General features: G+C 72.9%; 36 protein-coding genes. 18 read left to right on the forward strand and 18 right to left on the reverse strand.

Going from position 1 to position 53350, the window contains the following annotated elements; translation table 11 throughout:
* Nucleotides 1-542: 542 nt before the first annotated feature.
* The 3 genes from AB1460_RS18810 to AB1460_RS18820 form a co-directional block, all read right to left on the reverse strand.
* Nucleotides 543-1808 (reverse strand): hypothetical protein, encoded by a 1266-nt coding sequence (locus AB1460_RS18810; RefSeq protein WP_368962885.1) that lies wholly within the window; start codon nucleotides 1806-1808, stop codon nucleotides 543-545.
* A gap of 446 nt (nucleotides 1809-2254) precedes the next feature.
* A complete protein-coding gene (locus AB1460_RS18815) occupies nucleotides 2255-2857 on the reverse strand; it encodes a TetR/AcrR family transcriptional regulator (protein ID WP_368962886.1) in 603 nt (200 codons plus the stop codon).
* Nucleotides 2858-3150: 293 nt separating this feature from the next.
* On the reverse strand, nucleotides 3151-3636 hold the full coding sequence (locus AB1460_RS18820; protein ID WP_368962888.1) for a GtrA family protein: 486 nt from the start codon (nucleotides 3634-3636) through the stop codon (nucleotides 3151-3153).
* Between the two features lie 460 nt (nucleotides 3637-4096).
* Here AB1460_RS18820 and AB1460_RS18825 point away from each other — a divergent pair, with 460 nt between their 5' ends.
* Nucleotides 4097-4675, forward strand: coding sequence for a beta-class carbonic anhydrase (locus AB1460_RS18825; protein WP_368962890.1), 579 nt, complete (start codon nucleotides 4097-4099; stop codon nucleotides 4673-4675).
* Between the two features lie 83 nt (nucleotides 4676-4758).
* Here the strand turns inward: AB1460_RS18825 and AB1460_RS18830 are convergent, their stop codons facing one another.
* From AB1460_RS18830 to AB1460_RS18845, 4 genes are all read right to left on the reverse strand, one after another.
* Nucleotides 4759-5688 carry a TIGR03089 family protein gene (locus tag AB1460_RS18830; protein ID WP_368962892.1) on the reverse strand — a complete coding sequence of 310 codons (930 nt, stop codon included), beginning with the start codon at nucleotides 5686-5688 and terminating at the stop codon, nucleotides 4759-4761.
* 184 nt (nucleotides 5689-5872) lie between these two features.
* A complete protein-coding gene (locus AB1460_RS18835; RefSeq protein WP_368962894.1) occupies nucleotides 5873-7114 on the reverse strand; it encodes an LCP family protein in 1242 nt (413 codons plus the stop codon).
* A 231-nt stretch (nucleotides 7115-7345) separates the two neighbouring features.
* A complete protein-coding gene (locus AB1460_RS18840) occupies nucleotides 7346-8857 on the reverse strand; it encodes an LCP family protein (protein ID WP_420497313.1) in 1512 nt (503 codons plus the stop codon).
* Nucleotides 8858-9582: 725 nt separating this feature from the next.
* Nucleotides 9583-11577, reverse strand: a complete 1995-nt coding sequence (locus AB1460_RS18845; RefSeq protein WP_420497312.1) for a glycosyltransferase family 39 protein — start codon at nucleotides 11575-11577, stop codon at nucleotides 9583-9585.
* A 126-nt stretch (nucleotides 11578-11703) separates the two neighbouring features.
* Between AB1460_RS18845 and rfbD the strand changes: the two genes are divergently transcribed.
* From rfbD to AB1460_RS18870, 5 genes are all read left to right on the forward strand, one after another.
* Nucleotides 11704-12618: a dTDP-4-dehydrorhamnose reductase gene (gene rfbD / locus AB1460_RS18850; protein ID WP_368962899.1), complete on the forward strand. Its 915-nt coding sequence runs from the start codon at nucleotides 11704-11706 to the stop codon at nucleotides 12616-12618.
* 70 nt (nucleotides 12619-12688) lie between these two features.
* Nucleotides 12689-14389: a methionine--tRNA ligase gene (gene metG / locus AB1460_RS18855; RefSeq protein ID WP_368962901.1), complete on the forward strand. Its 1701-nt coding sequence runs from the start codon at nucleotides 12689-12691 to the stop codon at nucleotides 14387-14389.
* Nucleotides 14390-14512: 123 nt separating this feature from the next.
* Nucleotides 14513-16219 (forward strand): hypothetical protein, encoded by a 1707-nt coding sequence (locus AB1460_RS18860; RefSeq protein WP_368962902.1) that lies wholly within the window; start codon nucleotides 14513-14515, stop codon nucleotides 16217-16219.
* Entirely contained in the window at nucleotides 16219-17076 is an 858-nt protein-coding gene (locus AB1460_RS18865; RefSeq protein WP_368962903.1) for an NAD(P)-dependent oxidoreductase, read from the forward strand. The genes AB1460_RS18860 and AB1460_RS18865 overlap by 1 nt, the downstream gene beginning before the upstream one ends.
* Nucleotides 17057-18934, forward strand: coding sequence for a hypothetical protein (locus tag AB1460_RS18870; RefSeq protein WP_368962904.1), 1878 nt, complete (start codon nucleotides 17057-17059; stop codon nucleotides 18932-18934). The genes AB1460_RS18865 and AB1460_RS18870 overlap by 20 nt, the downstream gene beginning before the upstream one ends.
* A 154-nt stretch (nucleotides 18935-19088) precedes the next feature.
* Here the strand turns inward: AB1460_RS18870 and AB1460_RS18875 are convergent, their stop codons facing one another.
* The 5 genes from AB1460_RS18875 to AB1460_RS18895 are packed head-to-tail and all read right to left on the reverse strand — an operon-like array spanning nucleotide 19089 to nucleotide 25657.
* Nucleotides 19089-20216: a glycosyltransferase family 4 protein gene (locus AB1460_RS18875; protein ID WP_368962905.1), complete on the reverse strand. Its 1128-nt coding sequence runs from the start codon at nucleotides 20214-20216 to the stop codon at nucleotides 19089-19091.
* Between the two features lie 12 nt (nucleotides 20217-20228).
* Entirely contained in the window at nucleotides 20229-21812 is a 1584-nt protein-coding gene (locus AB1460_RS18880) for a glycosyltransferase (protein ID WP_368962906.1), read from the reverse strand.
* On the reverse strand, nucleotides 21809-23416 hold the full coding sequence (locus AB1460_RS18885) for a glycosyltransferase family 2 protein (RefSeq protein ID WP_368962907.1): 1608 nt from the start codon (nucleotides 23414-23416) through the stop codon (nucleotides 21809-21811). The genes AB1460_RS18880 and AB1460_RS18885 overlap by 4 nt, the downstream gene beginning before the upstream one ends.
* Nucleotides 23417-23441: 25 nt before the next feature.
* Complete coding sequence (locus AB1460_RS18890) at nucleotides 23442-24704, reverse strand: ABC transporter ATP-binding protein (protein ID WP_368962909.1); 1263 nt, start codon at nucleotides 24702-24704, stop codon at nucleotides 23442-23444.
* On the reverse strand, nucleotides 24704-25657 hold the full coding sequence (locus tag AB1460_RS18895) for an ABC transporter permease (protein WP_368962910.1): 954 nt from the start codon (nucleotides 25655-25657) through the stop codon (nucleotides 24704-24706). The genes AB1460_RS18890 and AB1460_RS18895 overlap by 1 nt, the downstream gene beginning before the upstream one ends.
* Before the next feature lie 339 nt (nucleotides 25658-25996).
* Between AB1460_RS18895 and AB1460_RS18900 the strand changes: the two genes are divergently transcribed.
* The 3 genes from AB1460_RS18900 to AB1460_RS18910 are packed head-to-tail and all read left to right on the forward strand — an operon-like array spanning nucleotide 25997 to nucleotide 31544.
* Nucleotides 25997-28588 carry an HAD family hydrolase gene (locus AB1460_RS18900; protein ID WP_368962912.1) on the forward strand — a complete coding sequence of 864 codons (2592 nt, stop codon included), beginning with the start codon at nucleotides 25997-25999 and terminating at the stop codon, nucleotides 28586-28588.
* Complete coding sequence (locus AB1460_RS18905) at nucleotides 28585-30615, forward strand: class I SAM-dependent methyltransferase (protein ID WP_368962914.1); 2031 nt, start codon at nucleotides 28585-28587, stop codon at nucleotides 30613-30615. Before AB1460_RS18900 ends, AB1460_RS18905 begins: the two co-directional genes overlap by 4 nt.
* Nucleotides 30615-31544: a hypothetical protein gene (locus tag AB1460_RS18910; RefSeq protein ID WP_368962915.1), complete on the forward strand. Its 930-nt coding sequence runs from the start codon at nucleotides 30615-30617 to the stop codon at nucleotides 31542-31544. The genes AB1460_RS18905 and AB1460_RS18910 overlap by 1 nt, the downstream gene beginning before the upstream one ends.
* 289 nt (nucleotides 31545-31833) lie before the next feature.
* Here the strand turns inward: AB1460_RS18910 and AB1460_RS18915 are convergent, their stop codons facing one another.
* The 3 genes from AB1460_RS18915 to AB1460_RS18925 all read right to left on the reverse strand — a co-directional run bounded on the left by AB1460_RS18915 (nucleotide 31834) and on the right by AB1460_RS18925 (nucleotide 37481).
* A complete protein-coding gene (locus tag AB1460_RS18915) occupies nucleotides 31834-34464 on the reverse strand; it encodes a WD40 repeat domain-containing serine/threonine protein kinase (protein ID WP_368962916.1) in 2631 nt (876 codons plus the stop codon).
* 136 nt (nucleotides 34465-34600) lie between these two features.
* The gene (locus AB1460_RS18920; protein ID WP_368962918.1) at nucleotides 34601-36724 is read right to left on the reverse strand and encodes a DUF2142 domain-containing protein; all 2124 of its coding nucleotides are present in this window, start codon (nucleotides 36722-36724) and stop codon (nucleotides 34601-34603) included.
* Between the two features lie 82 nt (nucleotides 36725-36806).
* On the reverse strand, nucleotides 36807-37481 hold the full coding sequence (locus AB1460_RS18925) for an acyltransferase (protein WP_368962919.1): 675 nt from the start codon (nucleotides 37479-37481) through the stop codon (nucleotides 36807-36809).
* A 140-nt stretch (nucleotides 37482-37621) separates the two neighbouring features.
* On the opposite strand from AB1460_RS18925, the gene AB1460_RS18930 reads away from it, so the two are divergent.
* From AB1460_RS18930 to AB1460_RS18965, 8 genes are all read left to right on the forward strand, one after another.
* Nucleotides 37622-38566 carry a glycosyltransferase family 2 protein gene (locus AB1460_RS18930; RefSeq protein ID WP_368962920.1) on the forward strand — a complete coding sequence of 315 codons (945 nt, stop codon included), beginning with the start codon at nucleotides 37622-37624 and terminating at the stop codon, nucleotides 38564-38566.
* A 7-nt stretch (nucleotides 38567-38573) separates the two neighbouring features.
* Nucleotides 38574-39758 carry a glycosyltransferase gene (locus AB1460_RS18935; protein WP_368962921.1) on the forward strand — a complete coding sequence of 395 codons (1185 nt, stop codon included), beginning with the start codon at nucleotides 38574-38576 and terminating at the stop codon, nucleotides 39756-39758.
* Nucleotides 39759-39774: 16 nt separating this feature from the next.
* Nucleotides 39775-40488: a class I SAM-dependent methyltransferase gene (locus AB1460_RS18940; protein WP_071087950.1), complete on the forward strand. Its 714-nt coding sequence runs from the start codon at nucleotides 39775-39777 to the stop codon at nucleotides 40486-40488.
* On the forward strand, nucleotides 40485-40673 hold the full coding sequence (locus AB1460_RS18945) for a hypothetical protein (protein WP_368962923.1): 189 nt from the start codon (nucleotides 40485-40487) through the stop codon (nucleotides 40671-40673). The genes AB1460_RS18940 and AB1460_RS18945 overlap by 4 nt, the downstream gene beginning before the upstream one ends.
* A gap of 64 nt (nucleotides 40674-40737) precedes the next feature.
* Nucleotides 40738-41949 (forward strand): glycosyltransferase family 4 protein, encoded by a 1212-nt coding sequence (locus AB1460_RS18950; RefSeq protein ID WP_368962924.1) that lies wholly within the window; start codon nucleotides 40738-40740, stop codon nucleotides 41947-41949.
* Between the two features lie 64 nt (nucleotides 41950-42013).
* Nucleotides 42014-43144: a glycosyltransferase family 4 protein gene (locus AB1460_RS18955; RefSeq protein ID WP_026310675.1), complete on the forward strand. Its 1131-nt coding sequence runs from the start codon at nucleotides 42014-42016 to the stop codon at nucleotides 43142-43144.
* The gene (locus AB1460_RS18960; RefSeq protein ID WP_198541965.1) at nucleotides 43119-44075 is read left to right on the forward strand and encodes a glycosyltransferase family 2 protein; all 957 of its coding nucleotides are present in this window, start codon (nucleotides 43119-43121) and stop codon (nucleotides 44073-44075) included. The genes AB1460_RS18955 and AB1460_RS18960 overlap by 26 nt, the downstream gene beginning before the upstream one ends.
* A 239-nt stretch (nucleotides 44076-44314) precedes the next feature.
* On the forward strand, nucleotides 44315-45388 hold the full coding sequence (locus AB1460_RS18965) for a sugar phosphate nucleotidyltransferase (protein WP_368962926.1): 1074 nt from the start codon (nucleotides 44315-44317) through the stop codon (nucleotides 45386-45388).
* Between the two features lie 80 nt (nucleotides 45389-45468).
* Here the strand turns inward: AB1460_RS18965 and AB1460_RS18970 are convergent, their stop codons facing one another.
* The 3 genes from AB1460_RS18970 to AB1460_RS18980 form a co-directional block, all read right to left on the reverse strand.
* Nucleotides 45469-48078: a sensor histidine kinase gene (locus AB1460_RS18970; protein WP_368962928.1), complete on the reverse strand. Its 2610-nt coding sequence runs from the start codon at nucleotides 48076-48078 to the stop codon at nucleotides 45469-45471.
* A gap of 84 nt (nucleotides 48079-48162) precedes the next feature.
* Entirely contained in the window at nucleotides 48163-49881 is a 1719-nt protein-coding gene (locus AB1460_RS18975) for a lytic transglycosylase domain-containing protein (protein WP_368962929.1), read from the reverse strand.
* A 227-nt stretch (nucleotides 49882-50108) separates the two neighbouring features.
* Nucleotides 50109-50576 (reverse strand): transposase, encoded by a 468-nt coding sequence (locus tag AB1460_RS18980; RefSeq protein WP_368962931.1) that lies wholly within the window; start codon nucleotides 50574-50576, stop codon nucleotides 50109-50111.
* Nucleotides 50577-51536: 960 nt separating this feature from the next.
* Between AB1460_RS18980 and AB1460_RS18985 the strand changes: the two genes are divergently transcribed.
* Nucleotides 51537-53294 carry a DNRLRE domain-containing protein gene (locus AB1460_RS18985; protein ID WP_368962932.1) on the forward strand — a complete coding sequence of 586 codons (1758 nt, stop codon included), beginning with the start codon at nucleotides 51537-51539 and terminating at the stop codon, nucleotides 53292-53294.
* Nucleotides 53295-53350 lie beyond the last annotated feature (56 nt).

Consider the following 53350-nt stretch of genomic DNA (forward strand, 5'->3'; position numbering starts at 1 on the left):
CACCCGGTCACTTCGGGCCGCCGCCTGACGGTTTCGGGCCAGGCGGTCCCCCGCCCGGGGGCACCGGCGGCATGGGGCGGTGGGCCGGGCCTGGCGGTGGGGCGGCGTGGAGACCGGGGAAGCCGCCCGCTCCGGGCGCCGGCGGGAAGGCGTTCGGCCGCAGAACCTGCGTGCTGTCCGCCGAGCCCTCGGCGTCCTCCGGGTCAGGGGTGTGGCTGACCGGCGGGAAAGGGCCAGGCGGCTCGGGGACGGGCGACGCGCCGTCGCCGGGACTCTGGCTGGGCACGATTCCTCCTGGGAGGGGATCCGGCCGGACGTACGGAAACCGGGATGAATGGAGACGCCTGGGTGACGATGGCGTGCGTCACAGGGTAGGCGCACATGTCACGCCGGATCTGCCGGTACCACCCCGCAACGTCACCTGTTGATACGGCGGCGGGCAGTTCACGGTGTGGGCGCGGGTGTGCGGAGGGCGTCCGGCGGGCGTGCCGGACACCTGCCCGGCCGCCCCCCGGATGTCACGCCCGAAGTCGAGTCCCCGGTCAGCTCCGCGGCACCGGGTCGAACCGGGTCCACCATTCGTAGAGCGCGCCGGCGTCGTCATCGAGCGCCATGAAGGAGACCAGCTCGTCGTCGTACGTCCAGAAGATGAAGAAGTCGTTCTGGTAGTAGTAGCAAAGGGCCGTTCCCTCGGTGTGGCCCTCGTCGAAGTTCCAGGTGAAGATGTCCGGGTCACCGTTCTTGCAGTCACCCTGGTCGGTGACGAGCCCTTCCCGGGCGTCCACGTCGTTGGTGAGCGAGGCCGAGTCCCGGTAGTGGTAGGCGGCGACGAGCTGGCCGTTGTCCGCGGTGCAGAACAACGACGCGTCGATGTCCTCGTCCTCACCCTCGGGGTTGGCCTCGCAGTCGGTCATCGTCGTCGCGTCCAGCTTTGCGAGCAGCGCCGACTGCGTGGGCGTGAAGGCGCCGGAACTCGGGGACGCGCTCGCGCTCGGCGTCGCGCTGGTCGGGGGTGCGCTCGGCGTGGCGCTGGCGCTGGCGGTGGCGCTGGTTGCCGGGGCGGACGGGGCCAGCGTCGTGGCGACCACCGGCCCGTCCGGATCGTCGTCGGAGCCGCTGGTCGCGACCAGGGCCACCGGGATGGCGATGGCGAGCGCGGCCGCCGCGGCCACCGCCACGATGATGATGTTGCGGCGCCGGTTCGGGCTCGCCCCACCCGGGCCGCCTGGGCCGCCGGGATAGCCCTGGGGCGGGTAACCGCCGCCGTACCCGGGCTGCTGCTGGTAACCCTCGCCCTGGTAGCCGCCGGCCTGCGGGTATCCGCCGGCCTGCGGGTATCCGCCGGTCTGCTGGTAGCCGCCCTGCTGGTTGTAGCCGGTCTGCGGGTAGCCGCCCTGGTCATATCCCGGCTGGTCGTAGCCGGGCTGCTGGTAGCCCTCGGTGGGGTAGCCCTGCTGGTAGCCGCCGGTCTGCGGGTAGCCGCTGCCCTGCTGGTATCCGCCGGTCTGCTGGTAGCCGCCCTGCTGGTTGTAGCCCGGGTAGCCGCCCTGGTCGTAGCCGGGCTGCTGGTATCCGCCGGGCTGCGCGTACGGCGCGGTCTGCTGGTAACCCGGCTGGCCCGCGGGCTGGCCCTGGCCGGCGCCCGTGCCCTGGCCGGGCTGGCCGTACCCACCGCCGGCTGGCGGCTGGTAGCCGCCGCCGTCGTTCACGAGCTGGGTCTCGGCATCGTCGCCGTATCCATGACCACCGCTGTCGACCCGCCGAGTCTCGGCGTCCGGGTCGTGCGGACCCGGGTTCGGTGGCTGCATGACGTCCCTCCTGGTGTTCCTGTGCCGCCCGCATCCACGATCGGAGTGACCGTGCCGGCGGTGGAGCGGTTGACCCTGGTCAGCCCCGCGTGACGGCGCCGCGTGACGGGATGTCCAGGTGCCGGGCGTCGAGCTGCTGGGCGTGCGTGAGCGCCCGGTCGACCCCGAATCCGCGAGCTGACAGGTATGCCTACGGAGGATTCGATGAGGGTTCGATGACAGGTGCCCGCCCAAGAGTAGGAGTTCGCCCCGGTCCGGGCGGGCGCGGGTCGCATTCCGGACATGGCTGTCCGGATCCGACTCCGAAACCGTCACCGCACGGAGTCGCGGCAGTAACCGCTCTCCGTAGAGGGGTGGTCGTCCCGCCACGTCCCGGCGCGGTGCCGGCCGGGAACGGATTGTGCGGGTGCCGATCAGTCGCGCGCCGTGTAGGCCGGTTACGCGGGTCAGTTGCGCGCCGCGTAGGGCATGATCAGGTCGTCGACGATGTGCTCGATAAAGGGCCGGTCGACCGGGTCCCCGGTGATGAGCAGACGCTGCAGGATCAGCGCCGTGCCGAGCTCGATCAGGAGGGCGGGATCCGCCTCCGGGCTGATTTCGCCGCGCGCGATCCCGCGGTTGACGATGGACTCGGATGAGGACCTGCGCTGACTCCACATGCGTTCGCGTACCGCGGACCGCAGCTCCGGATTGCGCGGCATCTCGGAGACCATCTCGGCCATGATCCGGCCCTGTTCGCTCCCGGCCAGCTCCACGAACGACAGCAGGAAGGTGACCATCTCGTTGCGCAGGGACCCGGCATCCGGAACCTGCATGGTCTGTTCGGTGAACTGGGTCAGCGCGTCCATCACCAGGGCGATCTTGGATGGCCATCGCCGGTAGATGGTGGCCTTCCCGGCCTTGGCCCGGGTTGCCACCCGATCCATTGTCACGCCGTCGTAGCCGTGCTCGGCGAGGAGTTCGAGGGCCGCCTGGCGAATCGTGTGGTCGCGGCTCTCATCTCGGGGGCGACCGCCTGGTCTGGGCGATGCGAGTGTCGGCCGTGCCACGGCGCACCCTCCTGGACCTCGAGCCGGTCGCGCCGCGGACCCAGGTGACGGCGTCACCTCAGGTGGAGAACTCGGCACGCTGTGCATGGGCTGGTCACGAGAGCCTAGCGCAGCCGGTCCCCGGGAGAACTGATCGGTACCGGAACCGTCATGTCCCTCGGGGTGACCCCTGTGTCCCGCTGGGACCAGGGCCGAGCGGAATGCCGCCCGGCCCCGCCGGTACCTGACGGCCCGCCGCAGACCTTTCGCTCGAACCAGACCACCTGGCGAGCCAACCGGTCGGCCGCGGCGGATCAGGCCTGAGCAGCCGGCTCGGGAATCCGCTGGTCCTTGACCGGCAGGACCGCCACCTTCGGGTGGTCCGGGTGCAGGAACACGTACTTCTTATAGGTCCAGAACCGGAAGATCGTGCCGAGGCCCGTGCCGAGAACGTTGCCGAAGAGGTTGAACGCGAGGACCCCTTCGAGATGGAGCACGTACTTCGCGAAGCCCAGGCAGGCGAGCGCGATCATCAGGCCGATCGCGTTGAGGATCACGAAGAGGGTGTACTCGCGGCGAATGCCGGTACGCGCCCGGTGGTTGAACGACCAGTGCCGGTTGCCGACGTAGGCGCAGGTCGCCGCGATGACCGTCGATACGGTCTTGGCGCTGAGCGGCCCCATCCCCAGAAGGGTGTGACACAGGTTCGAGACGGCGAAGTCGATCGCGTAGCAGATCGCGCCGACGATGCCGAACTTGCCCACCTCATGGATGAGTACCTGAAGTGGTGAACGTGCCATCCGGTGGCTCACCACAGGCGGCGCCGATCGACTTTGCGAGCATCGATTTTGACCACCAGGAGAGACTACCGACGGCTGATCCGCGCCCGGCCGCCACCCCCGCGCACGTGGCCGATGAGTGCCGGTCGTGTCGCCTTCCCGAATCGTCCGTTTACGTACCGGCGTCCGTTGCTTGTGGAAAGCGGCGCGTGCCGGGCGGGCCGGGCGCCGGCGGGATCGCGCTGGGTGATGGCTCACCGTCTCAGTGTTCCCGGCGTGCCGCCGGTCGATACCCCCCGCCCCCCTGTCCGTGATCCGACTCGTGTCCGTGGCGGGACGTCGTCCCCGTGCTGACCTGTGACGCTGGCAGAACTCGGCAATGTAGGTGGCGGCGACGGTCCGCGCGCTGCATGCTTGTGCCACTGGCTTTCCCGCGGCCCGTCCGCCGCGCGAGTGACGTACCCGACGGAGGTGACCTGCGGTGACGAGCGCGCCCGACAATGTCGGACCCGCCCAGGATGCGACCGGCGCCCTACTGGCCCGGGTAGCGGACTTCGCCGCGCTGCGGCGCTCCACCGGCCCGGGCCAGGTGGTACCGACCCGGCCCGCGACCGGCGTGGCGGTGGTGGCCTGCATGGACGCCCGCATCAACATCGAGGCCCTCTTCGGCCTCGCGGAGGGCGACGCGCACATCATGCGCAACGCCGGCGGGGTCGTCACGGAGGACATCGAGCGCTCGCTGGCCGTGAGCCAGCACGCGCTCGGTACCACCGAGATCATTCTGCTCCACCACACGAAGTGCGGCATGGAGCAGCTCACCGACGAGGGGTTCAGCGCCTCGCTGGCGGAGCAGACCGGGGTGCGACCGTCCTGGCGCCTGCGCTCGTTCACCAACGTCGCCGAGGACGTCTGGGGCTGCATGCGGACGCTGCGCTCGTCGCCGTTCCTGCGGGCGTCGACCTCCGTCCGCGGCTTCGTCTACGACGTCGACACCGGCGAGCTCACCGAGGTCACCGAGGAGTCGCTGGCGGCCCACAAGCAGGTCACCAGCTCCTCCTGAACTCCTGCGCCCTGAACTCCTGCGCCCTGGACCCCCGCGCCGCCGCCCGGCCAGGTCGCCGGGCGGCGTGAACGACGCGGGTGTCAACCGGGGGGCGTGCCCGCGTCCAGGACGTCGAGCCGGCGGACCCGGGCGGGCAGCACCTCGGCAAGCGGCCGCGGGACGGACCAGTCGACGGCGGTGACCCGCTCCGTCTCGACCCGGCGCGCCAGCGTCGCGGCGTCGGTGCTGTGCAGGTTGCGGCACAGCACCACCGACGCTCCGCTCACCAGTGGCACCAGCGTCGCGATCAGCAGCCCGGCCACGGTGGCGGGGCCACCCGCGGTGAGGATCCGGTCGTCGGGGCCCAGCGCGTCGCGGCGGGCGACGGTGGCGGCGAGGCGGAGCAGTTCGGCCTGCCCCGGAGGCGGGGGTGGGGGCAGGAAACGGTCACCGTGCGGTGGGACCTCGACGGCGTAGTCGAGGACGCCGGGCACGGCGTCGCGCATCCGGCCGCCGAGCGGGCGCAGGGAGAGGCCGACGATCTCGTCGATGCCGAGCGCGGTCGCGATGTCGATCCGGTCCTCGCTGACGAAGACCACACCGGGACTGCCCGGGGCGGCCGCCGGGCCCGGCCGAGCTCCGGCCGGGCCGTCGGCGCCGTCCTCCGGACCGATGACGACCTCGACATCCAGGCCGGCCGACCAGGCCGCCAGCAGGATGACGCAGCTGGTCCAGTGCGCCGGCAGGTCGACCCCGACGACATCCCCGGGGGCGAGCCCGAGCGTGTCGACCAGCAGGTTCGCCGTCTTGGCGACCCAGTTGTCCAGCGTCGTCGTGGAGAACTCCACCCGTTCGCCGGTCGCGTCGTCGTAGAAAGTGATCATCGGGCGGCCGGGGTCGCGGGTGAGGCGAACGGCCAGTGCCGCCGCGACGCCGGGAAACGGGGCTGCGGGCGCGGCCTCGGCAGGTGCGGTGCCGGCGGGCGCCGCGGGGCGCAGGAGCGAGGATGCGGGGACGAACCGGACGTCCAACGGTTTCCGGTCTCCAATCCGATGTTCGGCAGCGGGCGGACCCGGCGGCGACCGGGTTGCCGGGTGTCCCGGGCGCCGGTGACCCGCCGCGGGGGTAACGCTACCGACTCGGGCGCCCGGCCCGCCCCGTCCGCGGCGGCGACACGATCGCGCGCGCCGTTCGGGTCTGCCGGATCGGCGGTGCTCAGGGCGTGCAGGACGTGTCCGCGGCCGGCGGGGGCACGGCTGGCGGCCCCGTCCCCCCGGTGCTCGTGGGTGCTGTGCCCGCGGCTGGTCGCGCGGTGCCGGCCGTGCCGTCCGGTGCGGTGGTGGGCGCGGCGCCGCCGGGCAGCGGGCGGGCCAGCATGAGCCGGTCGGGGGGTGGGACGGCGGTGGAGCCTCCGGCGCCGGGGGCTCGCATCGGGCCGAGGAGGGCCTCCAGCCCGGCCGGTTCGTGCAGCAGCACCATCCCGTGCGGGGGGATCGTGCCCATGTCGTCGACCGCTCCCTCGCCGGGCAGCGGTACGTGGGTCGGGATCGTCACGAACCGCAGGCCGCCCGGCCCGAGCTCGGCGACCCGCCGCGCCAGGCGCAGCATCTCGGCCTGGGAGAGGCTCCGGCTGATCTCCAGTGCGCCGCCGACCGCGCCCAGCAGGCTGGCGATCCGCGACGGGCTGGTGAGCACACCGGTGCTGGTCGCGGCGTCCAGGAGACGGGACAGGAACTGCTGCTGGCGCAGGATGCGCAGGCGTTCCTCACCCAGGGCCTTGCGGGTGCGGACGAAGGCGAGCGCCTGCCCGCCGTCCAACCGGTTCTCGCCGAGCTGGCCCCGCCATCCGGACTCGGCGTCCCGCAGGTTGCGGGTGCTGCCGTCGGGCAGCGGCTGGACGCACACGGTGACACCGCCGACCGCGTCCGTCATTGCGCGGAAGCCGGCCAGGTTGATCGACACGGTGTGATCGATCTTGAGGCCGGTGAACCCCTCCAGGGTCGAGATCAGCCCGGGCACGCCGACGAGCGGAACGACGTCCGTGATCTTCGACAGTCCGTCGCGGTCGAGGGCGGCGGACGTCGGCACGATCGGCACCAGGGTGTCCCGCGGGAAGGAGACCAGGGTGGCGCTGCCGTCCGCGTCGAAGTGGGCGATGATCGTCGTGTCCGCCCGCATGCCGCCGGGGTCGCCGAACTCGCCGTGCGTCCCCTCCCGGCTGTCGTTGCCGAGCAGCAGGATGTTCAGGTCGCCGGGGACCTCCGCCGGCCGGGCGCCGGCCGTGGGCTCCCAGTTGTTGCGGTCGATGGCGTTGTCGAAGTGCCGGTAGGCCGCCCAGCCGACGGACGTGACGGCCAGGACCGCCAGCGAGACCAGCGCCACGAGGGCGACGGACAGCCGGCGCAGTGCTGACCGCCGCCGGTGGGTGATCCGCGGGTCCAGGTTCGGCGGCAGCACCCGGCCCGTACCGCGTGTGCACGCAGCGTGCCGGCGGGCCGGCGTGGTGGGTTCTGGCAGGTGCGACTGATCCGGAGCGTTCCACGCCATCAGGACAGTTCGACGTCGAAGACCATCATGTGGTTGTCCGGACCAGTCCGATCCCGCCCCACAGCTGGCACCGATGGGCGTCGCCCTGGTCCGGGCGGGCGCTTCTGGCCCGCCCGGACCAGGGCTGGTGTCGCGGTCGGCTCAGTACGTGCAGCCGGTGGTCAGCTGCGTCGCGGTGACGGGCGCTGTCGACCGGGGAGCGACACTCGGTGCGGAGCCCGCCTGGTCACCTCCCGCGCTGCCGCCCGGTGGCTGCACGATGCCCGCCGTGCCGCCCCGGCCCTCGCCCTGGGTGCCCGCAGCGGCCTTCACCTGCCTGAAGGACGTCCCGAGCACCAGCGACACGCGATCGGTCAGCCGGCCGTCGCGCACCAGGCGTGAGCCCGGCACCACCGCGGCGACCGCGCGGGCCGCGGCCTCCTTCCCGGGGCCGTAACGGACCTCGGTGGCCGGGCTGGTGCCGTCCGGCCAGTCGCGCGGCGTGCCGACGCGGAAGCCCAGTCGGGCCAGATCATCGCTGGCCGTGCTGGCCAGACCGCCGACCTCTGCGGCGTTGAAGACATCGATCGCGATGTCCCGCGGCGGCACGGCTGCCGGTTCCGCCGGCGCGGGCCGGGCCGGTGCGCCTCCGCGCAGCGGGGTGAGGAAGGTGTCCAGCTGCGCCGGGTCGTACAGCTGCACCGAGCCGAACCGTGGCAGCTCACCGAGGGAGTTCCCGCCCTCGGCGGGCGTCGGCGCGTGCACCGGAATCGTGACGAACCGGATCTGGTCGGTGCTCATCGCGCTCATCCGCTTCGCGAGCAGCCGGATGTCGTCGATGTCCGTGCCGTCGTCGATGGTCAGCGACTTCGTCGTCGCGCTGATGAGGTTCTCGAGCCGGGCCGGGTTTGTCAGCACCCCGTCGCTGGTGGCCTTGCGGAACACCGCCCCGATGAACTGCTGCTGGCGGCGGATGCGGTCGAAGTCGTTGTCGGGCAGCCCGTGACGTTGGCGGACGAAGGCGAGGGCCTGGTCGCCGCTGAGATGGTTCTCGCCGACCCGGCCCCGCCACTGCGACCACTCGTCGCGCAGGTTGGTCCGCGAGCCGTTCGGTAGCGCCTTGACGCAGACGGTCACCCCGCCGATGGCATCGGTCATGTCGCGGAATCCGGCGAGGTCGACGGAGACGTAGTGGTCGACGCGGATGTCGGTCAGGTTCTCGATCGTCCGGATGAGCAGGGACGGCCCGCCGATGGAGATCGCCTGGGTCAGCTTGTCCCGGCCGTGGCCCGGGATGTGGACGAGGGTGTCGCGGGGGAACGAGACCAGGGTCGTCGTCCCGTTCGCGTCCAGGTGGGCGAGGATCGTGGTGTCCGAACGCTGACCGGCGACCTCCCCGCCGCGCTGGAACTCGCCGCCGGTGCCGGCCCGGCTGTCCGAGCCGACCAGCAGGAAGTTCGTCGTCCCCTCGATCGGGTTGGCGGGGCGCTCGCCGTCCAGGGTCAGCCGCAGCCGGTTGATCTGGCGGTCGAAGTGCTCGTAGAGCGCGAACCCGCCGACGGCGAACGCGAAGATCAGGCAGGACATGACGGCGCAGATCGTGGCGACGAGCCGGGCGGCGAGCCCACGGCGGCGGCGCGGCGGGCCCGGCAGCCGCCGGCGCCACGGCGCCAGGCCGGTCCCGGTACCCGCGGGTGCGCCGGGGCCGGGCCTGGTTCCGCCGGCACGGGTGCCCGCGGCACGAGCGGCAGCGGCAGCGGCACCACCGGAGCCGCCATCTCCGCTCCCACCGGAGCCGGCATCCGGGCCGGTGGCGTTCCCGGCGCCGTCGCGGGGCCTGCCGCGGCCGGTCACCGCTCTCGCCCTGTCGCCGGCCGGGCGACCGCGAAGGTCCTGGTCCCTGTCACCGGAAGCGGCGGCCTGACTTCCGCTGGCAGCGGCGGCCTGGCTGGCGTCCCCCGTGCGGGTAGGGTCCGGCGAGGCCGGTTCGTGCGAACGTGCCCGCGACCGGGAGCGCGGCCGGCGCCGGCCGCCCGCCGCGGCGGCAAGGCCGAGGCGAGACGACTCGGGGCCAGGCCTAGGCCCGGTCGAGGCGCGCGGTCCAGCGCCGGTCACCGCGTCCCCCTCGGTGGTGAATGCCGGGTATTCGGCGTGCCCGTTGATGTCCGGCTGGGGCGGGGCCCGGCACGCGGCGCGTCGTCGCGGTTCCGCGTTCCGGGCGGTGGACACCCAGCCTTCGATTACAGAAAGTACCCGCAGGGTCACGCCACATGCGATTCGGGGTCGGCGTCTTCGCGACGCACGACCGGCACAGCGGGGCCGAACGCCGCAGAACGAGCCAGGCAGAGTGCTGCGTTCGGCGCGAGGTGCCTGGGGCGAGGCGGTTCCGGGCGAGGCGCTCAGGAACGCGCCGGCGTCTCCTGCCTGGCGAGGTGAGCTGCCGGATCCCCGGCGGCCGGATCCCCGGCACCCGGGTTTGCGTCGGTTCCGGCGGCCCGGCCGCCGACCATGGCTGCGCGTGCGGCGAGCGTGAGGGCGGCGAGCCAGCCCAGCGCGGCCAGGACGAACACGGTCACGGTGACACCGAAGGGCAGGGGAGCCCAACGGGCGGCCGCGGAGACGACGTCCGGCACCTGGGCGGGGGTGAAGGCGACGCCGCGCGGAAGCCAGTAGTAGCTGCACACCGCGAGCAGCGCGAGCCCCTGCATGAGCGCCGCGCCCACGAGAACGGCCAACGGTGCCAGCCGGACCCGGCCGCCGAGCATGCGCCCGAGCCCGGCGGCGGTGATCACCGCCAGCCCGACCAGGCCCAGGTACAGGTAGCGGCCCTGGACCGCGATGCCCCGGGTGTACCGCTCGTACTCGGCCCAGCTCCGCTGGCCGACCATGAGATACGCGAAGGCCACCGGGGCGAGGAGTACGAGCGGTGCGCCGAGGCGCGCGATCCGTCCAGGTTCGCCCGCTGCCGGCTGACCACGCCGGGCGGCCGCGACGACCGCGGTCATGCCCAGACCGACCACGGCCACGGTGGCGGCGACGATCGCCACCGGGGAGAGCTGCGGTGGCTCGAACATCCCGAGCCCGCCCCAGAACCGGCTGATCATCGTCCGGAAGAAGTACCCGAACCAGGTGAGGAACGAGTCGGGAAGCAACAGCGCCTCGCGGCGCGGCGGGTTCGTCGCCCAGCCGTTGGGCTGGAGGGCGTCGTAGAGCACGAAGTTGCGCACCCACCACCAGCCGCCGATCACCAGGCCCAGCCCGACCGCGATGGTCGCGGGCAGGACGGGAAGACCACGCGGAACGGGAAGACCACGCGGAACAGCCAGGCGGCGCAGCGCCGGCAGGCGGCGCGGGGTGGGGGCGGGGGGGTGAGCCGGGCTGTCGTCATCCGTGACCTGGACCCGCCGCCGGAGGTGGAGCCAGCCGACGAGATAGGCGGCGGCGATCGTCACGGGCAGCGCGAACGCGAACGCCTTGGACAGCATCGCCACGCCGAACCAGAGCCCGGCCCAGGCGGCCGTCCGCCGGCGCAGGTCACCCCGCACGACCCCGGCCAGCACGACGGTGAGCGCCCCGGTCGCCAGAATGAGGATGCCGTCGTTGTTGAAGGTCGCGCCGACCCGGGTGAAGCCGGGTACCGCCAGCGGCAGCGCCGCCGCCGCGGTGGCGAGCGGCCCGGGCAGGCCGAACCGGCGACCGGCCGCCCAGGCGAGCAGCGGCAGCGGGCCGACGATCAGGATGTTCAGCAACCGCAGCGCGAGAACCTGCTGGTCGTAGGCCCAGTCGGCGGAACCGGGCAGGATCTCCAGCAGGCCCGCGCCGACGGCGTAGACGAGTGGCGGGTGCTGGATCATCTGGTTCGACAGCCGGCCGTCGTCGAGCGGCGTCGGCCCCCCGAGCTCGTCGAAGGACCGGCGCTCGCCGCGCGGGGTGGGGGCGATCTCGGCGAAGGACGGCGACCCGCGGCGCTTGCCTCCGGACTGGAACATGTCCTGGTACCGGCCCCGGTCGAAGTCGTCGGACGTCGCCGCGACCCCGGTTGCGATCATCTTCTCGCCGGGCGCGGGCCACCCGGCGCCGTGCTGCAGGCCGTAGACCATGTCGACGTGCTGTGCCTCGTCGTAGCCCGTCCAGGTCGGGTAGACGAACGCATAGGTCACCAGAAGTGCCACATGCAGGGCTGTGATGAGGAGGACCAGCGCGGGGACGGCGGGGCGCCGGCCGGCTACCCCGGCACCCGATCCGGTACCCGCTTCCGTGCCGGTTCCGGCGGTGGAGGCGGTGCCTGCCCCGGTGGTCGCACCGGTGCCCGCCGGTGCGCCCGCGGTGTCCGCCGCCGGCGGCTGTTCCCCGCGCGGTTCGGGTTTGTCCGTCGTGGGCGTCTCGGGCGTCATCAGGGAGCAGGGTAGCCTCACGCCCCTCGCGTCGATCGATGCCGGTCCGGCCCGGCGGGTGCGACTCCGGCGACACCGCTGACGGGGCGTCACCGGCCGTTCGTCCACGTCTGCCAGACTCGCGGGGTGCGCATCCTCGTCACTGGTGCCGGTGGACAGCTCGGTCATGATCTGTGTCGTCTCCTCGACGCGGAGTCACGCACCGACCGCACGCGCGACACGCGCGTGCTCGCCTGGGCCGGGCTGACCCGCTCCGAGCTCGACCTTTCCGACGCGGCCCGGGTACGCGCGGTCATCGCCGACCAGGCCCGGCCGGCCAAGGTGCAGGGCGGCCTCGTCGTCATCAACACCGCCGCCTGGACGAACGTCGACGGCGCCGAGGCGGACGAGAGCGGCGCCTACGCCGTGAACGCCACCGGCCCGGCGCACCTGGCGGCGGCGTGCGCCGAGGCCGGCGCGGCCCTCGTTCACCTCTCCACCGACTACGTCTTCGACGGCACCGCCTCGAAGCCGTACGAGACGAACGACCCGCCGGGCCCGGTCTCCGCCTACGGGCGCACGAAACTCGCCGGCGAGGAGGCCGTCCTGGCCCTGTGCCCGGCGTCGTACGTGGTGCGCACGGCCTGGGTCTACGGGCGGTCGGGCACCAACTTCGTGAAGACGATCGCGCGACTGGCCCGGGAGCGCGACGAGCTCAGCGTCGTCGCCGACCAGCACGGCAGCCCGACCTGGTCAGCCGACCTGGCCGCCGGCCTGCTCGACCTGGTGACGGCGCGGCCCGCCCCGGGGATCTACCACTGCACCGGCGGCGGCGAGACGACCTGGTTCGGCTTCGCCCGGGCGATCGTCGCCGCGATCGGCGAGGATCCGGCCAAGGTGGCGCCGACCACCACCGCGGAGTTCCCGCGCCCGGCACAGCGCCCGGCCTACTCGGTGCTCTCCGCCCGGTCGTGGCAGGACGCCGGCCTGCGCCCGCTGCGCACCTGGGACGAGGCGTTCGCCGCCGCGGTCGCCGACTTCGGCCCCGACCTGCACGGCTGAGCTGCACGGCTGAGCCGCGGGTGCGGTGAGCTGTGGATCTCGACCGTCGCACGGCGGGTAGGTTGATGTGGTGAGCACTCAGACCTCTGGCACGGCGGCGCGGCCCGAGGGCCGTCCCGTCCTTGTCGCCGTCGCGTGGCCGTACGCCAACGGGCAGCCGCACCTCGGGCATATCGCCGGTGCCTACCTGCCTGCGGACATCTTCGCCCGCTACCAGCGCATGGCGGGCAACCGGGTGCTGATGGTCTCGGGGTCCGACGCGCACGGCACACCGATCACCGTGCGGGCGGACGAGGAGGGCGTCACCCCGCAGGAGATCGTCGACCGGTACCACCCGGAGTTCCTGCGGATCTGGTCCGGGCTGGGGATCAGCTTCGATCTCTTCACGACCACCCGCACGAAGAACCACGAGGCCACCGCGCAGGACGTGTTCACCCGCCTGCAGGCGGCCGGGTACATCTACCCGAAGGAGACCTCGCAGTTCTTCGACCCTGACGCGGGCCGCTTCCTGCCGGACCGCTACGTCGTCGGCACCTGTCCGCACTGCTCCTACCCGCAGGCGCGCGGTGACCAGTGCGAGAACTGCGGGCGCACGCTCGACCCGGAGCTGCTGATCGACCCGCGCAGCAAGGTCACCGGCGCGGTGCCCGAGACGCGGCAGACGACGCACTTCTTCCTGCGTCTTTCCGGCCTCTCCGACCAGCTGCTCGACTGGCTGCAGACCCGCCAGGGCTGGCGCCGGCACGTCCTGAACTGGTCGGTGCAGTTCGTCAAGGACGGCCTGCACGACCGCGCGATCACCCGTGACCTGGACTGGGGCGTCCCGCTGCCGACCGACGAGCTCGGTCCGGGCAAGCGGCTGTACGTCTGGTTCGAGGCGGTCATCGGCTACCTGTCGGCGAGCAAGGAGTGGGCGGCCGGCACGGACGACCCGCAGGCATGGCGGGCCTGGTGGGAGGACCCGCAGGCGTCCGCCTACTACTTCGTCGGCAAGGACAACATTCCCTTCCACACCGTCATCTGGCCGGCGATGCTGCTCGGCTACGGCGGGCTGAACCTGCCGACGGACGTCCCGGCGAACCAGTACGTCACCTTCGGGGGAGCCAAGGCGTCCAAGTCGGCCGGGATCGGCCGCGGCGTGCGCGAGTACCTCGACCTCCTGCAGCCGGACGCGCTGCGTTTCGCCCTCGCCTCGGTGCTGCCCGAGCAGAACGACACCGAGATCTCGGACGCCGACATCGTCCGCCGGGTGAACGACGAGCTGATCGCGAACTGGGGCAACCTGGTCAACCGCGTGCTGGCGCAGATCAACAAGTTCTTCGGCGGTGAGCTGCCGGCCACCGGCGAACTCGAGGGCGTGCACGCCGAGCTGCTCGCCTCCGTCGACGCCGGGCTGGTGCGGGTCGCCGAGCTGCTCGGCCGGGTCGAGCTGCGGGCGGCGCTGCGCGCGGCGATGGAGATCTCCGCCGAGGTCAACGCCTACCTCTACCGCGAGGAGCCCTGGAAGACCGTCAAGGTCGACAAGGACGCGGCGGCGCACAGCCTCGCGGTCTCGGTCCAGGCGATCTCCGGCATCACGACCGCGCTGGCGCCGTTCCTGCCGTTCAGCTCGGCGCGGGTCGCCGAGGTGCTCGGCATCGACCTGGACGTCTGGGCCCGCCAGCCGGTGCCGGCCGGGCGGCGTCTGGAGTGGTCCGGCGGCCTGTTCACCAAGCTGGATGCGGACGCACTGGGCATCGAGGCCCCGGCGGGCACCGAAGCCTCCGCCTGACCCAGCCGAACCGCTGGCCGCAGGACGCACGGCGTGGGCCGCACGGCGTGGGCCGCACGGCGTGGGCCGGGACCCCGGGGCTGGATCGCGGCGGTCGCGGCCGGGCTGGGAGACTGACGGGTAATGGCCAGCTCATCCGTGGACCGCGACCGCGGGACCGCCGGGCGGCTGCTGCGCCGGCACGCCGCGTTCGCCGCGGTGCTGGTCCTGGCCGTCGCCGCCCGGGTGGTCGTCATCGCGGCCTACCGGCCCGCGCTGCTCTACCACGGTGACTCACCCGCCTACCTGGACCAGGCGGGCCGGCGGCTGTGGGCCGGTGACTGGCGCCCGTCGGGCTATCCGATGTTTTTGCGGGTCATCGGCGCGCCCGACCACCTGACCCGGCTGGTCGTCGTCCAGCACCTGCTGACGCTGCTGGCCGGCGTCGCCCTGTACGCCGCCGTGCGGCGGCTGTTCGCCCGGTACGGCCCGGCGGCCCTGGCCCGGGGGCGGGGCGGCTGGCCGGCGGCGCTGGTGGCGGCGCCGGCGCTGCTGGCACCCTGGGTGCTCGACCTCGGCCAGTTCGTCCTCGCCGACAGCCTGTTCGGGACGCTGGTCCTGGCCGGTGTCCTGGCACTGGCCTGGCCGGGGCCCCCGGCCGGATGGCGGTGGGCCCTCGGTGGGCTCCTCCTCGGCGCCAGCGTCACCGTCCGGACGGTCGGCTACGGCCCGATCGCGCTGGGCGCGCTGGCCGCGGTCGTCCTCGCCCTGCGCGCCCGCATCGCCGACACGACTGACACCGCTGGTACGACCCGCGACGCCGGAGTTGGCGTCGGCGGCGGTCGCAGGCTCGCGGCTGGTCGCGGATGGGCGGCCGGGGGCGCTCCGGCGGCCGCGTTCGTGCTGGCGGCGGCCGTGCCCGTGGTTGCCTACTCGGCCTGGAGCGCCAGCCAGGGCAAGGGGTTCACTGTCTCCGCCCATTCGGGGTTCTTCCTCTACGGGCGGGTCGCACCGTTCGCCGACTGCGACCGGCTCCCCGACGACGATGACCTGCGGTCGCTGTGCGATCCCCGGCCGGTCGGCGAGCGCGGTTCCCCGGTGACCTACCTGTGGCCCGACGACTCGCTGCTGCGGCAGGGCAACGACCTCGTCCCGCCGGGCCGGGAGGAGCTGGCGGGCGAGTTCGCCCACGAGGTGATCCGCACCCAGCCGTGGACGATGGTCACCAGCACCGCCCGCTACTTCGGCGGGTACTTCTGGCCCGTCCCGTACGAGACGGTGCTCACCAGCCGCGCCGACACCTGGGAACTGCCGCGGAGCAGCAGCAACCGACTGCCTGACGGCCATCCCCACGCCACCGACGGCTACCTCACCGTCCGGAACCTGAACGATCATCTGGCCGGCCCGCTCGCGGGCTACTCCGGGCTGTCCTACGCGGCGATGCCGCTGGTCGGCCTGGGGCTCCTCGGTGGGCTGGCGGCCGGCGTGGTGGGCTGGCGGCGCGGGCGCCCCGGCCCCGGCCGCCTGTTCTGGCTCACGGCCGGCGCGGGCCTGTCGACCCTGCTCCTCGCCTCCCTGACCTCGGCTTTCGACTACCGCTACCTGGGTTCCGTCACCGGGCTGCTCGGCCCGGCCGCGGTGCTCGGCGCCCTTGGCCTCCTCCGGGTGCTTCCATCGTCGTCACGGCCGCCGGAGACGCTGCCGCCGGAGACGCTGCAGGCGGAGACGCTGCAGGCGGAGACGCTGCAGGCGGAGACGCCGCGGGTGGCGGCGCCGCGGGTAGAACAGGCGCAGCAGGACGACGCCGCGCTTCGCGGGAAGGCGGCTGCGACGACGGACGGGGGAACCTGATGAAGGTCGCGTTTCTTGGCCTGGGACGCATGGGCGGCCGGATGGCCCGCCACCTCCTGACCGCCGGGCATGACCTGGTCGTCTGGAACCGCACCCCGGGCCGCGCCGGGGAGCTGACGGCTGCCGGGGCGACCGAGGCCGCGGATCCCGCCGCCGCCGTCCGCGGGGCGGACGCCGCGGTGCTGATGCTGTTCGACCCGCGGTCGGCCGCCGATGTGCTCGCCGCGATCACCCCGGCCGCGGCCCCGGGCCTGCTGCTGGTCAACTGCACCACGGTCGGCCCCGAACCCGCCCGTGACCTGGGACGGAAGGCGGCCGCCGCCGGGCTGCGCTACCTGGACGCCCCGGTGATCGGCACCGTGGGCCCAGCCGAGGCCGGGACGCTGCGAGTGCTGGTCGGCGGCACCGAGGCCGATCTGGCCGCGGCCCGCAACCTCCTCGAGACCTTCGGCGATGCCGAGCGTATCGACCATGTGGGCCCCGTCGGCGCCGCGAGCGCGCTCAAGACCGTCTTCAACCTCGGCCTCGCCGAAGGCATGGCCGCCGTCGCCGAGGTCCTCCGCTACGGCACCGAACTCGGTGTCGACCGCGGGCTGCTGCTGACCGAGCTCGCAGGCGGGCCGCTCGGCTTCCTCGTCACCTACAAGCGGACCATGCTGGAGTCGGGCGACTACTCCCCGGCCGCCTTCACCGTCACCGGGATCGCGAAGGACGTCCGGCTCGCGACCGAGGCGGTCGCCGGGCGCCTGCCGATCGCGGAGGCGACCCTGGGGCTCGCCGCCGCCGCCGAGCGCGCCGGCCACGCCGACGACGACTTCGCCGCACTGGCCGCGGCGGATGTCCCCGGCCCGGCCTGACCGGACCGCCCTGACGACTCCCGACTGTCAGCCGACCGTCCCGGCCGCACCGGGACGTCAGCTGACCGGCCCGGCGGCGCCCCGGCGCTGGCTGGTGCTCGGTGTGGTCGCCGCCGGCCTGCTGCTCGGCACGCTTGGGCTGGCCGGGGCACTCGCGACGAAACCCTTCGCCGGAGCCGACGAGGCCCAGCACACCGCCTACGCGCTGGAGATCGCGGACGGCCGGCTGCCCGAGCTGGACACCCCGGTCCGCTCCACCCTCCCCGGAATGCCCGGCCTGGCGCCGGACTGCCAGGTACCACCCGCCGCTGCCCGCGCCGCCGTCGACCGGCGGGATGTCACCGTGCTCCCAGCCTGCGCGCGGCGCAACGGTGCGGTGCTGACCAACTTCGACCTGGTGTACACGGCCAACCATCCGCCGCTGTTCTACCTGCTGGAGGCGCTGCCGCTGGGTACCGGCCGGGCGCTGGACCATCCGGTGGCCGGCTTCTACGCGGCTCGGCTGCTGAACATCGCCGTCGGGATCGCCGCCCTGGTCGCCACCGCACTGCTGGTGCGGTTCCTGCTGCCCGCCCGCCCGGACCTCGCCGTCGGCGCCGCGGCCGTCCTCGCGGTGACCGGCATCTTCATCGCCGTCACCTCCCAGGTCTACAACGACGCGTTCGCGGTCGCACTGATCACCGCGGCGACCGCTGCCACCCTTGCGCTGGCGCGCCGAGGCCCGTCCGTGCGCACCCTGCTGCCAGTCGCGCTGCTGGTTCCCGCGGCGGCGCTGGGCCGGGCCAGCGGCGGGCTGGCCGCCGCGGTGCTTGTGCCCGCCGTGGGCCTCGCCGCCGCCCTCGGGACCCGCCCCGGCCGCATCGGCCTCGGGCGTGCCCACCACGCACGGGCACCCGGTGCCGGCTGGCACCGGCCGCTGCTCGCCGGCTTCGGCACAGGCGCGGCGACGGGCCTGCTCACGTCCGCCGCCGCCGGCTGGTTCTACGCGCGCAACAACAGGCTGTACGGCGATCCGGCCGGCAGCGAGCGGGCCGCCTGGATGTTTCCCACCGGCTACGGCGAGCGACCGGTGTGGGAGATCATCACCAGTCAGGACTTCTGGTGGACGATCTACCAGGGCCTCTTCGGCCGGCCCACTCTGCTGCGCGGTGTGGCACACCAGGTTGTCGTCGGCGTCGGGCTGGCCACCGTGCTGGGCCTGCTCGCCGTCGCGGCCCGCCTCGCGCTGACCGCCCGGGCCCGCCGGGCGAGTACTCCGAGCGACGCCGCCGCCTGGTCACCGTGGCGCGAGCTGGCCGGCCCGGCCACCGTCTCGCGGCGCGGTGCGGTGGACGTCTTCTGTTGGCTGACAGTGGCCGCGCAGGCCCTGCTCGCGACGGCGACGCTGGTCGGGTACGTCGCCGCCGGCGGTGCGACGTTCGCCCGCTATCTCCTGCCGGCCCTGCCCGTCCTCGCCCTGGCGGTGGCCGGAGGCTGCTCTGCGCTCCCACTGGCCCGCCGCGGCCTTCCGACACTGGCGGTGGTCCTGGCACTCGGCGGGACGGTCCTGGTGATGCTCGGCCGCGAACTGGCCCGGCGGGACCCGCGCCTGGACGGCCGTGCTCCGCTCGCCCAGCTGCGCGGAGCGCTCGAGGTCACCGCGGTCGGGGCGGACCATGCGCTGCTGGTGCTGGCCGTGCTGACCACCCTGGGCCTGCTCGGCGCCGTCCTGCTCGGGCTGTCGCTGTGGAAGCTCACCGCGACCGCGGTCCCGCCTTGGCCGTGGCGCCCGGTTCCGGACCCGGACCCGGATTCAGCCCGACGTCCTCCGGCCTCGCCGCCCCCGACGGCAGGCGGGCATTCGGCTGTCCAACGATGAAAGATCCCGGCCGGCGCGGAGGCTTTCGTGTTCCAGACTGTGCACCTCGGGCTGGCACACGTCGACGGCGACGCGGCCCGAGTCCGTGCGGATCACTCGTATGGCGTGGCCGGACGCAGTCCTCGATGTCGAAGACGGGTGACAGATCGCGGGCTCAGGCGGCGACGCGGCGGTAGACGGCGGCGGTGAGTTCGGCGGTGCGGGCCCAGGTGAAGGCCCGGGCGTGGTCGCGGCCCTGGGCGGTCGCGCTGACGCCGGCCGGTTCGGCGAGGAGCGCCGCGAGCGCGGCGGCAAGGTCGTCGGCGAAGTCGTCGGCCCGTCCGGGAGTGACGAGGCGGACCCCGGGGGCACAGCCGACCACCTCGCGGACGGCCGGGATGTCGGCGGCGACGACCCTCGTCCCGGCGGCGAGCGCCTCCAGCGGCGGAAGCCCGAAGCCCTCGTAGCGGGAGGGGAAGCACAGTGCCGCCGCTCCGGCGACGATCGTCCGCAGCTCCGCCTCGTCGAGGTAGCCGAGCGTCACGACGGCGCCCGTGGGCAGGCCGGCGGTGTCGAGAGCCGGGCCCCAGCCGGGCGGGCCGACCAGTGCCAGCGGCGGGGTGTCCGGATCGGCGGCCCGCAGCCGGCGCAGGGCCTCCAGCAGCACCGGCAGGTTCTTGCGTGGCTCCGCGGAGCCGACGAACACCAGGTAGCGCTCGGGCAGTCCGCGGGCGGCGAGCCAGCCGCGGGTTGGTGCGGTGGCGTCGAACCAGGCGGCGTCCACGCCGAGCGGGGTCGGGGTCACCAGGGCGGGGTCGAGGCGGTAGGCGGCGATGACCTCGTCCGCCACCGCCTGGCTCGGGGTCAGCACCGCGGCGGCACGGCGCAGCCCACGCGGCACCAGCGTCGCGTAGCGGGCCGACGCCGCCGAGACCGTGTCCGGGGTGCGCAGGTAGGACAGGTCGTGCACCGTCACCACCCCGCGGGCCGATGCCAGCGGGCCCAGCACGAAGTTCGTCCCGTGCACGATGTCCGCCGGGCCGGTGAACCACTCGGCCGGCGGGTGCTCGGAGCGGGTCCAGGCATCCTGCAGCAGGCGGGCGGGGACCCGGCGGACCGCGGGTTCCACCCCGGGGGGAAGGGCCTGCGCCAGCCCGCCGCCACCGCGCCAGGTGAAGGCGGTGGCGGCCAGGTCGAGCTTCGGGTCGCCGAGCGCGGCCAGGCCGGCGAGCAGGGCGGCGGTGTAGCGCCCGACACCGGTGCGCTGCCCGAGCAGCGGGGTGCCGTCCAGGACGACGCGCACGTCAGCGGCCGGTCAGGAGTACAGCCGGCGGCGCTCGGCGATGTCGTGCCAGCGCTCGGCGAAGGCGGCGTCGGAGAACTGCTGTGCCCGCTCGACGGCGGCGGCGGCCAGGCGGGAACGCAGCCCGTCCTCGGCGGCGAGCCGGCGGGTGAACGAGGCGACCTGCTCGGGGCCCTCCCAGCGGTACCCGTCCCGTCCGTGCCGGACGATCTCGCGCTGGCCGGCCCGGTCGATGACCACCGGCACGCAGCCGCCGGCCATCGCCTCGACGGTCGTCATCCCGAAGTGCTCCGCCGTCCAGGGCTTCCGCCGGTCGTCCTCGCCGTAGCCGGTGGCCGACCAGAACACCGAGCTGGTGGACAGCAGCCGCTCGACCTCGGCCCGCGGCGCGTTCGGCAGCACCTCGACGGGCAGCCCAGCCCCGGCGGCACGGACCTGCTCCACATAGGGCTTCTGTGAGTCCTCACAGCCGCCGACGACGTACATCCGCCACCCGGGCAGCCCGCCGGAGCGGTACAGCTCGCCGAACCACTGGACCATCTCCAGCTGCCGCTTGGCGTGGCCGAGCCCCGGCGCGAAGAAGCGCCCGACGGTGATGACGGCCTTCTCCCGCTCCGGCGCCGGCGTGAGCCGCTCGACCTGGATCGGCGGGAACAGCACGTCGGAGTCCCGCTTCCACAGCCGCTGGATCCAGCCCCGGGTGTACTGCGAGTTCGCCATCACGGTGTCGTAGCCGTCGAGGTAGCCGAGGTCCGCCGGGTCACGCAGCAGCCACGGGAAGCGCAGCGCCATCCGCTCCAGCGGGCCCTCGTCGGCGTCGGCGACCCGGGGGCGGCTCACCGCCACCCCCAGCTCGCGGACGTCCGCCTCACCCGGCGAGAAGGCGTCGCTGACCAGGGTCAGCTCGGTCCCGTTGCTCGAGGACGGCAGCGCCACCTCGAACGGGGCGAACTCCTGGCCGATCTCCAGTTTCGCGAGCACCGTCCCGCCCGCGTCGAGGACCTGCAGGCGCACACCCTCAGGCGCACCGGGACGCCCGATGTCCGCCCGCAGGGTCCGCCCGCCGCCGGGGTTCACGGCCAGAATCCCAGCGCCGTTCGTCCAGGTCCACTGCCGGCGGCGGCCGCCCTCGGGCGGGTACCAGCCCTGGCCGAAGCTGACGGCGGGGGTCGCGCCACGCAGCAGCGGGCCGGCGGTGCGCACCGCGGCCTTGCGCCAGGCGGCCATGTCGTGGTCGAACGGGGTCGGGAAGAAACACAGATACGCCGAGCGGGGGGAACGCGGGGCGAGGCGGCTCATGTACGAGCCGTTCACGAACAGGTGGTACTCGTCCGACAGCGCGGCGACCGCCTCCTCGCCGCGGTCCGGCAGCCGCCGGTAGCGGCAGCCGGAGAGGTCCAGCCCGAGGTGGCTGCCGACGGCGTCGAGGTCGACGTCGGAGTGCCCGATGATGTCGACGTCCAGGCCGTCGGCGGCCAGCACCTGGGCGATCATGCCGTTGTGGCGCTCGCCGCCGCCCATCGAATGCCAGAAGCGGTTGTAGACGGCGGCCCGCAGGCCATCGGGCACAGCCGGGCCGCCGGTCGGGGTGCTCATCGCTCCACCAGCCAGCTCTGCAGGCTGACCCGGCGCTCGGTCGCCGCGGCGCCGATCTCGCGGCGGCGGCGCAGCATCGCGGGCAGCAGCCGCAGGTAGGAGGAGAACACGCGGATCCGCAGCGCCGTCGGCCGTACCGCCGGGCGGCTCCGCGCGCGCCACGCCTGGCGCACGGTCCGGACCGCGATCGACGCCGTCGTCAGCGGGTACTGCGCCACGGCCCGCAGCGCGGTGCGGGCGGTCGCGTCCTTGGTCAGCATCAGCAGTCGGTTGCGGTCGGTGTGGAACACGAACAGCGGGGACCACTCGACGCTCGACGCCGAATGGACGTGGCGCAGCACCGCGTCCGGCACGTAGCGGATCTGGTAGCCGCGCGACCGGATCCGCCAGGAGAGGTCGGTGTCCTCGTAGTAGAGGAAGAAGTCGTCGTCGAACCAGCCGAGATCGTGGCCGAGCTCGGTCCGCATCGCCATGCCGTTGCCGCAGGCGGTGAAGACCTCCTCGGCGTTGTCGAACTGGCCGGTGTCGATCTGCTGGTAGCCACGGTCGGCGCCGTACCCGTCGGTCAGGACGATGCCGCCGACGTTGTTGATGACGTCCACCCGCGGCGCACCGGCGTCAACGGTGAACGTGACGGTGCTCGGCTCGGCGCCCACCGGCAGGGTGCGCGACGGCGCCGCCGCTCCGGTTCCGGCCGCTCCGGTTCCGGCCTCGGTGCCCGGCTCCCAGCCGAGGGTGACCTGCTTGGCGGTGTCCGCCGCCCAGGTGATCCCGATCGTGACCGGACCGCCCTCGGGCACCGGGACGCACAGCTCGCCCTCGCCGCGTGTCCAGAAGAACGGGGCCTTCGGCGGGCCTTCCGCGCCGAAGGTGAGCTTCTCCCAGAGCACCTCGCGCAGCACCTCGCGCCCGTCCACCGTGACCGAGCTGATCCGCACACCCAGTTCGCGGGGGTCGTGCGGGCCTGGGGAGAACGTCGGCGCCGAGAAGGTGAGACGCAGGAAGCGAGGGAGGAACACGACCTTGCCGGTGACCGCGCCGAGCCGGTTGCCGCCGGCCGCGCCGAACGGGGCGAGCAGCCGCGCCAGCCAGTCCGGCTCGGGGATCGCGTCGTTGTTCAGCAGCACCGCGAACGGTGTGGTGACGCCCCGCAGAGCGAGGTTGTTCCCGCCGGCGAAGCCGAGGTTGCGGTCCGACGGGACGACCGTCACCCACGGGTACCGGCGGGCGAGCAGTTCCCGGGAGCCGTCGGCGGAGGCGTTGTCGACCACCTGGGTCTCGAACGCAAACGGTGCGTCCTGCTTGGCGAGTGCGTCCAGGCACGGCGGGAGCAGGTGCGCCCCGTTCCAGTTCACGATGACGACGGTGGCGAGCGGCTCGTCGCCGGCGGCCTCCGGCCCGGTCCGGGGCGTGATCCGCGCCGCGACCTGTGTCGCTTCGATGGCCGTGGCGGGTGCGGGTTCCGCCGCCGCGGTTGCCGCGTCCGGCGAGGTTGCCGCCGCCGCCTTCGCCGCTCCCGCTGCTGTCACGGCCTCCGTTCCCCGCGGCCGCGGGCCGTGCCCGTTGAGACCGGGGTGGGAACCGCTGTCCGGACCGACGCTCATCGAACCATCCGCCCTCGGCCGGCCGTCACCGGCGCAGCCTCGCCTCGTAGTCGACCCGGAGCAGCCCGGCGACCTGCAGGCCGCTCACACCGAACAGGTCCTCGAACCGCCGTGCCGTCACCGGCTGACCGGTGGACGCGTCCGACACCCGGATGTTGACCGCGAACGCCCCGAGCAGCTCCGGCAGCCGGGGGACGACGAAGTCCACCACGGAGAGTCCCGGGCCGGGGCTGATCCCGCCGGCCGGGGTCTCCATCATCCAGATCGGGACCTCACCCTGCCCCATGATCTCCACGTGCAGGTAGACGAAGGGAGGGGCGTTCTCGGTGAGGTCCAGCTCGACGCTGACGGTGAGCTGCTCGCCCGGGTCGTACTGCACCTGCGCCGGGCTGCCCGGGCTGCGGCTGAACGTCACCGCCGTCGGTTTCACCGGTGCCAGGTCGTAGGGCACGGCCACGCCCTCGGCGGGCAGGCTGCCGAGCCGCTGGCGCAGCAGCTTCGTCCCGACGGCGGGCTGGCCGTCGAAGATCATGTTGCCGGACTCCAGGACGAGGATCCGGTCGCACATGCTCTCGATCAGGTCGAGGGAGTGGGTGACGAACAGGATCGTCCGCCCCTCCGACCGGAACTGTGCGATCTTGTCCAGGCACTTGCGCTGGAACGCCTCGTCGCCGACCGCCAGCACCTCGTCGACGAGCAGGATGTCCGGGTCGACGTGCACCGCGACGGCGAAGCCGAGCCGTACGTACTGGCCGGACGAGTAGTGTTTCACCTCGTCGTCGATCTTGTGGCGCAGCTCGGAGAAGTCGACGATCGAGTCGAAGAGCCGGTCGATCTCGCGCTTGGACAGGCCGAGCAGCGACGCGTTCAGGTAGACGTTGTCGCGGCCGGAGAGCTCGCCGTTGAACCCGGCACCGAGCTCGAGCAGCGAGGCGATCCGCCCGTTGACCGCCACCTCCCCGTGGGTGGGGCGCAGGATGCCGGCGAGCACCTTGAGCAGCGTCGACTTGCCGGAGCCGTTGGCCCCGGCCAGGCCCACCGTCTGCCCGCGGCCGATCTGGACGTCGATGTCGCGCAGAGCCCAGAAGTCGTCCCCGGCGGCGGCCTCCCGGCGGACGAACCGTTCCTTCAGGCTGGTCGCGCGCTTGTGGTAGGCGACGAACTTCTTGCCCACCCCGGACGCGCGGATCACGGTCGGGGAGCCCGGCGGTGGAACCTGCGCGGCGGCCCGGTCGGGCCCGTCGGGCTGCGCCGGCTGCGCGGGCGGGGCGAGTGGCGGTGACGACACTAGAGATCCTCGGCGAAGTCGGCCTGGAAGCGGCGGAACACCCGCAGCCCCAGCCACAGCATGGCCAGCGAGATGAGCCCGGCGATCGCCAGGTGCTCGAGGTAGAAGACGTACCCGGTGTCGGCGATGACCGACGCCGAGCCGTTCGCGGTCGTGTTCCCCGGTGGCGGGTCGTAGATCGCCCGCTGGAAGGTGACCACGACCACCGCCATCGGGTTCAGCAGGTACACCCAGGTCCAGTCGTTCAGCTGGTTCTGGATCAGCCCGTACGCGTAGACCATCGGGTTGATCCAGAACCAGGCCACCAGCGCGACGTCCAGCAGATGCTGGGTGTCGCGGTAGCGGACGTTGAGCGCGGCCAGCAGCACCGACAGCGCGACGGTGAACAGCAGTGCCACCACCCCCGCCGGCACCAGCAGCAGCAGCTCGGGCCCGAACAGGCTGTAGCCCAGCCCCAGGATGACCACGAACAGCACCAGCAGCTGGAGCAGGAAGTGCACGGCGGAGAAACCGACCGCGGACAGTGGGAGTACAAGCAGCGGGAAACGTACCTTCTTCACCAGGTTGGCGTTGGCCACCACCGCGCCGCACGCGGCGGAGACACTGCCCGAGAAGGCGTTCCACACCAGCAGGCCGGACATCAGATAGATGCCGAAACGGGGAATCCCCGTGTCCAGCACGACCTGGAAGACGAAGGTGTAGACGACCAGAAGGAGCAGCGGATTCGCCAGCGACCAGGCGAAACCCAGCGTGGAGCCCTTGTACTTGACCTTCAGGTCCTTGCGGACCAGGTTGCGCAGCAGCTCCCAGCGGACCCGGGTCTGCGCGCGGCTGCGGTGGTCGACGTGGCGCGCGCCGGACCGCGACGTGCGCGGGCGCTGCGCAGGGGACGGGCCGCCCTGGCCCGGCGGCGGCGACGGGGGGAGCGTGGACAGGTCAGCGACCCGCGACATGACCTTCTTCTTCCCGCGTCGGGCGTGCAATGCGGACCCGCACCGTGCTCGGCTCCTCCTCCGCCCAGCGCAACCGTCACCGGCTCGCGTCGAGTGCCGTCACCGTGTTCGGTGACGATGGCCGTAGACCGTACCGCGAAGCCACCCGGCGACGATGTCCCCAGTCCGGTGACTGCTACTCCGACGGTGGTTCATAGTATCGAGCCGTCTATCTGGCTCCGGCCGGCAGCCGCTCCACGGGTGAACCGCCATCGACAGCTGGTGGCCTCACACCGACGGGGTGCCTGGCCGGCCCAGAATGGGCGACCGGGGATCGGTCGTCCGGGGGAGGGGCGGGCAGTGTTCACCGACGTCCGGCTTCGCGAGGTCTGGTCGCATCTGGAGTCGGGCGGTGCCCAGGCCCTGACTCTCGATGTGTTCGACACCCTGTTGTGGCGCATGGTTCCCGAACCGGTGCATGCGTTCATCACCCTGGGGCACCGGTTGGCCGAGGTCGGCCAGCTGCCGTCCGGTGTCACCCCCGGGGAGTTCGCCCGACTGCGGATCTACGCGGAGCACAAGGCCCGCGACCACTCCCACGAGGTCCGGGGCACCCACGAGGTGCGGCTGGACGAGATCTGGCAGGTCCTGGTGCCGGCGCTGCCGGGCGCGGGCGGCCTCGGCGACCTGATGGACATCGAGCTCGCCGTCGAGCGCGACCTGTGCCGGGCCGACCTCGCGGTCGTCGAACTCGCCGAGCTGGCCATGACCAAGCTCGGCCTGCCGGTCTACCTGCTCTCCGACACCTACTTCTCGGCGGCCCAGCTGGAGCGCCTGCTCAGCCGCCCGGAGCTGGCCGGGGTGCCGTTCACCCAGATCTTCACCTCCTCCGACGCCGGGATCAGCAAGAGCGACGGGCTGTTCCGGCACATGCTGGCCGCCTCGAACCTGCAGCCGTCCCGCGTCGTGCACCTCGGCGACCACCCGGTCGCCGACGTCGAGAGCGCCCGCGAGCACGGGCTGGTCGCCATCCACTACCCGAAGTACTCCGGGTCGCTGAAGTCCACGATCTCGCTGGAGGGCCTGCTCACCGGCCCGGGCGACGACACCCCGCTCGACTCCGGCAACGGCGACTACGGCATGACCGCGCTGCGGGCCCGCGTGCTGCACCGGGCGGACGCCGCCGCCGTCCCGCCCGGCCTGCGCCGCTACTGGGAGTCCGGGGCGACCGTGTTCGGCCCGGTCTTCACCGGCTTCGGCGACTGGGCGGTGGAACGCACCAGGGACCACGGCGCCGACCACGTCTACTGCCTGATGCGCGAGGGCGAGTTCCTCTCCCGGCTGATCGCCGAGCCAGGCGTCGACAGCGGGGTCACCACCTCGACCCTCTGGGCGTCCCGCCAGGTGTGCGCGCTGGCGAACGTGTTCGAGGGCACCCCCGAGGAGCTGCGCGGGTTCCTCGTCCGCAGGCACGCGCCGAGCGTCGGGCAGCTGCTGCGCCAGCTCGGGGTGGCCATCGACGGCGTTGCCGGCATCTCCTCGCTGGCCGACCGGCGGCTCGACGTCCCCGGCCTGCTCGACGACACCCTCGAGGCGCTCTGTTCCGACGAACGGATCCGCAGCGAGATCGTCCTGACCGCGGCCCGGCTGCGTGACCGGTACGTCGAGTACCTCGACACGCAGCTGCCCGAGTCCGGCCGGATCGTCCTCGCCGATCTCGGCTGGGGCGGCACCATCCAGGCCCTGCTCGCCCGGCTGCTCGCCTCCACCGGGCGTGACTTCGAGGTGATCGGCCTCTACCTGGCGACGAACGCCGCCGCCGGCACGCACCGCCTCGCCGGCCTGCAGATCGAGGGGTACGCCGCCTCCGGCGGGCAGCCCGAGCTGATGGCGAACCAGCTCATGCGCAGCCCCGAGGTGCTCGAACAGCTCTGCATGCCCGACATCGGCTCGCTGGTCTCCTTCGACGACGACGGCCGCCCGGTGCTCAGCATCGACCGCACCTCGCGCACCCAGGTCGCCCAGCGGGTCGCCGTCCAGGACGGCATCCTCGCCTTCCAGCGCGAATGGCTGCGCTACCGGCGTTCGGAGACGCTGATGCCGTCGCTGTCCGAGCCCGGCGCCCGCCACGCCGCGCTGCGGATGCTCACCCGCTTCGTCGCCCGGCCCACCGCTGCCGAGGCCTCGGCGTTCGGCGCGTGGGCGCACGACGACAACTTCGGCTCCGACTCCACCGAGGGCCTGCTGCCCCCCGAACTCGTCCGCCGTATGCCCTACCTGACTCCGGCGGACCTCGAGAAGATCACCATGCAGGAGCTGTACTGGCCTGCCGGTGTCGCCGGAGTCGCGAACCGCTCGCTGGCTGTGATCAGCGGGCTGGCGGCCGCCGCCGGGGTTCCCGCCGAGGAGGTCTCCCCGGAGGCCGCCGCCGGCCCCGTCGAGGTGTACGTCGACACCGGCTCGGACTTCGTGAACGGGAACAAGGAGTCCGCGGTCACCCGCTCCGGGCGCGACGGCGGATCGATCGTCCGGCTGCGGGTCGAGGGCGTCGGTGCCCGCCGGGTGCGGATCGACCCGGCCGGCCGGCGCGGCCTGCTCCGGATCGACTGGCTGACGATCTCCTTCCACCTGCACAACGCCCCCGAGCCGTACAAGGTCACGATGACCTCGCTGGACGACCTCGCCGGCCAGCAGCTCGCGCTGCTCGGCCTGCGGCCGTTGCAGGCGAACCTGATGGAGATCGTCGGTGACGATCCGCAGATCATCTACTCGATCGACTTCGCGACGCAGCCGCAGCTCGGCGGGACGTACGCGATCGAGGTCGAGATGGCGTTCGGCTGGCTGGGGATCCGGGCCGACCCGCTCCAGGTGCGCACCGGCGACGTCGCCCGCACCGCTCTCCCCACCCGAGCCGCCCGGAAGATCCGTCGTGAGCTGGGAGGGCTTCGATGACGGCCGAGGCCGACGACCCGAACGACCACCATCCGAACGACCGCAGCCCCGACGGCGCTGGTCCGGGCGATCGCGATCGCGATCCCGGCTACCGCGGCCCGGATCGCCGTGCTCCCGGCGGCCTCGAACCCGGTGACGCCGACGGGCCGGCCGGCCGGTGGTTCCGTCCGACCCAGAATCCGTCGGAGCCGGCGCGCTCCGACTCGGTCCGTTCCGACTCGGTCCGTTCCGACTCGGCGCAGCCGGGCGAGGCGGGCCCGGGTCAGTCGACGTCCGAGGCCCTCCGCGCTGGTTCGCTCCCGTCGGTGTCTCCGCCGCCGTCCCTGTTCACCCCGCGCTCCGCCCGCCGGTCCGCGGAGACCACGCAGCCCGTCTCTCCCGCAGTGCCCGGCCGGCTCGCCCCGCCGGCACCACCCGCTCCGCCAGGACCGGCGACTCCGCCAGGACCGTCAGGACCACCAACAGGACCGCTGGCAACCCCAGCGGCGCCGGGTCGGCTCGCCCCTCCCGCGTCACCCGCGACCCCGGGCCGGCTCGCTCCGCGAGAGTCGCCCTGGACCCCGGAGCCGTCGGCTCCGCAGTCGCCGTCCGGGTACCCGGTCACCCCCGGGACCTCGGCGACCTTCGACCCGCTACAGGACCCGGTGATACCTGCCCGCGTCTTCGAGGCGGCCGTGGCCGAGCGGGAGCCCACCGACCGGACCGGGCCGGACGCCGAGACGTCCAGCAAGGTGCACGGGAGCCTCGCCGAGATCGCCGTTGACGCGTACGACGGCGGTGACCACGCGGCCGAGCCCGGTGAGATCACGGAACGGACACTCGCGCCGCTCCTGCTGCATTCGCTGACCGACCTGCGGGAGATCTGGATCCCGCTGCTCGAGGCGTCCGGCGCGCGCAGCGTCGCCGAGGTCGGCTCGGAGAGCGGCGCGACGACCTCGCTGCTGGTCAACCTGCTGCGCCGCGGCGGCGGCGGGCGCCTGGTCGTCATCGACCCCGAGCCGGGGGTTGCACCCACCTCCGGCGGCGGGCTCGACGTCGAGGTGATCCGCGGCTACAGCCCGGAGGCGCTCGACGGCCACGCCCCGACCGACGCCTACCTGATCGATGGCGACCACAACTACGCCACCGTCCGCGGCGAGCTCGAAGCCATCGGCGCCGCCGTCCGCGACTTCGACCGCGCCTACTTCCCGCTGGTGATCCTGCACGACGTCGGCTGGCCTGCCGGCCGCCGGGACCAGTACTACTCCCCGGACCGCATCCCCGAAGCCGACCGCCAGCCGAACTCGTGGGACGTCGGCGTGGAGATCGACAAGGCCGACGCGATCCCCGGGCGCGGCTTCCGCGGGATGGGCGCCTTCGCCTGGGCGCTCACCGAGGGCGGCCCTCGCAACGGCGTGCGGACGGCCGTCGAGGACTTCGCGGCGGACCATCCCGACCTGCGCTTCATCACCGTGGCGCCGGTCTTCGGCCTCGGCGTGCTGCTCGACCGGCGTGCCCCCTGGGCCCGCGGCGTCGCGGACCTGCTCGCCCCGTGGGTGTCCAACACCCTGCTCTCCCGGATGGAACGCAACCGGATCGATCTCTACCTGCGCGTCCTGGCACTGCAGGACGACGCGGTCGCCGCGGCCCGCGGCCGCCAGCGGGAATGGGCCCGCCTGGACGCCGAGCGCAGCGAGCTCGCCGCCCGCGATCTGCAGCGGCTGAACCGGATCAGCGAGCTCGAACAGGAGCTCGCGGCGGCCCGGCGGCAACCACGGCCACCCTGGGCACCGGCCTCCCCGGACGAACGAAAGATCGTCACCGCCGCCCGCATCGCCCGCGCCGCCCTGCGTTCACGCCTGGCCGATGACCCCGCCACCCGTGACCCCGGGGCTCCGGCTGGTGGCGGCCGGCCCGGCAGCGCCGCGGTCGTCCGCCTGGGCGCGGGCCTGTCCCGCTTCGTCGAGCACCGCGCGCCCGGCGGGTCCAACGGGTCCGACAGAAAGCCCACCGGCGGCGACCCGGGACGCCGGACTCCAGGGAGCTGATGGCCGACACGCCGGCGGGCGCGGGACCTGGACGAGAGCGAGGCCTGGACGAGAGCGAGGCCATGGCCGTGGACACGGAGGACTCGGGTGGCGGCACCGCGCCGGACATGAGTGGTGCCGGCAGACGCCTCGACGTCCGCGTGCTCCCGAACATCGAGATGGACACCTGGTGGTTCTGCCCGCAGGGTGATGCACTCCACCAGGCACTGCAGGATGACGCCGTTATCCCTGCCGGCGGCCCACGACCGATTCTCTGCGACTTCGGTGAGGGCGGCGTGACGCGTCCGCTACTGGCCTGGCCGAGCCTGCCCGACGACGACCGCGGGTACGACGGCGCGCCCGCCGAGCGGGTGCTGCTGACCGTGTCCCGGACGACCGCAGTCACCTTCCGGCCCGGGCGGCAGCTCGACATCTTCCCGACTTCTCGGCAGCCCCTGCCGCCGCCGGTCCCGGGCGGCACTCTCGAAAGCCCGGCCGAGACTCCCGACTGGCTGGTGCGCGCGCTGCGCCAGCACCGTCGGTCCCGCGCCGACAGTCCGATCCACCCGGCCCGGCACCGCTGGCAGTCCACGGTCCGTTCCTGCTCGGTCACGGCCGATGGCCACGAGCTGTCGTTCACGGTGAGCAGCTACCCGGACGAGGTGCTCGCCGGTTTCGACGTCGAGGAAACTCCCGAACGTGTCGCCGTCCGTGCCTGGTTGGCCTTCGGCCCGAACGGCCCGACGACCTTCGGGCGGGGCGCGTCCAGAACACTGCCTGACGGGCGGAAGGTCACCAGAATGGCCCGCAAGGGCGCCGAACGCACATGGGGCACGGTCGTCCTTCTCCAGCGACCCCTGGGAACGAGACCGGTCGTTGACGTCGCCGCCCCTGACGAGCGTGGCTCTCTGGTGGCCCGCCAGGCCTGGCACTCCGAGCGCCTGGGCTGAAGCCGCTCCGGTCCCCGCGCAACACAAGGGCAGCGCGGGCGACCGGGTTGGCGTGGCGTCTACTGGCCGAACGTGTAGCGCAGGTTCGCGTTGACGAGCTGGTTGAGACGCCTGCGCATGTGGCCGACGAGGCGTAGGAGATCGCGCGGTCGCCGGCCAGGACCGGGTGAGACCGGCTCGATCGCGCGCCGGACGGCCCTTCTCAGGGTAGCCCGGCGTTCTCCGGCGGCATCGGAGCTGTTGATCTAGACGTGTGCCTGTCTGCGTCCCGTGAGCGGGCCCACGCCGATCAGCAGACAGGCTGGTAGGGAACGTCGACGATGTCGCGTTGCCATTCGGCCCGGGTGATCTGGTTGGCCGGGTCGGCGCAGGCGCGGGCGACGAGGCCGGCGTCGTCGATGCGGGAGATCCGGGCCGAGTAGTCGTCGCTGATGGTCACCAGTGACGTGCCGTCCGGGGTGAACTCGACGCCCTGGACCCAGTCGCCGTGGCCGGAGATCCGCCCGGCGGCTGTCGCCTGGCCGGGGGTGGTCAGGTCCCACAGGTGGGTGGTGGTGTCCCAGCCCGCGGTGGCCAGGGTGCGGCCGTCCGGGCTGTAGGCGAGGTCGAAGACCCACTTCTCGTCGGCGCGAATCGACGTGGTCGCGCGGGGCCTGGCGGGGTCGGTCACGTCCCAGAGTTTCACCAGCCCGTCGTAGGCGCCGGTGGCGAGTTGCCGCCCGTCCGGGCTGAAGGCCAACGCCCAGACGTAGTCCGTGTGGGCGGTGATGGCGGCGAGCGGACGCGGCCGGCGGGGGTTGGTGATGTCCCAGAGCCGGGCGGTGCGGTCGGTGCTGGCGGTGGCCAGCAGCTTCCCGTCCGGGCTGAATGCGACCTCGTTGACCCAGCTGGTGTGCCGGTCGAGGACGGCGAGCTCGGTCGGCTCGGTCGGAGTGCTGACGTCCCACAGCCGGGCGGTGTTGTCATAGCCCGAGGTGGCCAGCATCCCCCCGTCGGGGGAGAACTCGGCGTCGAGGACATAGCCGTTGTGACCCAGCAGAACGGAGAGCTGCCGTGGCTGGGCCAGGTCGCTGATGTCCCACAGACGCACGGTGCGGTCGTAGCTGGCGGTCGCGAGCAGCTTTCCGTCCGGGCTGAACGTCGCGTCGAGCACCCAGCCGGTGTGCGCGGTGATGGTGGAGAGCTTCGCGGGACGCGTGCGGTCGGTGACGTCCCACAGTTGCACCAGGTTGTCGGTGGCGCCGGTGGCGACGGTGCGCCCGTCCAGGCTGACTCCCAGGCCGAGGACGGAGGAACTGTGCCCGCTCAGCACGCTCGCGGTGGCGGGGGAGAAGGACGTCCGCAGGCTCGCGCGGGCCTCCGGCACCGGGCTGATCCGGAACGCCGCCAGGCTGAGGCGTGCGGCGCGTTCGGAGTCCGAGTCGCGGATCGCCTCGGCCGTGGACACGACACGACCAGCCACCTCCTCCCGTGTCTTCTCGTCGCTCCCGCCACCGGTGAAGGCCAGCGGGACGAGGGCGGCGATCAGCAGCAGCGCGAGGACCGGCGCGGCGAAGAGCGCGATCCGGCGGCGCGCCGTCGGCGTGAGGAACCGGGTGACACCCGTGCCGCCGCGGCCCGCGTCACCATGACTCCCGCTCCCGCCGGTGGCTGTCGGGTGCCGGGGACCGGTGGCGAGGTCGTGCTCAGGAGCGGGCTGCGCCGGCACATCAGCGAGTGAGCGTGCCGACGGGGTACCGGTACCGGCCGGTCCGCCCGGCGTTCCGACGGATCCCGGCAGATCGGCAGTGGCACCGGGCGGGCCACTGAGCGCGCCGCTCGCGTCACCGCCGGCACCAGACGGGGCGTCAGAACCAGACGGGCTGCCGGTGCGAGACGGGCTGTCGGTGCGAGACGAGCTGGCGGCGTGAGGTGGGACGTCGCCAGCGCCCGGCTGGCCGCCCGGTGTGCCGCGCGGGCGGCTGATCGTGCCCGCGGCATCGTCGTCGGCGGCACCCGCTCCGCCGCCGGCGGCCGAAGCGGTTCCGGGGGTACCTGTCCCACTGGCGGCGGCTGGCGGGCTGCTCGTCCGGATCACCGCGGAGATCGCGGGATCGGGATGGGTCGCCGGGCCGGTACTGACCAGGCGCAGGAACAGCTCCTGCGCGGTCGGGCGGTCGGCGGGGTCCTTGCGCATCGCCTGCTCGACGATGGGCCGCAGCGTCGGGTTGAGCCCGTCCAGCAGCGGCTCGCGGTGGACGACCCGGTAGAGCTGCACCGGCGTCGGCCCGTCGCCGAACGGGAACGAGCCGGTGCCGGCGTAGGTGACCAGACCACCCCAGGCGAAGATGTCGGCCGCGGCGGTCACCGGCTCGCCGTTGGCCTGCTCGGGGGCCATGAACGCCGGCGTGCCGATGCGCTGGATCTCCTGGCTGAGCATGGTCTGGGCGTCCAGGGCGCGGGCGATACCAAAATCGATCACTCGGGGCCCGAGGGTGGAGAGCAGCACGTTGGACGGCTTGAGATCCCGGTGGACGAGCCCGGCGCCGTGGATCGCGGTGAGCGCCGCGGCGACGCTGACCGCCACCCGCTCCAGGTCGGCCGAGCGCAGCGGGCCCTCGACGTTCACCGCCTGCGCCAGGGTGAGCCCGTCGACGTACTCGGTCACCAGGTACGGCTGCCCGTCGGGCGGGTCGACGACGTCGAGGACCTCGGCCGTGCAGAAGCGCGCGACCCGCCGGGCGATGTCAGCCTCGCGGTGGAAGCGTGCCCGGAACTCGGGCATGCGGGCCAGATCGGCCCGGATCACCTTGACGGCGACGAGCCGGTCGTCGGGGTCGCGGCCCAGGTAGACGGTGCCCATTCCGCCCTCGCCGAGGCGGCCGATCAGCGTGTAATGGCCGAGACGGCCCGGGTCACCGGGGCCGAGTGGCGTTGTCATCCGTGCTGCGGCGGTCAACGAGGGCCCGGTCGAGTCCGCAGGCGGTGTGGTTTCCCAGTCCCGCTTTCGGCGCACGGCTTCCCCCGAACCGAGATGACGTTACCGGGAGCCTACGTGAGCGGTCCACGGCCTGCTTTCAGTGTGACGGCACGGGGCTGGTGGTGCTCGGCGGCTTCCCTTTTGCTGTGGTGGGTGCTGACGTGACCGTCGCGGACCCGGACCGGAACGGGTCGGAAGGCCCGCGCTCGTCAGGCCCCGACCGTGACGGCGCGGATTTCGGTGCTGTCGAGCCACTGGGTACCGAGTCGGTTCGCGGCGGTTCCGCCGGCACCGGTTCCGCTGTCCCGGAGCCTTTCCCGGGGGTCGGCTGGGAGGTCGGCTGGGAGGCCGGCGGCGCCGCATGATCAGCAGCGGGATCCTCGACAGTGAGCCGCCCGGGGACCCAGATGTCCGGCCCGGGCGGCCACCCGGTCGGGTCCTGGAACGGCGGTGGTTCGGGCTGGTCCTGCCCGTCGCCCAGCACCGCCGTCCACACACAGGCGAGGAGGACCAGGACGGCCAGGGCCACCCCGGTCCACACGGTCGCGACAGCGGCGGACGGCGGCCACGGCGACCAGGCCGTCATCGCCTCCCAGGCGTCGCCGAGATCGCCACCGGCAGGTTTCCAGAAATGTGTGAGAACTGTCCGGACGGACCACCACTGAAAAATAGCGGCGGCGGCGAGGAACAGAACGGGAAAGTACCGTGAGACACGCCGGCCGAAGGCAGCCGCGCCCATGCCGACCCCGATTGCCAGGGCCGTCACACCCCCGTACAGATACCGCCCCGAAATTCCGCTCACGTGGCCGTGGTCGGTAAAGGCCAGTGCGGACTGCAGGGTCATCAGCCCGAAAAGGCCGATGGTGGGCCAGAGCAGGAACAGGAGATTCACCCTGGTGCGGCCGTCGCGGCCGCGGAAGACGGCCACCGCGAACAGGGCGATCAGGACGAGGCTGGCGACCGCGACGGCCGTCATCGGCAGGTCCGTCTCGAACCAGCCGAACGAGCCCCACCAGCGCCGCGCCGTCCCGTTGACCAGGATGTCGAGGTAGGCGCCCCAGTCGTCGCCGAGGTAGTCACCGGGCGGGAAGCCGGGCGTCTCGGGCTGGAACGTGTGGTAGCGGACGAGGTTGACGACCCACCACCAGCCCCCGAAGGCGATCATGATGATGCCCCCGAGCAGCAGCTGGCGCCACGGGAACCGGGTGGCGCCCGGCAGCACGGTCATCAGCCCGGTGTCGGCGAGCAGGAACGGAGCGTCCCGGTCCCGGTCCTGGCCCGCCGCCGCATCCCGGCCGGAGCTCTCCCCTCGGCCAGCTCTCGTTCCCCGCTCGGAGAACGCCGGGCTTCGGGCGCCGGCCGGCGCGTCCCGGCGGGCGCGCCGCCAGGCGACCAGGTAGGCGAGCGCGGCCATCGGGACCAGCACGATCCCGAGGGACTTCGACAGCAGCGCGAGCCCGATGAACAGGCCGGCCCAGGCGGCGGTGCGCAGCGAGGTGTCACCGCGCAGCACGTAGATGATCGTGACGGTCGCCAGCCCCGCGGTGAGGGCGAGCAGGTTGTCGTTGTTGACACTGGACCCGATGTGGCTGAGCTGGGGGATCGCCAGCGGCAGCAGCGCCGCGCAGGTGGCCGCGATGCGGTTCCCGCCGCTGAGTCGGTGCGCACCGGCCCAGGCGAGGAGCGGGAGCCACATCATCATCAGGGCGCTCATCAGCCGCAGCGTGCCGATGGTGACATCCCAGCGCAGGTCGTCACCGCCACCGGGAAGCACCGACAGCGCCGCGGCGCCGACCAGGTAGTACAGCGGCGGGTGCTGGACGAGCTGCTGGATGTCGCCGGGCGGCTGCGCCTGACCGTCGGCCTGCCGGGTGTCACCCAGCTCGTCCCAGGTCGGGCGGTCGTCGGGGGGGACGGCGTCGGCCTGGCTGATCGGCGCGAAGTCCAGCTCGTAGGGCGTCGCCGCCGAGCCGTACGGCGAGGCCGCGATCGCGCCGACCCCGTCCGGGCGGACGAAGGCGTTCCCCGGATGCGGCCACCCGGCTCCCTGGACGAAGCGCATGACGGCGTCGACCTGGTTCGGCTCGTCCGGTGCGTGGTACTGCGGCACCAGCACCGACCAGCTGGCGAGCAGCGCGCCGAACAGCGCGGTGATCAGCCAGATCGGCAGCGGGACGGAACGCAGCAGCCGCAGCGGGCGCAGGCGCGTCGCACCGTCCACACCCGAGCCACCAGCGTGACCGGTCACGGGCCGTGCCAGGGACCCCGACGGCACCGGGGCGACAGGTGACGGGGCCACGGACTCAGCGCCAGTAGTCGATGTGCCCGACGACCTTCGCCGGTGAGCCGGCGACGATCGCCTTCGCGGGGACGTCCCGGGTCACGACCGAGCCGGCCGCGACCACGGCGCTCTCCCCGACCGTGACGCCCTTGAGAACGATCGCGCCGGCGCCGATCCAGGCCCGGTCCTCGAGGACGATCGGCCCGCTCATGGGCTGCTCCACCCCGTCGACGACCATCGGGTGGAAATCGTTGTCGAGAAGTTGCGTGTCCCAGGAGACATTGCAGTAGGCGCCGATCGAGACGCGCTCGCGCACCAGGATCTTCGCGAATCCGTTGATGTTCGCGAAGGGGCCGAGTTCGAGCACGCCGGAGTCGACCACGACCCGAATCCCGCGCTGCAGCGAGACGACCCCCTCGCAGCGGATCCGGCCCTCGGGATGGACCCGCACTATCGAGACGTCGTGCTTCGAGGTCAGCCCGAACGATGCGAGCCCGACCCGTAGTGCGGCGCCGTCGGCGAACTCGATCCGCTCACGGCCTTCGATCACCGTGCGCGAACCGGTCCAGATCGGCTGCCGGTGGGCGAGCGGGTACCTCAACCCGGCCACGAACGAGCGCGCCGAGGTCTCCTGTGCCGCCCGCAGGGCCCGCACATGACGCACATACTCGCGTAGATCACCTCTGAACGTCCCCACAGGCCGTAACAGTAGGCCCGCCCCGGCGGTGACCGGAGTTCGGCCCCCGTCCCGGGCCGTGTCACCCTGGTGAGCGGACTGCCTGCGAGCTGCCGGGGACGGAACGCGGGCGCGCGACGACTACCGGGAGCAACAGCGACGTGAGTGTCAGTGCCATCCTTCCAGCCGATCACCAGGCCAGCCTGGAGGTCGAGGCACCGCCCTACGTGACGGTGGTGCTCCCCTGCTACAACGAGCAGGATCATGTCGTCCTGGAGCTTGAGCGCATCAGCGCGGCCATGGATGCCAGCGGCTACAGCTACGAGCTTCTCGTGATCGACGACAAGTCGACCGACAACACGCTCGCGGTGCTGCGTGATGTCGCCGGGAGGTTCCCGCACATGCGGCTGATGCCGTTCCGCCGTAACGGCGGGTCGGGCACCGCGCGCCGCATCGGCACCCAGGAGGCGCGCGGAAAGATCGTCGTCTGGACCGACGCGGACATGACGTACCCGAACGAGCGGATTCCGGAGTTCGTCCGGTACCTGGACGACAATCTCGACGTCGATCAGGTCGTCGGCGCCCGGACCTCCGAGGAGGGCACCCACAAATGGGCGCGGGTGCCCGCGAAGTGGCTCATCCGGATGATCGCGCAGCGGCTTTCCGGGACGAAGATTCCTGATCTCAACTCCGGCCTGCGTGCCTTCCGGCGGGACGTCTCCCTGCCCTACCTGAGGCTGCTTCCGCCCGGGTTCTCCTGCGTCACGACGATCACCATGGCGTTCCTGTCCAATCAGCACCCGGTGGACTACCTGCCGATCGGTTACGCCAAGCGGTCCGGCACGTCGAAGTTCCACCCGTTCCGCGACGCGCGCCGGTACATCCTGCAGGTGCTGCGGATGGTCATGTACTTCGACCCGCTCAAGGTCCTGATGCCGGTCGCGCTGTGGATCATGGCGCTCGGCTTCGTGAAACTGATCGCGGACGTCATCCGCTACGACTTCCGGGTCACCACCTCGACGCTGCTCGCGATTCTGGTCGGTTTCCAGATCGTGGTCCTCGCGTTGATCGGCGATCTGGTCGCCCGATCACGCAGCGACACCTGAACCGGCCATGCGCATCGCGGTCATCGGGCCCACGCACCCGTACAAGGGCGGGATCGCCCAGCACACCACCGAACTGGCGCACCGCCTGACGGCGCGTGGTCACGACGTGCGGATCGAGTCCTGGTCCCACCAGTACCCGGCGCGGCTCTACCCGGGGCAGCAGCGCGTCGACACCCCGGAGGGGACGCCGTTCGCCGCCACCGCCTACCCGCTGTCCTGGCGCCGCCCCGACAGCTGGTTCCGCCTGGGCCGCCGGCTGCGCCGCCGCGGTCCCGGTCCCGGCTCCGGTCCCGGCTCCGGCTCCGGCTCCGGTCCGGCGGTGGACCTGGTCGTGCTGGTGGTCGTCACCCCGATCCAGGCACCCGCCTACCTCGGGATCCTGGCCGGGCTGCGCGGGGGGCCCGCAGTGCTCGCGCTGTGCCACAACGTGCTGCCCCACGAGCGCCGCTCGGTCGACGAGCCGCTGATCTCCGCCGTGCTGCGCCGCTGCTCTGCCGTCCTGGTGCACACCGAGGCCCAGGCGGAGCTCGCCGGCCGGCTTACCGGCGTCCCCGTGCGGGTCGCGGAGATGGCCCCGCACCTGTGGCGCCCGTCCGCCGCCGGCAGCGCCGCCGCTTCCGTGGGCCTCCAGGCCGACGCGTCGGCCGCTGCCTCCGGTGGCGAGGCGAATCCGGCCCACCGGCTGCTCTTCTTCGGACTGGTTCGGCCGTACAAGGGCCTCGACGTGCTGCTGCGCGCGCTTGCGCAGGGGCCGGCGGAAGTCGGGCTGACCGTGGCGGGGGAGTTCTGGGGCGGGGTGGAGGCGACCCGCGACCTGGTGGCGGAGCTGGGCCTGGCGGAGCGGGTCGAGCTGCGTCCCGGCTACGTGCCGGCCGAGGACGTCCCGGGGCTGTTCGCCGCCGCCGACGTGCTGGTGCTGCCCTACCGGGCCGGCACGGCCTCGCAGAACGTCGACCTCGCGCACATGCACGGCCGGCCCGTCGTCGCGACGAGCGTCGGGACGCTCACCACCTCGGTCCGGGACGGGGTCGACGGCCTGCTCGTCCCGCCGGACGATCCGGCGGCGCTCGCCGCGGCGCTGCGGCGGCTGTACGAGCCCGGTGTCCTCGCCGCGCTGCGGGCGAAGGTGAGCCCGCCTGACACCGACGTCGCCTGGGAGCGCTACCTCGACGCCGTGCTGGCGACGTCCTGACGGCAAACTGTGCGCCATGAGTCCCCTACGTGACGATGCCCTTGCCTACGCCGGCCACCAGGTGCATGTCATGCGTCGCCGCGAGGTCGGGACGCTGCTGTCCTGGGCGGGCGACCTGAACGGCCGGACCATGCTCGACGTCGCGGGCGGTGACGGCTACTGGGCCGGCCAGGCGATCCGCCGCGGCGCCCGGGCGGTGAGCCTGGACCTCGCCCGGCACAAGCTGGCCTTCGGTAGCCGTCTGAAGCACCGCCCCGGCCTGGTCGAGGGCGACGCGCTGCGCCTGCCCTTCGCGCCCGCCACGTTCGACGTGGTCATGTCCGTCTGCGCGATCGAGCACTTCGACGACGGCCCGGCCGCGCTGGCCGAGATGGCGCGGGTACTGCGTCCCGGCGGCGATCTGGTGATGTCCGCCGACGCGCTGACCCGGGCCGAGCGCTGGCCCGACCTGTTCGCCCGGCACCGGGAGAAGTACCACGTCCAGCACACGTATCCGGGGGAGCGGCTGGTGAAGCTGCTGGACACGGCCGGGCTGGAGGTCGTCCGCCAGACGTACATGTTCCGGTCGGAGCGGGCGGAGCGGCTCTACCTCGGCCTGTCGGCCAAGGGCGGCCGGGTCGGCTGGAACGCGGCCGCGGCGCTCTCCCCGCTGGTCGCGCTGTCCGACCGCCGGACTCCCGACACCACCGGCAGCGTGGTGCTGACGCACGCCCGGCGGCGGCAGCCATGAGCGCGCCGCCCGCGCAGAAGGTACTGGCCGCGTTCCTCACCGTCCTGCTGTTCGCGCTGATCGTCTTCGGGCTCGGCGCGGCCTTCGACCAGTTCGGCCACCGCGGCTGGGGCCACGTGGTGGGCATCGGCTGCTGCGTGGTCATGGTCGTGGCGGGCGTCGCCACCAGCCGCCGGGACCAGTAGCGCCCGGCGCCAGTCGCGCGGGGTGGCGACGGCCAGGCCGGCCGGGCACGGGACACTGGCCCGCGTGCGGATCGGATTCCTGGTCGAACAGCTGCTTGCGCCGGTGCCGGGAGGCACCGGCCGGTACTCCGCCGAGCTCGCCGCCGCCCTGGCCCGCGCCGCGCGGCCGGGGGACGGCGTCGTCGGGTGGTGCGCGTGGCGGCGCGACCCCGCCGCGGCCGCCGTGGCGGGTGTCCTCGGGCCGCTGCGCCTGGGCCTGCCGCGCCGGGCGCTCGCCGCGGCCTGGGCGCGCGATGTGGGCCCCGTCCCGACCGGGGTGGACGTCGTCCACGCCCCGACGCTCCTCGTGCCCCCGCATCACCTCCTGGCCCGCCGGGGCCTGCCGCACCGGGTGCCGGGTGCCGGTCGGGGCCGGGGCCGGCGGCGCCTGGTGGTCACGCTGCACGACGCGGTGCCCTGGACCCACCCGGAGACCCTGACCCCGCACGGCGTGCGCTGGCACCGCGCGATGGGGGAGCGCGCCGCCCGGCACGCGGACGCGGTGATCGTCCCGACGAACGCCGTCGCGGCCGAGGCCCGCCGGCACCTGCCGATCGACCCGGAACGGCTGCACGTGATCGGGGAGGGGGTCGCCGAGGCGGTGCTGCGGGTGCCGGCGGACGCCGAGAGCAGGGCCGCCCGCCTGGGCCTGCCCGAACGGGGCTACCTGCTCACGCTGGCGACCATGGAGCCCCGTAAGGGCCTCGACACCGCGCTGGCGGCGATCCAGCATCCGGCGGCGCCGGACCTTCCCCTGGTGCACGTCGGTGCGGCCGGCTGGGGTGATCTCGGCGCTGGGACCGCGGGCACGGGTGGTTTCGCCGATCTTGCCGCTTCCGGACGGTTCCGTGGTCTCGGGCGGATCAGTGATGAAGATCTCGCGGTCGTGCTCTCCCGGGCGACCGTGCTGCTCGCACCGAGTCGGTCGGAGGGATTCGGGCTGCCGGTCATCGAGGCCATGGCCCACGGGGTGCCCGTGGTCGTGTCGGACACGCCGGCTCTGGTCGAGGTTGCCGGGGACGCCGCACTGGTGGCCCGGATCGGTGATCCGGCCGGCTTTGCCGAGGCGCTGGCGCGTATCGTCCAGAATCCCCGGCTACACAGTCGTTTGTCGCGTTCAGGTCCGGTCCGTGCGGCGGGATATACCTGGAATGGGGCGGCGCGATCGTGCTGGGAGCTCTACCGTCGAATCAGCGGCTCCCCTGCCGTGTCCGTCGCGGACGACGGGCGGGCGTAGTGTTGCCCCCGTTGAGAAGCAAGCGGCCACACTGAATCAGGCGGCACGTCTCGGAAGGAGCGCCGTGGGACCCCGGGTGCTCGTTGATGCGACTTCGGTCCCGGCTGACCGCGGTGGCGTCGGGCGGTATGTCGACGGGCTCGTCGCCGCCCTGGGCGCGGCCGGCGCCGACATGGCGCTGGTATGTCAGCGATCGGACGAGGAACGCTACAGTCGGATGGCGCCGCAGGCGACCGTCCTGTCGGGCCCGGCGGCCATCGCCCATCGGCCGGCGCGGCTGGCGTGGGAACAGACCGGGCTTCCGCTGGTGGCGGAGCAGGTGAATGCCGAGGTCATCCACTCGCCGCACTACACGATGCCGCTGCGGGCGCAACGGCCGGTATGCGTGACAATCCATGACGTCACGTTCTTCACCGAGCCGGAGATGCACACGGCGGTGAAGGGAACCTTCTTCCGGTCGGCGATGCGAACGGCGGTGCGCCGGGCGAACCGCATCATCGTCCCGTCCAAGGCGACCCGTGACGAACTCGTCCGCGTCCTGGAAGGCGACCCGACCACCACCGATGTCGCCTATCACGGCGTCGACACCAGCACGTTCCACCCTCCGACGGAGGAGGACCGGCGGCGGGTGCGGCTGCGGCTCGGCCTCGGCAACACCCGTTATGTGGCCTTCCTGGGCATGCTGGAGCCGCGGAAGAACGTCCCGAACCTCATCCGTGGCTGGGCGGAGGCGGTGCACTGGCGGGACGAGCCGCCGGCCCTCGTGCTCGCGGGCGGCTCCGGCTGGGACGACGACGTCGACGCGGCCGTGGCCTCGGTGCCGAGCCACCTGCGCGTGATCCGGCCGGGTTACCTGCGCTTCTCCGACCTGCCCGGCTACCTGGGCGGCTCCGAGCTGGTGGCCTACCCCTCGCACGGTGAGGGCTTCGGCCTGCCGGTGCTGGAGGCGATGGCCTGCGGCGCGCCGGTTCTGACCACGCCGCGGCTGTCGCTGCCGGAGGTGGGTGGCGACGCGGTCGCCTACACCCAGCCGGACTGCGACGCCATCGCCCGCGAGATGGGTGCTCTGCTCGACGACGCGGAGCGCCGCGCGCAGCTGGCCTCGGCCGGCCTGGCCCGCTCCCACGAGTTCACCTGGGCCGCTTCGGCCGAGGCTCACCTGGCCAGCTATGCCCGTGCGGTGGCCGACGCCTGAGGCGCGCTACGGTCTTCCGGTGGAGAAGCCGGAGATCCGGGTCGTCGTCGTCACCTTCCGGTCCGGAGAGGTCATTGGCACCTTTCTGGACACGTTGGCGAAGTCGACCACCCGCCCCTACGAGGTCGTGGTGGTCGACAACTCGCCGCAGGTGGATGTCGGCACCCGCGCCGCGGGTGAGCGCCCGGAGGTAACCCTGCTGTGCCCGGGCCGCAACCTCGGGTACGGTGCCGGTGCCAACCGCGGCGCGGCCGGTGCCTCGGCCCCGTGGCTGCTCGTCGCCAACGCCGACATCGCCCTGTCGCCCGGGAGCCTGGACGAGCTGATCGCGGCTGCGGACCGCTGGCCGGGCGGTGGCGCCTTCGGCCCCGGCATCACCAATCCGGACGGGGCGCTCTACCCGTCCGCCCGTGACCTGCCGTCGCTGGGGCGCGGCATCGGCCACGCGCTCTTCGGCTGGTGCTGGCCGACCAACCCCTGGACCGCGTCGTACCGCCGCGAGCGTGGCGCGCCCCGGGAGATGACCGCCGGCTGGCTCTCCGGTTCCTGCCAGCTGCTGCGCCGCGACGTGTTCGAGTCCGTCGGCGGCTTCGACGAGTCGTACTTCATGTTCATGGAGGACGTCGACCTGGGCCGGCGCATCGGGCTGACCGGCCGGCAGCTGGTCTACGTCCCGTCGGCCGTGGTCGAGCACCTGGGCGGGCACTCGACCAAGCGGTCGTCGCGCCGGATGGTCGTCGCCCACCACCGAAGCATGATCCGTTACCTGAGTCGTCAGTACCCCGGCCCCGGTTACCTGCCGCTGCGGGCCGCGCTGGCGGTCGGCCTCGGCGCACGGCTGCTGCTGGCACTCGCCTTCGCCCGGGACAGCGCCGGAGCGAAGGCCACCCGGTCCGCCGAACTGCTCACCTCGGCGAGCCGTCGGCACTGAAACACGCACGGCACCAACGGCATCGCCGGTGACGCCGGTGACGCCGGTGACGCCGGGGGCGGCGCCGGGCGGTGAGGGCATCCATCGCCCGGCCGCTCACCCAAATATCGGAGATCCGTCACCAAAAGTGAACGGTTTATAAGTCGTGCGTGTGCGGCTTGTGGCCTCTTGTTGAGGGGCACGACTTCCCGGACAGGTGTGCGCAACTGGTCTCACCTGCTCTGCGACACTGACGAATCATGGACGCAGTGATGCTGGTCGGCGGGCAGGGAACCCGTCTCCGCCCGTTGACGATGTCGGCGCCGAAGCCGATGTTGCCGGTCGCCGGCGTGCCGGTGACGGCCCACATGCTCGCCCGTGCCCGCGACGCGGGAATTACTCGGGTGGTACTCGCCACCTCCTACCGGGCGGAGGTCTTCGAGGAGTACTTCGGCGACGGCTCCCGCCACGGCCTGGAACTCGAATACGTCACCGAAACCGAACCGCTGGGCACTGGTGGGGCCATCCGCAACGTCGCGGAGCGCCTGCACGCCGGCACTGACGAACCCGTGGTCATCTTCAACGGCGACATCCTCTCCGGTCTCGACATCCGTGCCCTCGTCGGCCGGCATACCAGCTCCGGAGCAGCCGTCACGCTGCATCTGACGCGGGTGGACGACCCCCGGGCGTTCGGCGTCGTCCCGACGGACGGCGACGGCCGGGTGACCGCCTTCCTGGAGAAGACCCCCGACCCACCCACCAACCTCATCAACGCCGGCTGCTACGTGTTCAGCCGGTCCGTCATCGATTCCATTCCCGCCGGCCGCCCCGTGTCGGTCGAGCGGGAGACCTTCCCCTCGCTGCTCTCCTCCGGGGTGCCCGTCGTCGGTTACCCGGACGACACCTACTGGCTCGACCTGGGGACGCCGGCGGCGTTCGTCCGCGGTTCGCGGGACCTGGTCACCGGGCGGATGACATCCTCGGCGCTGCCCGGGCCGGTCGGTGACCGGCTGGTGCTGCCCGGCTCCACGATCGCCACCGACGCGAAGATCGGCGGCGGCTCGACGATCGGCGCGGGCGCCACGGTCGGCACCGGCGCCCGCATCGACGGCTCGGTCCTGTTCGACCGGGCGTCCGTCGGCGCGGGCGCCTACATCCGCGACAGCGTCGTCGGGCGCGACGCGGTGATCGGCAACGGTGTCGTCCTGGAGAACGTGGTCATCGGGGACGAGGCCGTGATCGAACCGGGCAACGAGCTGCGTGCCGGTGCCCGGGTGTTCCCGGGCGCGGTCCTGCAGGCCGGGGCCGTCCGCTTCAGCTCCGACCGCGCCTGATCGGCGCCTGACCCCACCCACGACCCCCGCCCTGCCGGGGCAGGCCCGCCGTTCGGGCCGGCCCCGGCAGAGCCGGAGGGTCAGGGCGGTCCGGTGGGCTGGTCGACCGCGGACCAGGCGATCTCGACGCACGTCTGGTTGTCCTCGACGTCCGTGCTGATGGTGAGGATCTCCGCGTGCCCCACCTCGCCGCCGGCGGCGAGGTGGGGCGCCGGCGCGGTGCCGGCCGGGCAGACCGCCGCTCGGTAGGTGAGGAACAGCTGCCCGCCGGCCGGTTCGCCGATCAGGGTCAGCACCGCCCCGCCCGTCCCCGCGGCGGAGGCGTCCCACAGCATTCCGGGCAGCACCTCGGCGAGCCGCTCGTAGACCGCCGGCGGGATGTGCCGCGGCTCGCCGACGACCCGGACCTCCACCTCCAGCCCGTGTGCCCGGGCGCCGACGACAGCCGGCGCGAGCTCGCCCAGCGCGCCCGCGGCGCCCGCGGCGCCCAGGACGAGCGTCCGGCGGATCGCTGCGGCGTGCCGGGCACAGCGGTCCCGCACTGCCTGGTCCCGCGGGTCGAGCAGCCCGTCGGCGACCGCTTCCAGCATCGGCAGCACCTCCTGCTGGATCGTGGCGAGACCGCGTTCCCGGTCGGCCCGCACCGCCCGTTCGGACTGCTCGAGCGCGGCACGGGCGGTCTCCTCCTCGAGGGCCCGGGCCACCTGGTCGGCCGTGCGTCGCAGCACCGGCCCGCCCATCGCCACCATGATCTGCAAGGCGACCTGACCGTTCGTCGCGGCCAGGAGCTGGGCGAGGGCCAGCGGCCCGGTACCACCGGAGCCGGCGCCAGTGGCGGGCCCGCCGCCGGCGTCCGCTGCGGTCAGCACCAGCACGCCGAGCACGGCGACCGTGGCGGCGATCGCCACCAGCCAGGCGGCGAACAGGCGCGACACCGCGACGAGCGCCAGCAGCACCGGCAGCACGAGCACGGGCCAGGTGTTGATCCGGCTGGGCGGGCCGCCCGTGGACGTCCCGGGCCAGGTCGGCACGGTGCCGAGCCCGACCACAACAGTGATCACCAGGCCCAGCGCGACGAGGACGAGGGCCTCGTGGCGGCGCAGCGGGCGGCGGCGCGACATCCCGGCCGCGACCGCGACGAGCAGGGCCATCCCGCACCAGCAGCCCACGGAGAGGACCACCGACCGGGAACTCGGCAGGGTCGCGACCAGCACGACGGCGGTGCAGCCGAACCAGACCGCCGCCGCGACCGAGACCGTGCGGCGCAGCCCCGCCGCGTAGGAGTCCCGCAGCTCGGCGGCGGAGGTACCGGAAGGCACCCAGCCGGGTGATGGGGCCGCCCGCCCGACCGGTTCCGCGCCCGCGCCCGGCCTGTCCGGCCTGTCCGGGCCGTCCGGCCCGCCGTGTCCGCCTGGCCCGACCTGCCCGGCGGGCTCCGCCCTCGCCGGCGGTGCGGGCGGCTCGGCACGCCCGGCGGACGCGGCCTGACTGGCCCCGGCGGGGGTCCAGGCCAGCTCGGCAGTGGTGCCCCGACCGGGCTCCGAACGGATGGTGGCCTGCCCGCCGACCTCGGCCAGCCGGGCATGGACCGACCGGGCCAGGCCCAGCCGGTCCGCGGGAACATCCTGAGCGAGAAACCCCCGGCCCTCGTCCGCGACGATGACTCGCACCCCGCGACCGGGACCCACGGTGACGGCGAGCGTGGCCTGGTTCGTCCCGGCATGCCGGTGGACGTTGGCGAGCAGCTCCTGCGCCGCCCCGGCCAGCGCGCGGACGACCTCCGCCGGCAGGTCCGTCGCGGCCAGCGGCGGGACGTCCACCCGCAGGCCTCGAGACCGCGCGACAGCGACCACCCGGAGCATCGGCCCGGTCAGGTCACGGGTGGCGGCGGCGGTGCCGTCGAGCATGGTGCGGACGGCGTCGATCGCGTAGCGGCACTGCTCGGCGGTGAGCACGGTCCCGGGGCGGTCCCGGACGCCGCCACCCCATGCGATACCGGTGAGCGTGTTCAGGACGGTGTCGTGCAGCATCCGTTCCCGCTCGCGCCGGTCCCGCCGGCGGGCCGCGGTGACGTCTGCCGCCTGCCGCTCGGCCGCGGCGGTGCCGAGCCTCGTGTCGGCGTCGGTCGCGATCACGCCCAGCCGCACGATCGCGACCCGGAAGAGGGTGGCGATGCCCACCAGCAGCACGGCAGAGATCAGAGCCCGCACCAGCGGGGTCTGGTTGGCCCCGGTGGCCTCGCCGTCCAGAGTCACCTGGGCGGCGGCCCCACCGGTGAGGAACGCGGTGACCAGCAGCACGACCACCCCGGTGAACGCCCGGCGGCGGCAAGCCCAGGCCGCGACCACCGCGGCGTGGGTGGAGGCGGAGAACACCCAGGTACCGGTGCCTCCGGTCGACTGCGCCGGCAGACACAGCGCCGCTCCCGCGCCGACCGCGGCGGCGAGCAGCACGTTGCCGGCCACCAGCAGCCGGGGCAGCCGTCCGAGGGCGAGAACGACCAGGGCGAAGACCACACCCCAGACCGCCATGGCGACCGCTGGGGCGAGGCCGGCCGGATGGATGGTGTACCAGGAACGCCAGACGACCACATAGCCCACGAGATAGGCGACATGCAGGATCCGGAGCGCGGCGAAGGCCCGCACCGCCACTGTGCCCAGGGCCTGGTGGGCAGTCGTCGCCACGAGCACAGTGTGGCCTCCGCCTTGCCCCTTGCGGGTGGGTTTCGGTACCTCGGTACCTCGATCCGGAGGCGCTCGGGTCAGGCGTTCTGGTCAGGCGCCGCCGGCCGGTGTGGGTGTCGCGGTCGGCGTGCCGGACGGTGTCGCGCCGGCCGGGGTACTGGTGCTGGAAGCGGGTGCGCTGCTGGTCGGGCTGCTGGTCTGGGTCGTGCTGGTGGCGGGAGTGGTGGTGGGCGGCGCCGTGCTGGCCGGCGGCCGGCTTGACGGTGCCGTGCTGGGGGTGGTCGGCGACCCCGGCGGCGTGCTGGCTGGCGGAGGGGTGGTGGTCGGCGTCGTGGGCGGGGTCGTCCTGGGCGGGACCGTGGCGGGCGGGGTGGTGGCCGGCGGCGTTGTGCTCGGCGGCGTCGTGCCCGGTGGCGTTGTGCTGGGCGGTGGTGTGCCGGCCGGGGTCGCCGGCGCTGGCGTGAGCGGCACCGGCGAGATCGGTGTCAGGCCGGTCGGCGCGGCGGCGAAGGCGCGGGATGGCACGTTGCTGATCCGGACCCGCAGCTGCGCCGGGCAGTGCGAGTCCGCCGGGCTGATCGTCAGCGTCACGAGGACGGCGTCCTCGGGCAACGCCGCGGCGGCGAGACCGGCGCCCGGGATCCGGGCGAGGAGCGCGGGTACCGCGGTGCCGTCCCCGGCCTGCAGCGTCGTCCAGCTTGTCGTGATCTTCTGGTTTCCGATGGTGGCCGCGGTCGCCTCGACGGTGACGGTGGTGGCACGCCAGGGCAGGCGCGAGGTGGTCAGGTCGAGTGCCTCGGCGCCGGGGGCGGCCGGGTCGAGATCGGTGAGGACGACCCCGAGGTCGGCGGGGCGCAGCGGGTCGCACCCGTCCGGGTCGGGCGTCAGCTCCGGGACCGGTGCCAGCGACGGTGCCGCACCCGGTGCCGGTGTCGCGCCCGGCTCGCCCGTTCCGGGAGTCTGCCCGGTCGGGGTCATCGGAACGATGGTGAGCGGGTCGTCGGCGTCCTCGCTGGTCGTACCGGTGCCGGCGCCGGTGCCGGTCTGGGGGGTGGCGCCGCCCTGGCGGTAGCCGCCCAGCCAGGTCAGGACGGTGCGGACGTAGGCGTCGGAGGGGTTGTACGACAGGATCGCGGCGCGCAGGTCGGCGGGGTCGGTGAGGTCGCGGCCGCGGGCGCAGAGGTAGTGGCCGGCGGCGAGGTCGGCGTCGTGGATGTTGTGGGGGTTCTTTCGGCCGTCGTTGTTGCCGTCGCGGCCGGCGCTGGCCCAGGTGGTGGGGATGAACTGCATGGGGCCGACGGCGCGGTCGTAGGTGGTGTCGTGGTCGAGGGTGCCGTTGTCGGTGTCGCGGATGAGGGCGACGCCGGCGGTGCCGTTGAGGGGTGGGCCGAGGATGGGGCGGGTGATGGTGCCGTCGGTGGTGATGGGGCGGCCCTGGGCGTGGCCGGATTCGACTTTGCCGATGGCGGCGAGGAGTTCCCAGGGCAGGTGGCAGCCGGGAACGTCGCGGGCAAGATCGGCAGAGGTCTGTCGGTAGGTGGCCAGCATGCGTGCGGGGATTCCGCGGTCGGCGGCGGTCAGGATGATCGTGCTGGCGGCGGTGGTCGCGGGTGAGACGGCGCCCTCGGCCAAGACCTGGATGGTGGGGACGGTTGCGGCTGTCGGGGTGCTCCCGCTGTTAGCGGGCACGAGTGCCGGCATCGTCCAGCTGCCGGGGCGGACCGGCCCGGCGCCGCTCGCGTCGAGCTGATCGGTAGGGGTGCGGGGGCCGGCCGCGGTGCAGAACAGCAGCAGGCTCGTGGCCAGCATGGCCGGTAGGAGGGCGGTGCGGATCAGCCCGCGGCGGAGGAGGCCGGTGCTTCGCCTTCGGTGTGCGGGCTGGTGGCGGCTACGGCGGCGGTGCCGGGAGGTGCTTGGGGGGGTTCGGCGGTGTCGGCCGCGCGGTGTGGGAGGGGTGCGGGCTGGCGGGAGGGGCTGGGTGTAGAAGAGCGTGGCCGGTGCCGGTCGAGGGTGCTGGTGTCGGGTTGCGATCCTGTTCATATCTGGCTGTCGCCGGCGGTCTGCGGTCTGGCCGGGGGCGGGATGCTGGCCGTTGTCGGCTCAGCTGTCCGCTGCTCCGGCATGGTGCCGGCGGGTCTGGGTGGGCGGGCCCCGGCCTGCTGTGAGGGTGCTTGCGGTGCAGGTGCTGATCTGGCCTGTGTGGTCGGGTCGGCTGTCAGGTGCGCGGGGCTGGTGCCGGTGGTCCGCAGCAGGTGTAGCTCGCGGCGTAGCCGGGTGTTCTGTTCCTGCAGGTGTCTGAGGTCGGCGTGCTGGCAGCGGGTCTGCGGGTCTGGCGTCGTGTCCGCGTGGCGGACCCATCTGCGCAGCGTTTCGGTGCTGACGCCGAGCGCCGCGGAGACGGTCCTGATGGCCTGCCAAGTGGACCGGTGGTCGTCTCTGATGTGCGCGACGTAGGCGATCGCGCGGGCTCGGAACGGCGGCGGGTACCTGGTCGGACGAATCATGGCGGTCTGCTCCTGTGCGCTGCCGGAGGGGAAGGCTGCTGAGCGGTCGACGGCGCGCGGATGCGCTGGGCTTCGGAAACACCAGATCTGCCTCGATGGTGAGGCGAATGGACGGCGTCGGTGCCATCCGCGACTCTTCCTTGGGCGCGCGACAGTGCGCAGATCGCGGAGGCGGCAGCGGTACATTCCGCAGGCCGAGAAGAAGAATCGCCCCCGCAAAGATCCGAGATAGGACTATGGCACGGCCCGAATGTCCCGTCAGCCAATTGGCGAAAGAAGTTCCCTACTGCCCACAGCTACGGCTCGCCGACCGGCAGGCCGACGTGGGTGGCGCTACGTAACCATCAGGCGCGACCAGCATGCTGGCGCTCTGTCACATCTCTCGCGAACGCATGGACTCGGACTGTCGCGAGGGTACAGCACACAGGTTTGCACTGGGCGGCGCGCTCGACCCCTTCCCCGACCGATCAAGCTTCCCGTATTACCCCGCCATTGTTTCCATGAGGTAACACACTCGTGTGTGCCCGAACTAACATCGTCACAAAGAGTGCCTCGTTTCACTACAGAAGGCCCACTCTCTACAGACGAAGCAGGCAATCTAAGTAACGGTATGTCCCGATTCGGACTCCCAAAAATCATCACGTTCAGTAGTTGAGGCCGACTCCACATCGGCCCTCTGGTAGCAGCATGTAGCGATCTTTGGATGCTGATCATCGGTCTTCATTTGCGTCCGAGGTTTCGGTTCTGCCATTTTTCGACGGCCTGGTGCAGCCCCTGTTTCCCCTACACGTGGCCGCGCCAGTTCCGCGTGCCCTGAGAAGGGCTTCCTGGTGGATCGGAGTTGGCGTTATGCGGGTGCTCCCCGTACGTCGTCGCAGGTCAATCATCCGTTCTCTGTCCGTTCTGTTGGTCGCGCTGCTGGCGGCCACCATCACCCAGTTCCTTCCTACGGTGAGACCGGTGTCCGCTGCACCGGCCGACGCGGGGAAGGACGCGCCGCAGGCACCGGTCGGCCCGGCCGAGCGCCCCGATCTGGTGACCGCCCAGCTCGCCGCGCGCGCGGAACAGCGCCGCATCGAAGTCACCTCCCTGACCACCGAGTCGACCCGCACGCTGGTGAACCCGAACGGGTCGATCACGGTGGAGTCGGCGTCGGGGGTGGTGCGGGTTCAGCGCGACGGCGGCTGGCAGCCGGTCGACACCACCCTCGCCGTGGTCGACAGCAAGGTCGTCCCCAAGGCGACGAAGGCTGCCATCGCCCTGTCCGCCGGCGGCAGTAAGCCAGGCGCGGACGTCGCCGTGCTGACCGATGGCGACCGCGAGGTCGCGTTCGCCTGGCCGACCGCGCTACCCGCACCGGAACTGACTGACAACGTCGCCCTGTACAAGGGGGTCGCGAAGGACACCGACCTGCGGGTCAAGGTCACCCCGACCGGCTACGACCTGCAGATCGTCGCCCACACCCCGGCCGCAGCCCAGGCCGCACTCAGCCTGCCCCTGCGACTCAAGGGCGTGACCGCGGAACGCACCGCAGGCGGGGAACTACGGCTGTCCGCCGACGGCAAGCTCGCCGCACGTTCCCCGACCCCCCTGATGTGGGACGCCCACGTCGACCCCAAGACCGGCCTGCCCGACCGGACCCGCACCGTCGACGCCACCCTCGAACGGCCCACCACCGCCACCCCGGCGCTGACCCTACGGCCCGACAAGGCCTGGCTGACCGCGGACGACCGCCAGTACCCCGTCACCATCGACCCGGCCGCGGTCCTGCCCGACAACCTCGACACCGACGTCGTCAGCACGTCGGCGACCACGAACTACGACACCTACGAATACCTGCGCGTCGGCAACGGGGTCGGACCGGTGCACCGATCGTTCCTGCGGTTCGACACCTCCGCCATCGACGGCAAACACGTCACCGCCGCCGCCCTCAAACTCACCCAGGCCGGCTCCTACACCTGCACCCCCCAACGCATGGTCGTCCAAGGCGCCGCCGCCCTGTCCTCCGGCACCACCTGGAACACCCAGCCCGCCGCCGACGGGATCAACTGGTCCGACACCACCTTCAACGCCGGCGGCTTCTGCGGCTCCGCCGACGTGTCGTTGGACATCACCGGCCTCGCGCAGGCCTGGGCCACCAACGCCACGCCCTCCCCGGAAACGCTCACGCTGCGGGCCCCCGACGAGGTGCTCTGGGAGCCGTACAAGTTCTTCGCCTCCGGGGACACCGCCACCCCACCCCGGATCGAGACCACGTACAACTCCTACCCGTCCACCGTCGGCGCCCGGTCGACCTCGCCGTGTTCGGCGCAGTGCGGCGGGACCCCACCGACCGTGCTGACCAACTCGACCACCCCACGGCTGGCCGGTTCGGCGGCGGACGCGGACGGCGGGACGGTGCGTCTGGACTTTGAGGTGTGGAACTCCGCCGGCACCACCAAAATCACCCAGGGGTCGACCGGGTTCGTCGCCCAGAACAGCGAAGCGACCTGGACCGTCCCCTCCGGGCTGCTCACCAACGGCACCAGCTACCAGTGGCGGGTCCGCGCCTACGACGGCACCGACTACTCCCAGAACTGGTCCACCTGGATCCCGTTCACCATCGACACCACCGCCCCCACAGGCATCCTCGGACCCGGCTGCACGCCAAGCCACGCCCGCCCTGACACCCGCCCCCCCCCAACAACATTGCCGGACAACACCCCCCACCGACGCTAGTCCACACCACACCCACCCCAAAGGTCCCCCAGCGCTTATCCCAACCTCAAACACAC

The organism is Parafrankia sp. FMc2, assembly GCF_041008525.1.
Lineage (GTDB): Bacteria > Actinomycetota > Actinomycetes > Frankiales > Frankiaceae > Parafrankia.

Coding starts and splice junctions, on each gene's coding strand:
- AB1460_RS18935 (WP_368962921.1), top strand. CDS start 38,574: ATGCGCATCGCGGTCATCGGGCCCACGCACCCGTACAAGGGCGGGATC.
- AB1460_RS18915 (WP_368962916.1), bottom strand. CDS start 34,464: ATGACAACGCCACTCGGCCCCGGTGACCCGGGCCGTCTCGGCCATTAC.
- AB1460_RS18845 (WP_420497312.1), bottom strand. CDS start 11,577: ATGACGCCCGAGACGCCCACGACGGACAAACCCGAACCGCGCGGGGAA.
- AB1460_RS18820 (WP_368962888.1), bottom strand. CDS start 3,636: ATGGCACGTTCACCACTTCAGGTACTCATCCATGAGGTGGGCAAGTTC.
- AB1460_RS18810 (WP_368962885.1), bottom strand. CDS start 1,808: ATGCAGCCACCGAACCCGGGTCCGCACGACCCGGACGCCGAGACTCGG.
- AB1460_RS18940 (WP_071087950.1), top strand. CDS start 39,775: ATGAGTCCCCTACGTGACGATGCCCTTGCCTACGCCGGCCACCAGGTG.
- AB1460_RS18870 (WP_368962904.1), top strand. CDS start 17,057: ATGTCCCCGGCCCGGCCTGACCGGACCGCCCTGACGACTCCCGACTGT.
- AB1460_RS18945 (WP_368962923.1), top strand. CDS start 40,485: ATGAGCGCGCCGCCCGCGCAGAAGGTACTGGCCGCGTTCCTCACCGTC.
- AB1460_RS18960 (WP_198541965.1), top strand. CDS start 43,119: ATGCCCGTGCGGTGGCCGACGCCTGAGGCGCGCTACGGTCTTCCGGTG.
- AB1460_RS18860 (WP_368962902.1), top strand. CDS start 14,513: ATGGCCAGCTCATCCGTGGACCGCGACCGCGGGACCGCCGGGCGGCTG.
- AB1460_RS18980 (WP_368962931.1), bottom strand. CDS start 50,576: ATGATTCGTCCGACCAGGTACCCGCCGCCGTTCCGAGCCCGCGCGATC.
- AB1460_RS18975 (WP_368962929.1), bottom strand. CDS start 49,881: ATGCTGGCCACGAGCCTGCTGCTGTTCTGCACCGCGGCCGGCCCCCGC.
- AB1460_RS18910 (WP_368962915.1), top strand. CDS start 30,615: ATGGCCGACACGCCGGCGGGCGCGGGACCTGGACGAGAGCGAGGCCTG.
- AB1460_RS18865 (WP_368962903.1), top strand. CDS start 16,219: ATGAAGGTCGCGTTTCTTGGCCTGGGACGCATGGGCGGCCGGATGGCC.
- AB1460_RS18895 (WP_368962910.1), bottom strand. CDS start 25,657: ATGTCGCGGGTCGCTGACCTGTCCACGCTCCCCCCGTCGCCGCCGCCG.
- AB1460_RS18880 (WP_368962906.1), bottom strand. CDS start 21,812: ATGAGCACCCCGACCGGCGGCCCGGCTGTGCCCGATGGCCTGCGGGCC.
- AB1460_RS18905 (WP_368962914.1), top strand. CDS start 28,585: ATGACGGCCGAGGCCGACGACCCGAACGACCACCATCCGAACGACCGC.
- AB1460_RS18885 (WP_368962907.1), bottom strand. CDS start 23,416: ATGAGCGTCGGTCCGGACAGCGGTTCCCACCCCGGTCTCAACGGGCAC.
- AB1460_RS18965 (WP_368962926.1), top strand. CDS start 44,315: ATGGACGCAGTGATGCTGGTCGGCGGGCAGGGAACCCGTCTCCGCCCG.